Origin of the sequence: Enterococcus sp. AZ048 (assembly GCF_051715125.1) — a bacterium.
In the GTDB taxonomy this organism is placed as follows: domain Bacteria; phylum Bacillota; class Bacilli; order Lactobacillales; family Enterococcaceae; genus Enterococcus_A; species Enterococcus_A gilvus.
Map to the genome: position 1 here is coordinate 115,344 of NZ_JBIOTD010000002.1, position 57,671 is coordinate 173,014.

Annotated in this window: 58 protein-coding genes and 1 pseudogene (2 of these 59 cut by a window edge); 42 read left to right on the forward strand and 17 right to left on the reverse strand. The window is 39.3% G+C overall.

Going from position 1 to position 57,671, the window contains the following annotated elements; all coding sequences use genetic code 11:
* From IGI66_RS14380 to IGI66_RS14400, 5 genes are all read right to left on the reverse strand, one after another.
* On the reverse strand, positions 1–140 hold the start of the coding sequence (locus IGI66_RS14380; protein ID WP_438849354.1) for a LytR/AlgR family response regulator transcription factor. The gene continues 604 nt to the left of window position 1, outside the view; only the first 140 of its 744 coding nucleotides appear in the window; it begins with the start codon at positions 138–140; the stop codon falls past the left edge of the window.
* Positions 137–835 (reverse strand): sensor histidine kinase, encoded by a 699-nt coding sequence (locus tag IGI66_RS14385; RefSeq protein WP_438849355.1) that lies wholly within the window; start codon positions 833–835, stop codon positions 137–139. Before IGI66_RS14385 ends, IGI66_RS14380 begins: the two co-directional genes overlap by 4 nt.
* Before the next feature lie 756 nt (positions 836–1,591).
* A complete protein-coding gene (locus IGI66_RS14390; RefSeq protein WP_438849356.1) occupies positions 1,592–2,200 on the reverse strand; it encodes an accessory gene regulator AgrB in 609 nt (202 codons plus the stop codon).
* A 114-nt stretch (positions 2,201–2,314) separates the two neighbouring features.
* Complete coding sequence (locus tag IGI66_RS14395) at positions 2,315–2,662, reverse strand: LytR/AlgR family response regulator transcription factor (RefSeq protein ID WP_010779012.1); 348 nt, start codon at positions 2,660–2,662, stop codon at positions 2,315–2,317.
* Between the two features lie 197 nt (positions 2,663–2,859).
* On the reverse strand, positions 2,860–3,492 hold the full coding sequence (locus IGI66_RS14400; protein ID WP_438849357.1) for a pentapeptide repeat-containing protein: 633 nt from the start codon (positions 3,490–3,492) through the stop codon (positions 2,860–2,862).
* Positions 3,493–3,786: 294 nt separating this feature from the next.
* Here IGI66_RS14400 and mreC point away from each other — a divergent pair, with 294 nt between their 5' ends.
* Both mreC and IGI66_RS14410 read left to right on the forward strand, forming a co-directional pair.
* Complete coding sequence (gene mreC / locus IGI66_RS14405) at positions 3,787–4,644, forward strand: rod shape-determining protein MreC (RefSeq protein ID WP_314575498.1); 858 nt, start codon at positions 3,787–3,789, stop codon at positions 4,642–4,644.
* 137 nt (positions 4,645–4,781) lie between these two features.
* Positions 4,782–5,150 (forward strand): potassium channel family protein, encoded by a 369-nt coding sequence (locus IGI66_RS14410; protein ID WP_301516871.1) that lies wholly within the window; start codon positions 4,782–4,784, stop codon positions 5,148–5,150.
* A 71-nt stretch (positions 5,151–5,221) separates the two neighbouring features.
* On the opposite strand, the gene IGI66_RS14415 is transcribed toward IGI66_RS14410, so the two are convergent.
* The 5 genes from IGI66_RS14415 to lysS form a co-directional block, all read right to left on the reverse strand.
* Positions 5,222–5,905 carry a Pr6Pr family membrane protein gene (locus tag IGI66_RS14415; protein ID WP_438849358.1) on the reverse strand — a complete coding sequence of 228 codons (684 nt, stop codon included), beginning with the start codon at positions 5,903–5,905 and terminating at the stop codon, positions 5,222–5,224.
* A 132-nt stretch (positions 5,906–6,037) separates the two neighbouring features.
* Positions 6,038–6,745, reverse strand: coding sequence for a hypothetical protein (locus IGI66_RS14420; RefSeq protein WP_438849359.1), 708 nt, complete (start codon positions 6,743–6,745; stop codon positions 6,038–6,040).
* Between the two features lie 179 nt (positions 6,746–6,924).
* Positions 6,925–7,560: a DUF998 domain-containing protein gene (locus tag IGI66_RS14425; protein ID WP_438849361.1), complete on the reverse strand. Its 636-nt coding sequence runs from the start codon at positions 7,558–7,560 to the stop codon at positions 6,925–6,927.
* Positions 7,553–8,191, reverse strand: a complete 639-nt coding sequence (locus IGI66_RS14430; protein ID WP_438849362.1) for a TetR/AcrR family transcriptional regulator — start codon at positions 8,189–8,191, stop codon at positions 7,553–7,555. The genes IGI66_RS14425 and IGI66_RS14430 overlap by 8 nt, the downstream gene beginning before the upstream one ends.
* A 125-nt stretch (positions 8,192–8,316) precedes the next feature.
* Positions 8,317–9,885 (reverse strand): lysine--tRNA ligase, encoded by a 1,569-nt coding sequence (gene lysS / locus IGI66_RS14435; protein WP_438849363.1) that lies wholly within the window; start codon positions 9,883–9,885, stop codon positions 8,317–8,319.
* A gap of 841 nt (positions 9,886–10,726) precedes the next feature.
* Between lysS and queG the strand changes: the two genes are divergently transcribed.
* The 19 genes and pseudogenes from queG to IGI66_RS14530 all read left to right on the forward strand — a co-directional run bounded on the left by queG (position 10,727) and on the right by IGI66_RS14530 (position 33,195).
* A complete protein-coding gene (gene queG, locus IGI66_RS14440) occupies positions 10,727–11,869 on the forward strand; it encodes a tRNA epoxyqueuosine(34) reductase QueG (protein ID WP_438849364.1) in 1,143 nt (380 codons plus the stop codon).
* A gap of 509 nt (positions 11,870–12,378) precedes the next feature.
* Entirely contained in the window at positions 12,379–12,786 is a 408-nt protein-coding gene (locus IGI66_RS14445; protein WP_438849365.1) for a DUF4430 domain-containing protein, read from the forward strand.
* Positions 12,758–13,342, forward strand: a complete 585-nt coding sequence (locus IGI66_RS14450; RefSeq protein WP_438849367.1) for an ECF transporter S component — start codon at positions 12,758–12,760, stop codon at positions 13,340–13,342. Before IGI66_RS14445 ends, IGI66_RS14450 begins: the two co-directional genes overlap by 29 nt.
* Before the next feature lie 562 nt (positions 13,343–13,904).
* Positions 13,905–14,489 (forward strand): hypothetical protein, encoded by a 585-nt coding sequence (locus tag IGI66_RS14455; protein ID WP_438849368.1) that lies wholly within the window; start codon positions 13,905–13,907, stop codon positions 14,487–14,489.
* Positions 14,490–14,574: 85 nt separating this feature from the next.
* On the forward strand, positions 14,575–15,207 hold the full coding sequence (locus IGI66_RS14460; protein ID WP_438849370.1) for a class I SAM-dependent methyltransferase: 633 nt from the start codon (positions 14,575–14,577) through the stop codon (positions 15,205–15,207).
* A gap of 427 nt (positions 15,208–15,634) precedes the next feature.
* Positions 15,635–16,219 carry an HNH endonuclease signature motif containing protein gene (locus tag IGI66_RS14465; RefSeq protein ID WP_438849371.1) on the forward strand — a complete coding sequence of 195 codons (585 nt, stop codon included), beginning with the start codon at positions 15,635–15,637 and terminating at the stop codon, positions 16,217–16,219.
* Positions 16,170–17,414, forward strand: coding sequence for a hypothetical protein (locus IGI66_RS14470; protein ID WP_438849372.1), 1,245 nt, complete (start codon positions 16,170–16,172; stop codon positions 17,412–17,414). The genes IGI66_RS14465 and IGI66_RS14470 overlap by 50 nt, the downstream gene beginning before the upstream one ends.
* 193 nt (positions 17,415–17,607) lie before the next feature.
* On the forward strand, positions 17,608–17,724 hold the full coding sequence (locus IGI66_RS14475; RefSeq protein ID WP_438849373.1) for a GIY-YIG nuclease family protein: 117 nt from the start codon (positions 17,608–17,610) through the stop codon (positions 17,722–17,724).
* Positions 17,725–17,895: 171 nt separating this feature from the next.
* On the forward strand, positions 17,896–18,405 hold the full coding sequence (locus IGI66_RS14480; RefSeq protein WP_438849374.1) for a hypothetical protein: 510 nt from the start codon (positions 17,896–17,898) through the stop codon (positions 18,403–18,405).
* A gap of 47 nt (positions 18,406–18,452) precedes the next feature.
* The gene (locus IGI66_RS14485) at positions 18,453–20,615 is read left to right on the forward strand and encodes an AAA family ATPase (protein WP_438849375.1); all 2,163 of its coding nucleotides are present in this window, start codon (positions 18,453–18,455) and stop codon (positions 20,613–20,615) included.
* Positions 20,612–21,100 carry a 5-methylcytosine restriction system specificity protein McrC gene (locus IGI66_RS14490; protein ID WP_438849376.1) on the forward strand — a complete coding sequence of 163 codons (489 nt, stop codon included), beginning with the start codon at positions 20,612–20,614 and terminating at the stop codon, positions 21,098–21,100. Before IGI66_RS14485 ends, IGI66_RS14490 begins: the two co-directional genes overlap by 4 nt.
* Positions 21,101–21,108: 8 nt before the next feature.
* Entirely contained in the window at positions 21,109–21,639 is a 531-nt protein-coding gene (locus IGI66_RS14495) for a 5-methylcytosine restriction system specificity protein McrC (RefSeq protein ID WP_438849377.1), read from the forward strand.
* A 40-nt stretch (positions 21,640–21,679) separates the two neighbouring features.
* Positions 21,680–22,495 carry a hypothetical protein gene (locus tag IGI66_RS14500; protein ID WP_438849378.1) on the forward strand — a complete coding sequence of 272 codons (816 nt, stop codon included), beginning with the start codon at positions 21,680–21,682 and terminating at the stop codon, positions 22,493–22,495.
* A gap of 183 nt (positions 22,496–22,678) precedes the next feature.
* Entirely contained in the window at positions 22,679–23,569 is an 891-nt protein-coding gene (locus IGI66_RS14505; RefSeq protein ID WP_438849379.1) for a hypothetical protein, read from the forward strand.
* A 2-nt stretch (positions 23,570–23,571) separates the two neighbouring features.
* Entirely contained in the window at positions 23,572–24,597 is a 1,026-nt protein-coding gene (locus IGI66_RS14510) for an Eco57I restriction-modification methylase domain-containing protein (RefSeq protein ID WP_438849380.1), read from the forward strand.
* A gap of 6 nt (positions 24,598–24,603) precedes the next feature.
* On the forward strand, positions 24,604–27,906 hold the full coding sequence (locus tag IGI66_RS14515) for a DEAD/DEAH box helicase family protein (RefSeq protein ID WP_438849886.1): 3,303 nt from the start codon (positions 24,604–24,606) through the stop codon (positions 27,904–27,906).
* A 406-nt stretch (positions 27,907–28,312) separates the two neighbouring features.
* Positions 28,313–30,991 (forward strand): AAA domain-containing protein, encoded by a 2,679-nt coding sequence (locus IGI66_RS14520; protein ID WP_438849381.1) that lies wholly within the window; start codon positions 28,313–28,315, stop codon positions 30,989–30,991.
* Positions 30,992–31,098: 107 nt separating this feature from the next.
* Positions 31,099–31,443, forward strand: a pseudogene (locus IGI66_RS14525) (ADP-ribosylglycohydrolase family protein); the annotation flags it as partial.
* 162 nt (positions 31,444–31,605) lie between these two features.
* Positions 31,606–33,195 carry a C39 family peptidase gene (locus IGI66_RS14530; protein WP_438849382.1) on the forward strand — a complete coding sequence of 530 codons (1,590 nt, stop codon included), beginning with the start codon at positions 31,606–31,608 and terminating at the stop codon, positions 33,193–33,195.
* Between the two features lie 64 nt (positions 33,196–33,259).
* On the opposite strand, the gene thyA is transcribed toward IGI66_RS14530, so the two are convergent.
* Positions 33,260–34,135, reverse strand: coding sequence for a thymidylate synthase (thyA, locus tag IGI66_RS14535; RefSeq protein WP_438849383.1), 876 nt, complete (start codon positions 34,133–34,135; stop codon positions 33,260–33,262).
* Positions 34,136–34,373: 238 nt separating this feature from the next.
* Here thyA and IGI66_RS14540 point away from each other — a divergent pair, with 238 nt between their 5' ends.
* Complete coding sequence (locus IGI66_RS14540; protein ID WP_438849384.1) at positions 34,374–35,147, forward strand: HAD-IIB family hydrolase; 774 nt, start codon at positions 34,374–34,376, stop codon at positions 35,145–35,147.
* A 260-nt stretch (positions 35,148–35,407) separates the two neighbouring features.
* Here IGI66_RS14540 and IGI66_RS14545 read toward each other — a convergent pair whose 3' ends face one another.
* Both IGI66_RS14545 and IGI66_RS14550 read right to left on the reverse strand, forming a co-directional pair.
* Positions 35,408–35,572 (reverse strand): helix-turn-helix domain-containing protein, encoded by a 165-nt coding sequence (locus IGI66_RS14545; protein WP_438849385.1) that lies wholly within the window; start codon positions 35,570–35,572, stop codon positions 35,408–35,410.
* Positions 35,573–35,581: 9 nt separating this feature from the next.
* A complete protein-coding gene (locus tag IGI66_RS14550) occupies positions 35,582–35,803 on the reverse strand; it encodes a helix-turn-helix transcriptional regulator (protein ID WP_438849386.1) in 222 nt (73 codons plus the stop codon).
* Positions 35,804–36,057: 254 nt separating this feature from the next.
* On the opposite strand from IGI66_RS14550, the gene IGI66_RS14555 reads away from it, so the two are divergent.
* Positions 36,058–36,621: a methyltransferase family protein gene (locus tag IGI66_RS14555; RefSeq protein WP_438849387.1), complete on the forward strand. Its 564-nt coding sequence runs from the start codon at positions 36,058–36,060 to the stop codon at positions 36,619–36,621.
* 29 nt (positions 36,622–36,650) lie between these two features.
* On the opposite strand, the gene IGI66_RS14560 is transcribed toward IGI66_RS14555, so the two are convergent.
* Positions 36,651–37,001 carry a DUF488 domain-containing protein gene (locus tag IGI66_RS14560; RefSeq protein ID WP_010779050.1) on the reverse strand — a complete coding sequence of 117 codons (351 nt, stop codon included), beginning with the start codon at positions 36,999–37,001 and terminating at the stop codon, positions 36,651–36,653.
* A 422-nt stretch (positions 37,002–37,423) separates the two neighbouring features.
* Between IGI66_RS14560 and IGI66_RS14565 the strand changes: the two genes are divergently transcribed.
* Positions 37,424–39,949, forward strand: coding sequence for a cation-translocating P-type ATPase (locus IGI66_RS14565; RefSeq protein ID WP_438849388.1), 2,526 nt, complete (start codon positions 37,424–37,426; stop codon positions 39,947–39,949).
* Positions 39,950–39,966: 17 nt separating this feature from the next.
* Here the strand turns inward: IGI66_RS14565 and IGI66_RS14570 are convergent, their stop codons facing one another.
* Positions 39,967–40,572: a YczE/YyaS/YitT family protein gene (locus tag IGI66_RS14570; RefSeq protein ID WP_438849390.1), complete on the reverse strand. Its 606-nt coding sequence runs from the start codon at positions 40,570–40,572 to the stop codon at positions 39,967–39,969.
* A gap of 78 nt (positions 40,573–40,650) precedes the next feature.
* Here IGI66_RS14570 and IGI66_RS14575 point away from each other — a divergent pair, with 78 nt between their 5' ends.
* Complete coding sequence (locus IGI66_RS14575; RefSeq protein ID WP_438849391.1) at positions 40,651–41,319, forward strand: cyclic nucleotide-binding domain-containing protein; 669 nt, start codon at positions 40,651–40,653, stop codon at positions 41,317–41,319.
* Positions 41,320–41,406: 87 nt separating this feature from the next.
* Entirely contained in the window at positions 41,407–42,117 is a 711-nt protein-coding gene (locus IGI66_RS14580) for a B3/B4 domain-containing protein (protein WP_438849392.1), read from the forward strand.
* Positions 42,118–42,162: 45 nt separating this feature from the next.
* On the opposite strand, the gene IGI66_RS14585 is transcribed toward IGI66_RS14580, so the two are convergent.
* Positions 42,163–42,996, reverse strand: a complete 834-nt coding sequence (locus tag IGI66_RS14585; RefSeq protein ID WP_010779055.1) for a Cof-type HAD-IIB family hydrolase — start codon at positions 42,994–42,996, stop codon at positions 42,163–42,165.
* Positions 42,997–43,204: 208 nt separating this feature from the next.
* Entirely contained in the window at positions 43,205–43,972 is a 768-nt protein-coding gene (locus tag IGI66_RS14590; protein ID WP_010779056.1) for a DeoR/GlpR family DNA-binding transcription regulator, read from the reverse strand.
* Between the two features lie 191 nt (positions 43,973–44,163).
* Between IGI66_RS14590 and rpiB the strand changes: the two genes are divergently transcribed.
* The 16 genes from rpiB to IGI66_RS14670 form a co-directional block, all read left to right on the forward strand.
* Positions 44,164–44,613, forward strand: coding sequence for a ribose 5-phosphate isomerase B (gene rpiB / locus IGI66_RS14595; protein WP_010779057.1), 450 nt, complete (start codon positions 44,164–44,166; stop codon positions 44,611–44,613).
* Between the two features lie 15 nt (positions 44,614–44,628).
* Entirely contained in the window at positions 44,629–45,273 is a 645-nt protein-coding gene (gene fsa, locus IGI66_RS14600; protein ID WP_367378691.1) for a fructose-6-phosphate aldolase, read from the forward strand.
* Between the two features lie 22 nt (positions 45,274–45,295).
* Positions 45,296–46,069, forward strand: coding sequence for a triose-phosphate isomerase family protein (locus IGI66_RS14605; RefSeq protein ID WP_010779059.1), 774 nt, complete (start codon positions 45,296–45,298; stop codon positions 46,067–46,069).
* Between the two features lies 1 nt (position 46,070).
* Positions 46,071–46,454 (forward strand): dihydroxyacetone kinase phosphoryl donor subunit DhaM, encoded by a 384-nt coding sequence (gene dhaM / locus IGI66_RS14610; RefSeq protein WP_367378692.1) that lies wholly within the window; start codon positions 46,071–46,073, stop codon positions 46,452–46,454.
* A 33-nt stretch (positions 46,455–46,487) separates the two neighbouring features.
* Positions 46,488–46,910: a Lin0368 family putative glycerol transporter subunit gene (locus tag IGI66_RS14615; protein ID WP_010779061.1), complete on the forward strand. Its 423-nt coding sequence runs from the start codon at positions 46,488–46,490 to the stop codon at positions 46,908–46,910.
* 27 nt (positions 46,911–46,937) lie between these two features.
* Positions 46,938–47,276: a Lin0368 family putative glycerol transporter subunit gene (locus IGI66_RS14620; protein WP_010779062.1), complete on the forward strand. Its 339-nt coding sequence runs from the start codon at positions 46,938–46,940 to the stop codon at positions 47,274–47,276.
* 57 nt (positions 47,277–47,333) lie between these two features.
* Complete coding sequence (locus IGI66_RS14625; protein WP_114525663.1) at positions 47,334–48,326, forward strand: dihydroxyacetone kinase subunit DhaK; 993 nt, start codon at positions 47,334–47,336, stop codon at positions 48,324–48,326.
* A 97-nt stretch (positions 48,327–48,423) separates the two neighbouring features.
* Entirely contained in the window at positions 48,424–49,068 is a 645-nt protein-coding gene (gene dhaL / locus IGI66_RS14630; protein ID WP_010779064.1) for a dihydroxyacetone kinase subunit DhaL, read from the forward strand.
* A 17-nt stretch (positions 49,069–49,085) separates the two neighbouring features.
* Positions 49,086–49,898, forward strand: coding sequence for a transketolase (locus IGI66_RS14635; protein ID WP_367378693.1), 813 nt, complete (start codon positions 49,086–49,088; stop codon positions 49,896–49,898).
* Positions 49,899–50,825: a transketolase family protein gene (locus IGI66_RS14640; protein WP_438849393.1), complete on the forward strand. Its 927-nt coding sequence runs from the start codon at positions 49,899–49,901 to the stop codon at positions 50,823–50,825.
* Between the two features lie 454 nt (positions 50,826–51,279).
* On the forward strand, positions 51,280–53,958 hold the full coding sequence (locus IGI66_RS14645) for a pectate lyase-like adhesive domain-containing protein (protein WP_438849394.1): 2,679 nt from the start codon (positions 51,280–51,282) through the stop codon (positions 53,956–53,958).
* Positions 53,959–53,966: 8 nt separating this feature from the next.
* Positions 53,967–54,353 (forward strand): LPXTG cell wall anchor domain-containing protein, encoded by a 387-nt coding sequence (locus IGI66_RS14650; RefSeq protein WP_438849395.1) that lies wholly within the window; start codon positions 53,967–53,969, stop codon positions 54,351–54,353.
* Between the two features lie 70 nt (positions 54,354–54,423).
* Positions 54,424–55,053, forward strand: coding sequence for a WxL domain-containing protein (locus IGI66_RS14655; RefSeq protein ID WP_438849396.1), 630 nt, complete (start codon positions 54,424–54,426; stop codon positions 55,051–55,053).
* 75 nt (positions 55,054–55,128) lie between these two features.
* A complete protein-coding gene (locus tag IGI66_RS14660; protein WP_010779070.1) occupies positions 55,129–55,908 on the forward strand; it encodes a WxL domain-containing protein in 780 nt (259 codons plus the stop codon).
* A 24-nt stretch (positions 55,909–55,932) separates the two neighbouring features.
* Positions 55,933–56,670 carry a WxL domain-containing protein gene (locus tag IGI66_RS14665; protein WP_010779071.1) on the forward strand — a complete coding sequence of 246 codons (738 nt, stop codon included), beginning with the start codon at positions 55,933–55,935 and terminating at the stop codon, positions 56,668–56,670.
* 69 nt (positions 56,671–56,739) lie between these two features.
* Positions 56,740–57,671, forward strand: partial view of a DUF916 and DUF3324 domain-containing protein gene (locus IGI66_RS14670; protein WP_438849398.1) — the 5' portion only. 154 nt of this gene lie beyond the right edge of the window; 932 of the gene's 1,086 nt are visible here — the first part of the coding sequence; the start codon lies at positions 56,740–56,742; the stop codon falls past the right edge of the window.

Below are 57,671 nucleotides of genomic sequence, written 5' to 3' on the forward strand. Positions count from 1 at the left end.
ACCTTCTCAAGCAGAAAATCTGGCCGAGAGGTCGCGATAATAGACTTAGCGATCCAATGATTTTTTGCAAGAATTTCACGAATCACTAATTCTAAACGCTGCTGCTGCAGAATGTCGTCTTCCAATAGAAAAATATTCAAAGTTGAATCACCTCTCTGATTACAAAAGTTTGTCGAAATACACCTGCTTGAAATTCCGTTTGCAGGGAAAGATTTTGATAGTTTTGTAAAATCGCTTGAACCGTGGCTAATCCTAATCCCCGGTTCGTTCCTTTTGTTGAGTACCCTTTTTGAAAGATTTTTACGATGTTTAAGGAGTTCTCCGAGCAGGAATTTTCTATGATCAATTGAATCTCCCTCTCAGAATCGTTCTTAAAAAAGGCGATGTTCAAAAACGGATGCGCATCTTTTTCAGCAGCCTCAATAGCATTATCCAGTAAGTTAGATACCACCCGCACATAATCTAAGATATCAATACTTTCATTTTCGATAACATCCTCGACCTCTAAGCGTACAGGAATATTTTTCTGCCACGCCTGAATGACATGCGCTGAAATCACACCCTTTATAGGTAATGTCTTCAAGTTATTCAACCTAGTCAAAGAATAGTGCTCTTTATCAATAACAAGATTTTCGTGATTCAGAATTTTATTATAGGTATCCTCAATCAGTGAAATATCTTTTGACTTGATGCTCTCACTCAAGCTGATCAGCATATTATGGTAATCGTGTCGAAAGCTGCGCAGCTCGCCATAAATCGCCTCGATTTGATGAACATACGAGCTAAGGTCAGCCAACTGCGTGTCCTTGAGTTGTTGGATACGTTCTGCATCCATTTTTTTTGTCTTTAAATTTAGATAGAGAACTAGTAAAAGAATTATTGAAATGAAAAGAAGGATCAGATATTTTCTAATGCCAGTTCCATCTTTTAGGAGGTATCGTTCTATCCAATAATAGCTGAATTGCAATACGCAGCACAGGGTCAATAAAACGTTTATAAAGAAAAGAAAATAATGATTTGCATTATCAAGATTTCTTTTTAAAAAGGTCAGGCTGGGCCGTATCAAATGTAACAACAGCAAATTACAAACAACAGAAAAAAAGGGAGAAAACACGATATTAATCAAATACATGTATTGATCAAAAAGCGTTTCTCCCAAGATAAAGAGCAGTGTTGAGTTCATTAGATAAGCAAATACAGAATAGGAAAATGTCGTGTAGACACCGTAAAACCATATCATGTTAGTGCTAGAACCTTTGCTGACTCGTTTTCCGACAAACAAAAAGTAGAGCAATATGACGATCAAGATCCAATAATGAAAGAACATATAAACAATTGTGGAAATTATCGGGAGTATCAATTTCATTCCAAAGGGTATCTTTTTATTTATCAACTTTGAGTAAATAAAAAGCTGTGAAAAATTTTCTACAACCATCGCTAAAACGATGATTAAGAATTGGAACGTGTTCATTTCCGTTTTAATTGTTTAAGTTTTGGATTCTCAGGTTCATAACCCCAAATGAAGCAAGGATAGCTTAACAAAACAGCCGAAAAAGCAAGGATAATAGTGGAGATTTTTTTCTGCATTGAGTTAGAGTTCAGTTTGATAGTTTTCATAATTTTTATAACTCCTTTTAGTTAATTTATAAAAAAATGGGTGAATCAAGAGTGATTCAATGACTAGACCTGTTATTAGCAATGTACTTGTTTTAGCAGCCACAAAAAATAGGGAGAGGCAAATCACCACGAAGGCGCTGAATAGTGCCTTCCTTTTTTTCTTTTTTCGTTCACTAATGCTGACAAGAGGATTTTTCTCTGTATCTGAAGGTGCGTAGAGAAAAACGATCAGCAGAACGATGGAGGACAGAAGAAGCAACCAGTTAAATGAAAAGGTGAACAGACTGTATTTTAAAAATACTGGAATCCCGACAAAAACGACCAAGCCGAAAATAGAGCAGTTACGGGAAGATTTTGCATGCCAGCCGCCAGCGGGTATTCTTAGAAAAACGTATGCCAGATTCATGAGAAATGTTTCAAATAAAACACCAAAAACAAATGCGACAGCGTATACTTGAACACTTTTAAACAAATTGATAAGTAGGATTTCTAGAGCATAAGTCGTATTTTCATAATCTATTTCGGACATATAACGTTGCGCTTGTATTTTCCTTAACAAATACAGTGTGAGGCTATGAGTCAAAAATTTCCCTCCTTCCAACATCTAAAATTGAACGCTTTTAAAGTTTAATCTATTTATCCCCCAGCTACAACATAAATTCCCGAATTTTTCTTTTATTCATAGGAAAATCATGGATCAAGTCAGGAGATATTCCTTCAAAGATTCTCTCAGCGGCAAATATTTTCTTCTTGAAAAAGGACAGGTATTGTTTCCTTCATCGTTTGAAAAATAAACACACCGGTCATATTTGTTAATTTCTTTGATATTAAGCAAATTCACTACGACGGAGCGATGGCAACGAAAGAACCAGCGCCATTCTTTTCCTTCAAAATCATTAAGCGTTCCGCGGCCGTAATACTTCTTATCTCTTGTGGTGAAGCATAAAAAATGATCCCTTGTGGTATCAACAGCGATATAAAGCAGATCCTCCACCGACAAGACTTCTACACTTTTGTCTGTTTCTACATAAATTGATGTTCGCACTAGTACAATCCCCCTTGAGTGTAATTGTAAAGGAAAAGTACTAATTGTTAAGAGGGATATCGTGAACGGTATTATTTCAACCGTCAGTGGTCGACCAAGATCACCTAAATTAGCATTTAAAAGAATTTTCTTGTCTATATTCTTTTATAAATAGAAAAAAATGTTTTTTAGCTAAATTGAAAGTGGCAGACGAAGGCTTACATGTATCCTTCAGCTTCTTTTCGCGTCAGCCAAAAATGAATACCGCCAGTAGAATCTGCCCAACGATTGGGATTAAAATTTTCTGCAACGACCCATTCACCGACACGATAAATAAAGTCTCCATCAACATAAGAAATCGCTTCTTCATAGGCTTCATTCGTGTACATATCTTTGATCGTCAGCACCTTCGCCTTGTCACAACGGCAGCAGGAGTTTGTTGCGGAAGTCCTGCGAGCATTCGTTGGGATCAATAATTGGACGATTCGGTGATCAAAGCACTTTTTGTAGCCGATAAATGCTCCTTCCGCGGGACAATAAAGATCAAAAAACTTCGTCTGTGCATCATGGATGATACCTGTCAAATCCGCGTGCTCCAGCATGGCGAAAAAGAGATTCGCACCGGAGATATCTGCGCCACACAAGCGGGACCACTGAAAATCCGTTCCTTGTAACGAAGCATTTACCAAACGCGCGTCTGAAAAATCACAATCCACACACAAACAATTATCAAAATTCGCACCAGTTAGATCCGCATGAGAAAAATCAACCTGCTCAAAAATCCTATCATGAAAATCAGAGTGCCTTAGATTGGCATGCGAGTAATCCTTGTTTTTAAGAGGCGTATTCATTTTCCACACATCCTTTCAATGAAGTATCGTTACTCTTATTATAGTAGGGTTTTGATAGATTTAACATAACAGATGAAAACAATCCACTCGCTCGGTCTCTTTTTTATAAGATAAAGCTAGAAAAAAAGAATGTTTTTGATGAATTCGTTATTTAAATCACTACTAAAAATGATTAGAATGATTGATAAATTGACAGTAAATGATAAGTTTGCTTAAAAAACATCTTTTGTTCATTTTTTAGTCCAACGATTATTGGTAAAATTCAATTCAAATAGGGTGTTTTGGGGTGGGTAAATGAAAAGGGCGCATTCAGGAAAGAATCGTAAAAAAAGACTAATGGTTATCCTTATCGTAATGGTCATAGCGATAAGTGTGATGGCAAATCAAGCAAAGGAAAATGGGGTCGAGAGTATGCGGTCTGTCGTAAAAGACCCGATCGGCGCAGTGAATAAAGTCATTGCTGTACCAAAGAAATGGGTATCTGATCGTAAATACTCTGTGTCGAATTTATTTGATACCTATGAGGAAAACAGAAAACTGGAAGAAGAAGTTGCTCACTATGATGAAATGAAGCGGAAGGTAACGAGCCAATCACAAGAAATTGAGCGCCTTAAAGAAGAAGTCCAATTAAAAAAACGGTTGACGAACTATCGAACGCTGGCAGCAACAGTGATTGCCCGATCTCCGAATGCGTGGCAAAATACATTGATGGTAGACAAGGGCAGTCAGGATGGCGTTACAAAAAACATGGCGGTGATGTCTCAAAAGGGCTTGATTGGTCGAGTAAGAAAAGTAAAAGAACAGTCCTGCGAAATCGAGCTGGTCACTTCTGATAATAGAAGCAGCAATCATTTTCCGATAAAAATAAGTGCCGAAGATGGAGAATCTTTTGGTATTTTAACCATGTACGATGAAAAAAAGAAGCAACTGATCGCCACGCAAATTACTAAAGAAAAAAATATCAAAAAAGGAGATGTCGTCCGTACTTCCGGTCTAGGCAGAAATTCGCCCGCAGGTATTCCGATCGGAACGATCGTCCAAGTCAAGCCTAGCAGAAACGGGATCGATCTAGAAGTGTACATCGCACCTTATGCGCAAATGGCGGATGTTTCCTTCGTAACGATTATTCAAGATATGCCAGATAAAGACTAAAAAATTGCAGACAAAAGTGCCGTGCTCAAAATAAGAGAGCGGTACTTTTTTAATGTGTTCAAGCGTGTTTAAAAAAGCTTCTTAGTTGTATAAAATAAAGTAAACGAATTTATTTTTGAAATGGAAGCAGGGATATCATGGTAGCATTCGCATTACTATTTAGAAGTTTGTGGCATATTTTACGAATTCTTTTTCGACAGGAAGAACAGAAGGCACTTATGCTAGCCGTTTTATTCATTCTATCGATCGGAACGATTTTCTATCACAATATTGAAGGGATGACTTATTTAGATGCGCTGTATTTTTCCGTGATGACACTCGCGACGGTGGGCTACGGGGATCTGTCTCCCCAGACAGCATTTGGCAAACTTTTTTCAATCCTTTATGTGTTTGTGGGAGTTGGTATTTTGACCGCATTGATCGCAAATTTCAATCGAGCATTGGCAGAGTATCATAAAAAGAAACGGCATAATGAGAGAAACAGGGAGACTTCCAATAACGGATGATTTTCAAGACGATCGAGAAATATAAACCTGCGCAATCCTAGGGATCACACAGGTTTTTTAAGCTTATGCTATTAATAAACGCGCGGATTCGCGTTTGCTGGTTTAAAACGATTGGTTCCCCAAGCAATCAACTTCATTAAATAACCAAAAACGACGAAGAAAATCAATAAAACAATAACGTTTAGGAACACCCGCTGCCACCCTAAATCGATCGCATCAATAAAAAAGTAAGGGTAATAGCTGTCGAAACCGGCGATGGGCCCGCCAATTTGCGCACGAACAATCGTAAAAACCCAATAAAGCAACGGCAGGACCGCCCAAGTCCACGGCTTGATTTTTTTCAGAGGTCTTGTATCTGCAAAGAGCAGCCAGTCAACGAACACCATGACCGGGGTATAGGTATGGACAAGAAAATCGGACAGACTATTGACTGCATATTCCGAAGTACTTGGAATAGAAGGAACTAAAATAAAATTGTAGATCAATCCAGTGATAACAATGATCAGCGTCAACGCTCCCATGACGTTCGGCGAAAAATCAAACGCTACGTTCCTTTTGGTTGATACAGATGCTACAAGACTTTTCGCAATCAAATATAAATAGCCAAAAAAGATGAGTAGGTTGCTTTGGATCGTGTAGAAAATCAATTGATTTGCTTCAAAACGCCCCTCAAAAATGCCTAACAATAAAGCCAACCCGATCCCGCAGCCAATCACCAATAGAAAACGAAACCCGTTTTTTAAAATCGTATACATAAATGCCCTCTTTCTTATAAGACTCGTGTCTCTTTTATTTGATTTTACCCTATTATGAGGGCGCTTGAAAAGCATCATCGAATGAATAATAAAACACGTCCTCCAAGTTAAAGAAACTTAGAAGACGTGGGATTACATCTGTGTCTCATAAAGGACGACTGCGATATAGGGGCCGTTATTGTTGGGTGGAGTAAAGGCAAGAACAACATTTTTGTTATTGTTCAAGTAGGCAAAGACCTTCGTATCGTTGTTGTTAAAGTTAAGAAAGAATGCTAGGTCAGGTTTACTGCTGTCACTTTCAGAAAGCTTCAATTCTGTCGAGACAGTAACGTTTTTTGTGACGCCATTTTCATTGACAGGGATCGTTGTCATTGGAATGTCCGTCGGGTAAAAGCCAGCCACGCTGCTCATGTGAGCACCTGGAGCGTAATTTCCTTTAGGACTATAAGAGACGGCGAGTTCGTCACTCTGCGGATAGGTTGTTACAGAAAATCCGAAGATAGTTGTCTCTCCCATTAAAACGGCACCTTTAGGAAAAGTGACGCCATAAGAGCCCTGTTCAACAGTTTCAGCGGGAGTACTCTCCGTCGTGGACGTACTCGCAGCCGATGAACTCACGGTAGAACCGCTGCTTGATGAAGATGTGCTCTCCGAAGACTGTATAGTACTGCTCGATGCAGCCGATGCAAGTGCTTTTGATGCAGGTGCCGGCGCTTTCGATTCTGCCAACTTCGCGCCAGTGATAAACGCAAGAAAGAGAGCGATGAGGATTACTAAAAAAAGAATCAGTGTCGTTACGGTGGTATTTTTTCCTTTTATACTGTTGTTATTGTCCTTCATAAATGATACCTCTGTGATTTTTTGATAGCTTCAGTATAACGAATAATAATTGCAGCAAAAGGAAATTTCCATAAAAATAAAGTGGATGAATGATTGGGTTTCTGTGATTTTTATATATTCATTTAGTTATTTTAAATAGCTGGAAACGTGGGGGGAAGAACGGAGTAAATCTTTAAAATTTAATTCTCAAAAAAGCCTAAAAATAAATAAACGCCCAACACAGCATTAAAGCCCATTGCTGCTAGCACACTGAAGCGTTCGGGAATACCGAAGTATCGGGCAGGAACAACATTGACACCGATGGCTCCGGCAAGCATCAGCATCAGCGCCAGGGTTGCCCAAACTGCCAATGATTGGTACTGCTTCGAATGAAATCCGCCGATCAGGATAAGCAGAAGCGAAGCGATAGACAGGCTGACCACTAAGACAGTCATTCCAATGTGCATGAAATCTTGAAAAGATCTTCCGCCAAAGCCGCTTTCGCTCAGAGGGAATAGCGTGTATCCCACCGCTGATACCCAGAGCATCGCAGCAAAAAGATAGATGCCTAAGCGTATAGATTTCGTTAATTTGCCTTGGATAAAGACACAGACCATCATGATGCACACCACACTGCCGACACCAGACAAGGCGGAAAGTTGATTCCACAAGACTTTGGCAGGAGAGGTATCTGCACTCAGATCACTCACTGCCTGTGCCATCCAGTTATATCCAGGATAGGCCAATGGGCTGAAAAGAACAGCAGAAACATAAGAAAGAAAGCTGACGATACCGAATAAACCACACCACTGGATCAGATCTCTTTTTCTACTCATGGGCATCCGTTCCTTTCTGATAAAGAATATAAAACTGACGAATGTGTTGCTCTAGTGTCCGCAAGGCTTCGGGTTCTCTTCCTGGCTGGCGGTCGCAAAGGGTTAGTAGCAGCTGAATCGGGGCATAAAAATGCAAGGCCAGGACCTTTGGATCACAGTCACGCAGCACATCAGCTTCTATCAACAGGGTAAACAACTTTTCCTGATACGCCAGAGGTTTGTCTGTGTATTGTTGCGTAAATAATGCTGCCAATCTCGGATTTTGAAACTGCTCGATCGTCAGCAGCTTCCGAAAATTCGATACATAGTCATCATGTAAAAAGAACATAAAAAACTGTATACCAATAACAACAAGCTGCTCTTCCGTCTTCTCCGCAAACAGCGGAGCATCTGCTTCGCCTTCATAGCCGTCCATCTGAAAGGCTGACATAGTTGCTTCATAACGGCTGTTCATTTCCGCCACGACAGCATCGAATAATTCCTGCTTGTTCCGATAATGCTTATACAAAGAGGGGGCCTTGATGCCTACAGCTTGAGCGATTGCTTCGACATTCACGGCTTCATAGCCTTTTTTGGCGAAAAGACGGGAGGCTTCTTCCACGATCCGTTCCTTTGTAGTGCCTTTCTTCATAGGGCGCATCCTTTCTGGCTAATAACCATTCGCTTTTATATGGTTATTTTAGCTAATGGACATTAGCTTGTCAAACAAAGAAACGACCAAAAGATGTTATTCTTTTGGTCGCTAACATGTTCTCTTTAGTTGAAATCTAGTAATTGCTGCAGCTTTTCAGGGCCCACGACTTTGATTAATAACGGGATGCGTGGTCCGTGGTCTTGATTCAAGGTCAGTTGATAAATGGCAGAAAAGAGTTCTTTTTGTTCTGCGCGTTTTTCTTTTTTATCCGTGGCATCTGTCAGGTCGTAGATGGCCTGCATCAAGTCTCCCTCGTTCAAATCACCGCTCGTCGCTAATAGGTCTTTAAATTTAGCAACTCGCGCTTTGACTGGCGCAGTCAATAGGTCGTAAACGTCACGATTCGGCGCTTGGTTGATCGTGACCAGCCGTGAGGTCGCGTCATTTTCGATCCAGTAGCTGGCCCGCGGCAAAATATGATCGATCGCGTCTTCTGTATAGACATGCTCATTGATAAGCAGTTCTTTGGCGATTTCTGTGTTGTTCGCGGTCAGGGATAAGATGCTGACGACATGGTTGAAGTTTGGGTACACCTGATCCAAGTCGACACCGGTCAATTGCAGCAATTGCTGATTTGTTTCGTCCAGTTCTGTATTTTTGGCCTTTTGAACCAATCGTTCGAATTCAGAATAGTTCCGTAGTACATCGTCGTCGAGTCCTAAATCAAATTGCGCTTTTGGCTGGTATTTGGCATACAAATACAGTACCAATTCAGGGGTGTAGATCGAAAGCAAGTCTGGCAATGTCAAAATATTTCCAGTTGAGCTGGACATCTTCATAGTTTGTCCTTTGATGTTGACGAAATCATAAGGCTGATATAGCGGTGCCTTCCAGTCAAAGATTTCCTTAGCGATCGCTTTTGCAACATCGAAGCTCCCGTTTTTCGATGAGTGGTCCTTGCCACCAGGTTCAAAGGCGACTTTTTCATAGCGCCAACGCATCGGCCAATCGATCTTCCAATGAAGCTTGATGTGCTGGTGTTTTCTAATAGTCTGAGTTCCTTCGTGCCCGCAATTTTTGCACGAATAACTCAGTGTCTGAGTGGCTTCGTCGTAATTGGTCACCGTCGTGCTGTCATGCCCGCACTGATCACAGTACAAGGAGATAGGATAGTACGCTTCCCGTTCCTCCTCGTTAGCGGCTTCTGTCCGAAACCGGCTTAAAATATCATAAATTTCTTTCCGCTTGGCTAAAACCAATGCGAGGTCCTCGTCATAAGCCCCGCCCTCATAACGTTTCGTTTCAAAAATGAACTCTGGCCGAATGTTCAATTTTGCCAGATCGCCGATAAACATCTCTTCAAAATAATCGCCATATGACGCTGCGTCTGTATCCGCATCCGCCGGGGGTGCTACCTTGGTATACGGCAATCCGATGTTTTCTTCGGAGACGCCGCTGACGTTTTTCGGAATTTTCCGCAATCGATCGTAATCATCCCAAGATAAAATATAGCGCGGTGCTGCGCCTAGATGTTTAAGTGCCTGTGTCACAAAATATGTTGTAGCAATCTCGCGAAAATTCCCCACATGGACATATCCCGAAGGACTGACCCCTGACGCGCAGGTGATGGGTGTCTGGTCCTCCTTATGTTTCTCAATCAATTCACTCGCAAGTTGAAAAGCCCAATGCATAAAAGTGCCTCCTCCTATAAAGCCTGTTCAGCCCTAGTTATTTATAGTGTTATTGTATCATTCTTAGGAAGAATGATAGGCCTGTGAACCCTTGAAGAAGGAGAGAATAATCTGATGAAAGTGATTTATTGCCTCAGTTATTGCCGTATTTTATACGAAAAAAATAAATTTCAGCAACATGTACAGACTAAAAAGGTCGGAAGAACACGCTTGTAGAGCAGTCAATTTCTTTAGGATGTAAGGAACATATGATATAGTAAGCCTGTAATTTCGTATCAGGATCTCAGTTCTACCTCCTATTTTAGCAGGGGTTAGTAGAATGACATACGTGGTGTGAATCAGGTTCATTTTTTCGGTTTATGAAAAAAAGATTTCTTTAGTACGAACTAGGATCTCAGTTCTACTTTCTGCTTCAGCAGGGGTTAGTAGAATGACATACGTGGTGAGAATCAGATTCATTTTTTCGGTTTTTGAAAAAAGATTTCTTTAGTACGAACTAGGATCTCAGTTCTACTTCCTGCTTCAGCAGGGGTTAGTAGAATGACATACGTGGTGAGAATTAGATTCTTTTTTTCGGTTTTTGAAAAAAGATTTCTTTAGTACGAACTAGGATCTCAGTTCTACTTCCTGCTTCAGCAGTGGTTAGTAGAATGACATACGTGGTGAGAATCAGACTCATTTTTTCGGTTTTTGAAAAAAGATTTCTTTAGTACGAACTAGGATCTCAGTTCTACTTCCTGCTTCAGCAGGGGTTAGTAGAATGACATACGTGGTGAGAATCAGATTCATTTTTTCGTTTTTTGAAAAAAAGATTTCTTTAGTACGAACTAGGAGTGGAACTATGCAAACTTTAAAAGAACGGATCATTGCTGAAAGCAAGCAGCTAGGTATAGATAAAATTGGCTTTACAACCGCCGAGCCTTTTGATTATTTGGAAGAATCGTTGCTGGAGCAACGCTCACTGGGCCATACTTCTGGTTTTGAACATCAAAACATCAAGGAACGGCTATATCCAGAGGAAACCTTTGAAGATCCCAAAAGCATTATCGCGATTGCCTTGGCATACCCAACCAAAATCCATGAAAAAGTTCCCCGAGATGAAAAACGTGGGCAATTTGCCCGTGCTTCGTGGGGAACAGATTATCATCTTATTTTAGAAGAACGGCTGACGAAGCTGATCGCCTTTATCAAAGAGCAGGCTGAAACCGAACAGCTCCAAGCCGAGTGGCGGTTTGCTCCACAGGTCGATACAGGTGAGCTGGTGGATGTGGCGGTTGCACAACGGGCGGGACTGGGCTTTATCGGGCGCAATGGATTACTGATTACTGAAGAGTATGGTTCTTTCGTGTACCTTGGCGAAATCATCACGAATATTCAGTTTGAGCCAGATCAGCCCGTTCCAAATGGCTGTGGGGATTGCACGCGGTGCATTACTGGCTGTCCTACGGGTGCCTTATTGGGCGATGGCCGCATGAACGCCAAAAAATGTCTTTCCTATCAGACTCAAACCAAGGGCATGATGCCGGAGCAATATCGCAAAAAAATGCGCAACGTCATTTACGGCTGTGATATTTGTCAACTCGTCTGTCCCTATAACCGCGGGAAAGACTTTCATTTTCACGAGGAAATGGAGCCGAAAGTCGATGAGGTCTATCCGAAATTGACCCCGCTCCTTACCATTTCAAATCGCGAGTTCAAGGAACAATTTGGGCACTTGGCCGGATCGTGGCGCGGGAAAAAACCGCTGCAGCGCAATGCATTGATCGCCTTAGCCAATCTTGGCGGCAGAGAAGCTTTGCCAGAAATTCGTGACTGTCTGCAAGACCAGCGTCCAGTCATTCGCGGCACCGCCGTCTGGGCATTAGGTCAACTGACAAAAAAAGCGCCCGATGAAACCATCCATCTATTGCAGGAATTAAAAGAAACCGAAACCGACGCAGAAGTTTTGACTGAGATAGCAGACGTTTTGGAGAGGCTGGGTTGAATATCAGAGTGACTTGAGACCATATACCGACTGGAAAATTTAGTCGGTATTTTTTATGCTGTTTTTTATTCTCTTTGATGAGCAGGACCACGACTAAACCGCGATCTTCAAGACGTTACGGTGTTTTCCTTATTCGAAGGCTTTCGCTAACTATTCCAATAAGCTGAACCATTTTAAGTGTCCAATAACCAGCAGAGCTATATTGCCGTTTCAGAGCAATTATATCTTATTAAATAGTACTTATTTGTTTTATCCCAATAATGGCAATCAGATCGCCTCAGATACTTTAATCTAATGGTCAAATCTGGTATTTTTGATGCAGAGGCATCTGTTTTTGTTCGCTGGAAATTTGTTTCGTGCTGTTATTCGAGTACTTATGGAAAGTCGACGAACGTGTTATCCAATAAATAAATTTCAAACAAGCAAGATCAGGGGCGTTTGTTTCCGTTTTTTTGATACCCATTGATTTTGGGTGTCTTTTAATTTAGATAGCTAAAGGGGATAGAAAAATGAAGAAAAGAACAGTATTTTTTGCACTTATTTTTAGTTTAACACTTATTAGCGGGTGTACTTCTAAGCCGTCGGAGTCGTCAGACAGCAGTTCGGCTAAAGAAACGGTCGCAAGCAGCGAAAAAATAGGAGAAAAAGCAAGCATCACGCTAGTAGACGGAGATAAAGAGCTGTCAAAAAAGCAGGTTTCCTTTGAAAAGGGACAATCACTATTTGATGTCTTAAAAAAAACCTATGCCGTTGAAGACGATAATGGCATGATCACCTCGATTGATGGTCACGCACAGGATGAAAAGAACAATAAATATTGGGTATTCACCATCAATGATGAACAAGTCAATTCGGGCGCCAAGGACGTTACTCTGAAAAAGGACGATCGTGTGGTGTTCAAGCTTGAACAATTCTAAGCAATCCATCGCTTCCGTCTTTTCACTAGGAGTGAAGGAATTAAGTTTATTATCTATGCTGGTCGCCTTATGTGTCGTCAGTCGAACGGCCTTTCAATTTATCGTAAACGTGCAGCCAGTCACCGCCATACTGTTGATCATCACCATTTACTGGGGCACCTATCAAGGACTGCTGGTCAGCCTGCTGTCAATTCTCATTACCAATTTTTATATGGGGATGGGCGTCTGGACTATTGCCCAAGTGGTAACCTATTTTCTAATTATTTTATTGACAGGAGTGCTCAAAAAAATCCCGAAATTCAAGCAAAGTATTCTGCTGCAGGCAATTTACGCTGGAATCACGGGAATGCTCTTTGGTTTCTTCATTTCGGCGGTTCAAGCGCCATTTCTCGGAATCTCAGCGTTTTTACCCTACTATTTAGCCGGAATTCCCGTAGATACGATGCATGCGTTTGGGAACGTCATCTTTTATCTACTTTTAGCACCTGCATTAAAAAAATTACTAACCCAGACCATCCAGCGATGGCGAAATATGCATAGAGACTCAGTCGAATAATTCCTTGATACGGCTGTTTGTTTAGTGAAATGAGAGATACTTGCGATTTTACTGATCGCGGGTATCTTTTTGGTTTAAACGGCCTTTTGTTTAATGGAAGCCTGCGAGCTGACTTTGTCAAAGGTAGGATAGATCTACGGGATGGCTGGTGAATATGGGGGTCTCTTTTTTTAGGGAAGCAAGGAAGTGGCGATTGCCGCGAATATCTGCATAGATAGTGACTCCTACGACCAAAGCAAACGTGGAAGAGATGGAAAGAACGGCTATTTGTACTACATCGACCAACCAACGAATCCATAAACAGGAGAAATCGCGCCTGTGGGCCCTGGAATCGTGGAATCCAGCGAACCCATTGAATGGGGTGGAAATTAGTTTTTTTAAATTCGCCTTAGTTTTCAAAGCGATTCAGTTACTTCGGGTGAAGTTGATGGCCTACCTTTATTCAAAGATTGGATATTGGAATGATGATATAGGAACTTAGGTTTTTAAGCCTTTTTTTACTTATCTGCCTAGGTGGCGAAGAAAAACAAGTTATACTGGATACTGGATAGTGGGTGATAGTATGAGAAAATACACAATAGCAAAAGTAATTAGTATTGATAACAGAGTTCCGATGGGAGCCTCTAAGGCTTATTATGGTCATAGTGTGATTTTTCAAGATATTTCTAGCGGCACCCTTTTACAGTGGGATACGAAAACGAAATTGAAATACGAAAAAGATGAGATCATTAATTTTACCTATGATGAATTAGATCAAGCAACACCTATGGACTTGTTCAATGAGGATGAAAAAAGAGTGGCTATCTCAAATCCAAGAAAAGTCCAGTCCTTGGATTTGCTTCTAGGTAGAAATCCTGTTCAAACACGAACTGACTATTTCTTTGTTAAAAGTGTTCGAACCATAGGAGAGAAGTATTATGTGGTGTTGGTTGACAGCTATTTAGATCAAGCATTATTTGAAACAGAGGAACCAGAAAGCTTTAAAAAAGGGAACGTTGTCAAACTTAGGTATAAACAAACAACAAGTGCCACTGAGGCAGACGTAACAGAAGAGGACTTACAGCATGTCGTTTACTATTTAGTGGATGTTGAAGTGAAGTACAATGTAAGTAATGAAAGAAATGTGAAACTAAAAGACCGTAGATAAGATGGTATTGGATTTGTAGGATACCATTCCAGTCTATAAATCAAAGAAAGATCATTACTTTAGTTTGGGTCAGAAAGGAAAAACCATGAATCTTTTCTTTATCCTATTAATACTAGTAGTAGGACTATTTTTCATTTACAAACACCTTCTAAACCAATCGAAAGCACCATCCGGCTGGGTAGGGAGTATCATGATGAAATTGTGGAATAAAGTCTACTTGCCCATGGCAAAATGGAGCCTGTCATTCTTACCAGCAAAACAATTTCACCACATTTTAGATATAGGTGTCGGCAATGGTGCAACCACGTACTACCTCAGTCAAAGATTCAAGACCGAGTCAAACATTGGAATAGACATTTCAGAAAAAGCCATTGAACAAGCAAAGAGATTATACTCTGACCATACGATCACATTCGATAGAGTAAACATCGAGAAAACAGACTATCCTTCAAATAGCTTTGACCTAATTTGCGCTTTTCAAAATCATTTTCATTGGAATGATCTGCAAGGTGGTCTTTTAGAGGTAAAAAGAATACTGGCTGATGACGGGATTTTTCTTATTGGCTGTGAGTATTTTAAGGTTAAATACTTTCTGCCTGACTTGAAGGAGCCGGATGCTTTTGGGGAGTATCTGGATGATGTTGGGTTGCAGTTGTTGCAGGTGGAACGGGAGCTGGATTGGATGGTTTATCTGGTTGGGAAAAGGTTAACTGAATAAATCTGTGAGAGAGCTTATGGTATTGAGCTTTCTTTTTTTGCATACAGTTTGCAAATCGAATATCAAGCTAATAAATAAGCGCTCAGAATTGTTCTCTAAGCGATTGTTTTAATACGTAATATCATTTTGGGAGAATAAGTACCGAGAGGAGGAGTGGCAAAAATTTTAGATACCTAGGGCTGATAAACAAATCAATAGCTGTCCATAGAAATTAAGGTAGTAGCTGATTAGGTAGACTTGCAATTGAAAAAAAATTTTTTATTATTACTCTGAGCAAGAAGATATATACTATTTAGATGTTATAAGTAGTCTGTATATAGACGTTTGGGATAAGAAAACCGACGTTTACGATCAAAAAGTATTTTACAATAAAACTCATGTTATAATTCTTATTATTTTGATAATGAAAAATAAAAGGAGGGAAATAATGGGTAGAAAAAAAATTCCTATAGAGATTAAATATGCTCTGGTTCTTGCATATGGACAAAGATGTTCATCATGTTCTGAATTTAAGGAGGATGTTTGGAGGGATAGAAACTTGGTTATTGATCATATCATTCCTATAAAATATGAACAAAAAAAATATGAAAAAGAGAGGAAAGAAGCTTTTTCAAAATTTGAGTTATCAGATTCTTTTGACCTGAATGGTATTTTAAATCTCCGTCCATTGTGTGCAAATTGTAATAATACAAAAAGTGATGTCGTTTTTGGTGAGGTCACACAGTTAGCACTCAAAAAAGCTAAAAGCAAGTTAAGTGATGTAGAGAAATACATTAAAAAGTTTCATACTACTCCTGACGTATTAGTAATTATGAGAAGTTTGGAACAGTTACAAGATTCTGGGGCAAGTATAGAAGATATTTTAGATGAAGTAACAGGCATGAACAAACGCTTTTCTAATAAAAAAACAAAAGAAATCGTAGAAAGTTTTGATTCCAAAGTTTTAAATTTAAAAAATTCGAATGGAAGCATTACTTCATTTCTTCCTACTGAAAGAAAAATTAAAAGGTAGTTGTCTATTTGAGATTAATAGTCACTATGTCAGGGAAGCAATGATTACACTAGATCATCACGAAATATTAAGTAGGTATTACGGAGGCTCACATACTCCAATAGAATTAGGAATGCGCAAATATCTTATTAAAAATTTGGATGATGAAGGGTACTATGTAGATTTAGGAAATACAAGAATTTTCCTAAAGGAAGATCAAACCACAGGTTTTATTGATATTCTTGATGATTTTATTGATGAATATGTAGATCAACTACTATCAGTCTATAAGAAGAAAGAGATTACTAATTTTTTACCACGAGATAGTCAATTCGATGAATTTCATATTGCGACAAGTTCTGTTGGAGTTTGGAACCTTATTGATCAATTCACAAAAGAACATGATTATCAAAGAGCAGAAAGAAATAGCTGGAATATATTTGACGCAATGTGTTCTAACATGATAAAAGTTATTGATCCTAAAACATCGAACTATAAGGCTTTTATTAAAGTAAAAGAATCTATTGATTGTTTTGGAAATATTAAGATGAATTATTATTGGTGGGATTTTGATAATAGCTATGAAAAAAAATTGTGGACGATTATTGAATCTCAAGAATGGCTATTGGATCAATTACTTCCGAAAGTTCTTGATGAACATTTTGAGGAAAATAGTGCTAAAAACAATTCCTTCAGCTTTTTCAAAAGGAAAAATGAATCACTAAAAGAAGAAATTGACTATTCTAACTTTATGTCAAGTAATCAAAATGTGATCATTCAGACTCAAGATTTGTTTGGTGTTGAGGATATTATAAGTGTACTCAATAAACTTGAAGATTTGTATAAAAGAAGAATCAATTATGCGAATGTTAAAATTGAGTCATTAACGAAGGTGCTTATAGAAACAGAAAAGGCGTTTAAACAAATTGAGGTAGCAAAAATTAAAAATCCTCATCATCAAAACTATATTCAGGAGCGGCTTACCAACAAAATCGATGAAGTAAAGAAAAAACTTGAAGAAAATACTAAAACTACTTGGATTGAGGGGTATGTTTTAGGAACTTTATTTGAGGTGTTAGCTGAAATGATCTCTAATTTGAAATACGGTGGTATGAAAGAGAGACTGTTTAAGTTAATGAAAATTGAACTTGTCGAATATATACATCAATTGAATGAACGAAGTATTATTCAAGAAATTTTGAATGTATATGAATAAAACATGTAAAAAAGGTGTATTCTCATTATTAGAGTACACCTTTTTTACATGCTTTAAGCCTACTTTGAAAGTACTATCGTAGTGAATGATAATGTTGTTAGAATAAGAAAGTGATAAAATAGTAATAGCTTTTATTATGCAAATAATATACTTCTGATTGATTAATCGTTGCTCAATAACTGAGGGGAAAAATATGGAAAATAGAACTTTGTATGTATTAGAATTGGAAAACCAGAACTATTACATAGGACAGTCAGCTAATTTAGATAAGCGTTTAAAAAAACATTTTAAAGGTAAAGGATCAGCATAGACTCAACAAAATAAACCAATAAAGTTAATAGAAACAAAAGAAATTAGCGGTTTAGATTATTCAGAAGCTGAGATTTTAGAAAATTTACTAACTTTAGAATATATGGAAAAGTATAATTGGCAATGTGTTCGAGGGGGCTTTTTTTCAGACTGTGATCCTTGTGTCATTAGAATGAAATTATTTAAATTTAAAAAGGATGTTCCCGAAAAGATTATTAAAATTTTAGATGACAATTTTTCTCAAAATATAGAAAGTAAATTTCTATATTGTATCTTGTTAGAAAAAAATCGCTATTATCTGGGAGTTTCGAAAAATCCTAGTAAAATCTTTAAGAAGTACTGTAGAGAAGAAAAAGCAGCTTCATACATCAAATTATATAAGGCCAAAGAATTACTCTTCTTTGAAGAAGTTGAGTATGAAGAACGAGGAGAACTATATGATTTACTTGTACAGGCATTCATTAATTTGATGGCTCTGGTAGGATGTTACAGAGTGAGAGGCGGAGTCTTTGTAGATGCTGAGGATCACAAAGCATTTGAGACATTTAAAAAGCGAATCACTAGTAAAAAGTTCTGGTTTGACTATTCACCGGAATGGTTAGATTTTAAATTTGATGATTTCATGAAACCTACTGGGAAAGAGATAAATAATAAAGAATATTTGATCAAAAAATTGATTTAAGAATTGAAAATGCATAGCCATTTACAAAATTATAGGAGGAAAGACGATTGAGTGAAAAGAAAATGTTTGATTGGGTTGAATTTTATACTGAATTTGCTAATAAGTTATTGATGTATCAAAAGGATCGAGAAAAGCTAGTCAATAAAGTTAATGAAATATATGAGATTACAGGCATTAATATCCCTACACTGGAAAGAGATAAAAAGTTAGTTGATATTGATCCATTCACTGTTTTTGGCTTATTTAATAAAAGTTCGATGAAGGAATCCAACAGATTAAAGATTATTGAAACAATTTCGGAACTGTTCGATATCCGTTCTGACATCCCTACTTCCTTTGAAAGTATCCCTGTTTTAAATAACCAAAATGCTACTTTTTATTATTTTGCAGATGGGCGCGATGAAAATGACATTGATGATCTTTGGGAGTTATTCGATTCGGCGATGGCTTATTCGAAAGATCAAACATCGAAAAATCGTAAACAGGTATCAAAATACTTTGATTTAGTAATCAATAAAAAGGGTAACGGAAATAGTAAAGTCACAATGGGCTTATACTGGATTGCACCAGATTCTTTTTTGAACTTGGATTCTCGTAACACTTGGTACATTTATGAAGCTGGTAAATTTCCACATGATTTTGTTGAATCGTTGCCAGCAGTGGGGAATAAAATTTCATCAGATACGTATTTTGAAATTGTTGAAAAGTTAGGAACCTTTTTAAAGAGCGATGAAACGAAACTCAATGACTTCAAGGAACTTAGCTTTGAAGCGTGGAGATATTCAGAGGAGGTCAATGAGATGAACCGCGCTGAAAAAGTATCCAGTCAAAGAAAAAGAAGAGGCGAAGCTGTAGCGGATGAAGATGTTGAAACAGTTCATTATTGGATTTATTCGCCCGGTGATGCTGCGGTTTATTGGGATGAGTTCTATGAATCAGGAATTATGTCAATCGGGTGGAACTCACTCGGTGATTTGTCTTATTACGAAAGCAAAAATGAAATGAGACAAAAGCTAAGGAAAATTAATCATTCAGATGCCTCATATAAGAATGCGGTTCATGCTACATGGCAATTTGTAAATGAAATGAAACCGGGAGACGTCGTTTTTGCAAAGAAAGGTATGTATCAAGTAGTAGGACGTGGAATTGTTACATCTGATTATGAGTATGACTCCACAAAAGATCATAAAAATGTTCGTCATGTAGATTGGACACATAAAGGGGAATGGTCACATCCAGGGAAAGCGGTAATGAAGACCTTAACAGATATTACGCCATATTCGGAATATGTGGACAAACTAAACGCATTATTCGAGAGCGATACAATTGAAGATGTTGAAGGTATAGAACCTATTTATCCTTCTTATGATAAGAACAATTTCCTTGAAGAAGTTTTTATGAGCGAAGATAATTATGATACCTTGGTTAATCTTTTAAAAAACAAGAAAAATATTATCTTGCAAGGAGCCCCCGGTGTAGGTAAGACATTCGCAGCTAAAAGATTAGCTTATTCTATTATGGGCGAAAAAGATAAAGAGCGAGTAATGATGATTCAGTTTCATCAAAGTTATTCCTATGAAGATTTTATTATGGGGTTTCGCCCATCTGAAACAGGGTTTGAATTAAAAAAAGGAGCTTTTTATGACTTCTGTAAAGCGGCGGAAATTGATAGTGAAAATGATTATTTCTTCATTATCGATGAGATTAATCGTGGAAACTTGAGCAAGATTTTCGGAGAACTGTTCATGTTAATTGAAAATGACAAGCGTGGTGTGGAGCTTCAACTGCTCTATTCAGATGAGAAGTTTTCAGTTCCAGAAAATGTGTATATTATCGGCATGATGAATACTGCGGATCGTAGTCTGGCGATGCTAGATTATGCATTACGTAGACGTTTTGCCTTTTATGAGATGAAATCTGGATTTAAAACGGAAGAATTTCAGAGATATCAATCAGAACTGGCTAATCCAAAATTTGATAAACTTATTCAGAGTGTTGAAAATCTAAATGCAGTGATATCATTGGATGAATCGCTAGGGGAAGGCTTCATTATTGGGCATAGTTTTTTCTGTAATCTTCACGATTCCATGGAAGAAAATCTAAATAGTATTGTTGAGTTTGAGCTTATTCCTTTGCTTAAAGAATACTGGTTTGATGAACCATATAAAGTAAATGATTGGATTAGTACTTTAAGGGGCGCGATCAAGTGATTCCTATACGAAATATCTATTATATGCTGACATATGCTTTTCGCGTGTTGAACGAACAAGGATATAAGAAAATCGCTACGGAAGAGTTCAGCAATGTGGGTGACCTATGTGCAGCCATCTTATGTAAGGGCGTCTCAATTCAGCTTAAGCGTGGTTTAGACCGTGAATATGTTGAACAAGAAGAAATGCTTTCCACGCTGCGCGGAAAAGTCAGCATATCAGAATCCATCAAGACTCAAGCCATCCTTCGCAAGCAATTGGTTTGTACCTATGACGATTTTTCAGGTAATTCATATATGAATCAAATTATAAAAACAACCATGATACTTTTGTTAAAATCGGATATTTCAAAAGTAAGAAAAAAAGATCTTCGAAGGCTACTAATTTTTTTTGATGGAGTAGATACTTTGGACGCTCATTCGATAAATTGGAGTGTGCGATATAATCGAAATAATCAAACGTTTCTATCTGCTATCTGGTCGTAGCAGGACTATTGCAGACGAATACTGATGGAACGACTCAATTGATGGATTTTATTGATGAGCAGAGAATGAGTCGTTTGTTTGAGAAGTTTCTTTTTGAGTATTTCAAGAAAGAATTTCCGCAAATTTCAATTAGTGCGTCACAAATACCTTGGGTACTGGATGATGATATGTCATCAATGCTTCCAATTATGCAAAGCGATATCATGTTGACTTATGAAAAGAAGATTTTAATCATTGATGCAAAATATTATTCTCGAACAACACAGACTTTTTATGATTCTCATACACTTCATTCAAGTAATCTGTACCAGATTTTTACTTATGTGAAAAATAAAGATGCTCAGCTTAAAGAAGAAGGTTATGAGGTCTCAGGAATGCTGCTTTATGCCAGAACAGATGAAATGATCCAGCCTGATAATACTTATCAGATGAGTGGAAATGAGATTAGTGTTTCGACTTTGGATTTGGATTGTGATTTTTCTGGGGTAGCTGAGCAGTTGAATGGTATTGTTATGGAGTGTTTTGGAATTGCGGCTTAATGATTTAGCGATCTGATAGCTTTATGATGAGGTGTTATTAGTGACAGAAAATACTTTACGGAATCTATATGATATTGGATACAACTTGCTTGCTGAAAGCTCACAACCGACAACAGTACGTACTTTTTATCTTGAAGGTGTCACTAGAAAAGCTATAGGAATAGCCGAAACACTCCTTATGCTGATTAAAGTTAGAGGATCTGCAATAGAATATGTTCAAGAAAATATGACAATTACTAGTCTTGCCAGAAATATGATTGATCTATGTAGAATGATGAATTATTTTATTGAGCCAGGGATGAGTATGGCTGAGAGAAATTTCAGAGAAGACTGTTGGAGTTATCACAGTACTCAAACATTGTTTAATATAACGGATAAATTAAATGACTATGATTTGAGTTACAGAGATTTTTCTGGAAGCATGCATTTATTATTTTATCAAAGAGATTTGACGGAAAATGCTATATTTAAAACTCTGGATAAAGGTGATAGAAAAGCAATATTAAACGGGAAAAAGTACATTCTATCAAAGAGAATTACTTCGCGAATTTCGCCTATATCCATTAATGTAGAACAAGGGATTTATGATTTATTTTCTAATCAAGTTCATTCTCTACCGATATCAAATGATCCTTTTAAAATTGATAGTTTATACTCCGGAAATGTGATTGTCGAACTATCTTTAAAAGTCTTCAATTTATATTTGAGTATTTTGATATTAAATTATGCTCGTACTCGAAGATTAATTAGGAAAGCATTGACTGCAGATGAAAAAGATTACTTAGTCCGTATTTCTAAAGATTCAAGTCAGATTACTGACTGGATTGAGGGGCAGATGAGATATCTCGAAGATTAATTTTATTATAGTCTTTATTCAGTATTTTATTCATAGTAAAGTAAAAGTATAGCTATTTATGTTTATGACTATTATTGTTACAATTAATTCTATATCGAGGTGGATTCTAAGCCTACAAGAATAGATTCATTATTTTGGTAAGTCTAGTTATTAGTGAAATAAATCGGTTAAGGAGGCATTCTTTTGACAGATCCACATATAGATGAGTCGATTGATATTGACGAGAATAAATTATTACGTCACTCTAGGGATTTACTGAAAATTCTTTTAAAAGATAGAACAACTCAGAGAAATATTATTTGGGCGACTAATACTTATGAAAAAATGGGTAAAGGATTTGGGGCTAGTGACAGTATTACTATAAAACACGTTACTGGTACTCAGTCAAAGTTAATACGTCCACGCATTGAAAAATTGAAATACGAACAGAAAGATCGAACTAAGATTAAAGCGGAAGTTTTTACACCCACTTGGATAGTTAAGATGCAAAATGATCTTATAGATAGAGACTTTTGCAATCTTTCATTAGAAGATTATGTTTCGAAAACTTGGCTTGAGATTACCTGTGGTGAAGCACCTTATATGGTTAGTCGCTATGATAATGTCACAGGAGAATCGATACCTCTTAATGAAAGGGTAGGATTTATTGATCGTAAACTAAAACGAATTAGTGATCAGATAGACGATCCTTCCGAGTGGATTCGTCTAACAAAAGAAGCGTATAGATCAAGTTTTGGTTATGAATATCAAGGAGATTCATTATTAATAGCTCGCGAAAATTTATTGTATACCTTTATTGATTATTATAGTGAGAAGTTTCAACATACCCCTGATATATTATTGCAAAAGGAGATTGCAGTCATTGTTAGCTACAATGTATTTCAGATGGATGGTTTAAAATATGTTGTTCCTTTAAGTGAAAAAAATACTAATATAGAGCAATTGAATCTATTTAGCGAGTTAGAGGAATTTGAAAATATTAATAATGAAATAGTAGAAGGAATACCGGTTAAAATAAAAGATTGGAAAACTAAGAAAATGCTTGAATTTCATACATTGAAAGAGGAGGAATAATTATGAAATTTGATGTCGTGATTGGAAATCCACCTTATCAAGAAGAAGCACAAGGTAAAAATACTGCCGGACTCCCGGTTTATCATAAATTTATGGAGGAGGCTTATAGAATTTCCCCATTAGTAGAACTCATTACGCCGGCTAGATTTCTTTTTAACGCTGGTCAAACCCCTAGTGCTTGGAATAAAAAAATGTTGAACGATCCTCATTTGAAAATTGTTTATTATAATCAAGAAAGTTCAAAAATATTTCCCGATACCGATATTAAAGGTGGTGTAGTAGTTAGTTATCGAGATGAAAACAAAAATTACGGGGCTATTGAAGTATTTACCTCTTATCCAGAATTACAAAGTATCATGAAAAAGTCTGCTGCGAAAACGTTTGAGGAAAGTTTAGCGGCAATTATCTATACACAAAATAAATTTAATTTAAAAGAATTATATATGGATTACCCACAATACGAAAAGATCATAGGAAGTAAAGGACAGGATAAAAGATTTAGAAACAATATTTTTGATAAAATCTCAGCATTCACAGAAAAACCGAGGGATGAAGATGATATAAAAGTGTATGGTTTGTCAAATAAAAAGAGAGTTTATCGTTATATATCAAAAAAATATATAGACACATTGCATGGAAATTTAGGTGCGTATAAAGTGCTAGTGCCTCGATCAAATGGAACAGGAAGTTTAGGAGAAATTCTTAGTTCACCGTTGGTTGTAGCACCACTTATTGGGTACACTCAGACATTTATTGGAATAGGTGCATTCAAAAAAGAGTTTGAAGCGGAAAACTGTTTGAAATATATAAAAACCAAATTTGGCAGAACAATGTTAGGTATTTTGAAGATTACACAAGATAATAATAGAGATACTTGGCAAAAAGTTCCAAATCAGAATTTCAGCCAAGAATCTGATATTGACTGGTCAAAATCTATACCTGAAATTGATCAACAGCTTTACACAAAATATGGATTGAACCAAGATGAAATCAACTTCATTGAATCTAAAGTGAAGGAGATGGAATAATTGGACATGAATACGGCTGTTGTTCCAAAACGTGAAATAAAGCCAACAATTTATGCCTACATTACACCTACTAATACGGCTAAAGAAGGTTGGATAAAAATTGGCTATACTGACCGTGACGCTGATACACGTATTTGGGAACAGACTCACACGGTAGGAATTGAGCCTAAAAAGCTATGGGCACATGAAGCTCGTTTTAATGGTGGAGGGTACTTCTCAGACAGAGATTTTCATGAATATTTACGAAAAAGTGGTATACGAAGAAATAAGGGTACTGAATGGTTTTACTTCAATAGTCATCCTGAAAATGCTTTAGCACTTTATCGGGAATTTGTTTTCAAAGATTACTCTAAAATTCAAAAAGATCAACAATTAACTTATCAATTGCGAGCAGAGCAAGAGGCTGCGGTTGAAAAGACATTAAGTTATTCCGAAGAGAATCCCAGTGGTTCTTTTTTATGGAATGCTAAGCCTCGTTTTGGAAAGACGCTTGCCTCATATGATTTGGTTCGAAAGATGGAGGCTATCAATGTATTAATTGTTACCAACCGGCCTGCGATTGCAAATTCTTGGTTTGATGATTTCACTAAATTTATCGCTTGGCAAACGGATTATAAATTTGTTAGCGAGTCAGACTCATTAAAAGACTGTTCACCAATGTCACGTGAGGAATACGTCAATTATGCGACTAATAATGAAAATACAAAGCAGATTGCTTTTCTAAGTTTACAAGATTTAAAAGGCTCGCTTTATTTCGGTGGTGGATATGAAAAACTAAAATGGGTAGCCGATACGAATTGGGATATATTAATTATTGATGAGGCGCACGAAGGAGTTGATACATTCAAAACTGATATTGCTTTTGATAAGATCAAACGCCAATTCACATTACATCTTTCAGGCACACCTTTTAAAGCAATCGCTAAGGGTTCATTTAATGATGATCAAATTTTTAACTGGTCTTATGAAGACGAACAAGATGCTAAGTACACTTGGGATGGCGAAGAAAATAACCCTTATGAAACATTGCCACAGTTAAATATGTTTACCTACCAGATGTCCAAGATGATCACTGATGAAATTAACAAGGGAATAACATTAGAAGATGGAAACAATATTGATTTTGCATTTGATTTGAATGAATTCTTTTCTACAAAAGAAGATGGAAAATTCGTACATGAATCAGATGTTGTAAAATGGTTGGACACATTGACCCATAATGAAAAGTATCCCTTTTCTACACCAGAATTACGGAATGAACTTAAACATACATTTTGGATTATGAATCGCGTAGCGAGTGCAAAGGCATTGCAATTATTGCTTAAAAATCATCCTGTTTTTGAAAATTATGAAATTGTTCTGGCTGCTGGAGATGGCAAGACGGAATTAGAAGAAGTAGCAGTGAATGAAAAATCTCTAAAACGAGTAAGAGAAGCAATTGCGACTAAGGATAAAACGATCACACTTTCTGTAGGACAATTGACAACAGGGGTAACAATTCCTGAATGGACAGCGGTAATGATGTTGAGCAATATGAAATCGCCGGCTCTGTATATGCAGGCTGCTTTTCGCGCTCAAAATCCATATGTTTGGACTGAAAAAGTCAATGGTGAAGAAGTGCGATATCAAAAACAAAATGCTTATGTATTTGATTTTGCTCCTGAACGTACGTTAATTATTTTTGATGAGTTTGCCAATAATCTATCCACTCGAACAGTTTCTGGAGGGGGTACGACGGGTGATCGAGAGAAAAATATCAAGCGTTTGTTGAACTTTTTCCCTGTAGTTGGTGAAGACAGCGAAGGTAAGATGGTTGAACTGGATGCTTCGCAAGTTCTGACTATTCCCAAAACAATTAAAGCATCTGAAGTAGTCAAGCGTGGCTTTATGAGTAATTTTCTTTTTGCCAATATTGCTGGTATTTTCCAAGCCCCACAAGTAGCTTTGGATATTTTGGATAATATGGATTATGTATCTCAAGGAAAAATAACTAAACCAGAAGAAAAGCCTGCAATAGACACAAAAGATATTAATGTTGACGATGAAGGACAATCAGTTGTTGAACCTGAAATTGTAATCACAAAAACTGATGCGATTTTTGGAAAAAAACAATATACAATAGAAAAAGTTCAAGATGTTATATCGGAGACTCTTGAACCAGTGGAAGATAAACGAACGGCGGAGAAGTTATCCAATGACCTAAGTAAATCGGTAACAGAGATTATTAAGCCACAACTTCAAGATGTAAAAGAAGAATACAAAATTTCTAATACTGCTGTGGATCGTATAGAAAAGAAAATCAAAACTCAACTAAAACATTCTGTTGATGAAGCTAATATTGATTTTATGATTCAAAAGGCTCATTTAGAAAGCGACTTAAAGGAAAAAATTGAGCAGGCTGACAATGAACAAAGACGACTTGAGATCAATAATGATTATCAAACTAAAATTGAGAAAGCTATCAAGACACATAATAAAGAAGTCGAAAAAAAAGTTGTTGAAACCGTCGAAACTGTTCAAAAAGAAATTATTGAGACTCAAGAACGTAAAATAAAAAATAAAAATAAAACCGAAGTAGAAGAGGATGTACGTGGACGCTTAAGAGGATTTGCACGTACAATTCCAAGTTTCATCATGGCGTATGGTGATAATAATCTAGATTTAAATAATTTTGATCAATATACACCAGAAGACGTTTTTCAGGAAGTGACGGGAATTACTGTTGATCAATTTTTGTTCCTGAGAGATGGTGGGGATTATGAGGAAAATGGTGAAAAACATCATTTTGCAGGAAAACTTTTTGATGAAGTAGTATTCAATGAGTCTGTTCAAGAGTTTCTAAGAAAGAAAGTCGAGTTAGCTAACTATTTTGAAGAAAAGAATGAAGACATTTTTGACTATATTCCACCTCAAAAAACTAACCAAATTTACACCCCTAAATGGGTTGTCAAGATGATGGTTGAAGATTTGGAAAAAGAAAATCCCGGCATTTATGATGATTCGACTAAAACGTTTGCTGACCTCTATATGAAATCAGGTCTCTATATCACAGAGATTGTAAAGAAATTGTACAATAGTCCAGTGATTAAAAGTGAAATTCCAGATGATGGTGAACGAATCAAACATATTTTAGAAAATCAGGTTTATGGATTTGCTCCAACTAAAATTATCCATAAAATTGCAACGAATTTTATTTTTGGCAAGCTGGACAGTACGATTAGTCGAGAAAACTTTTTACAAGAAGATACAGTTGTATATGCTAAAAATGGAACGTTACAAGACTTAATTAATTCTTCATTTGATGAATAATCAATACTGAAAAATTTAATCAACTAACTTATAACTCAGTAAAAAAACTAGCAACTATACCTCAATTCTATAGGTGGTAGTTGCTAGTTTTTTTATTTTAGTAAATTTGAGATATAATAAAACGATCGATCATTACAATATGGACTATAAAATGACATTGATAATTTTCTCTTTTTCGGATTCACTCTTTTTTAATAATTTCCACATTTATGCTTAAAAGAGTGATAATTTTGAATTATTCATATTTGTTCTTAGATTTGTTTGAAATTAAGGGTTTGAACCAAGTATACGAGAAATGATATTTTAAAACCATAAAAAACGTTCTTCCCTCTTTGGGGATATCATGTTTTTTGTTAATAATTTCAGTTATAATAGAATCAATATAAAATAAGGGTTGATTTTTATTATGGTAACCATTTATATGAATGGGCAAAACAGAACCAATCAAATGAGCGATTGGCGTATATGGTGTAAGGAAGAGACGCAAACGTTAATGCTAACCATCTATTTTCCATCAGGGAAGAGCTGGTCTCAGCCAATGAAGGAATGTCAGATAGAGCCATGCCAAGAATTTAATAGTAACTTTCTACTTAGTAAAGACAATTATCATAGTGAAATTGAATACGCAGTTGAATATGGGAATAAGTTTGTTGTTGTAAAGTATCCTAGTAGTGAGAAACGATATGTGATGGAATCAAAAAATGTATCATTTTCCCCTAAGCCAGATTTAAAAAAAGAAGATCTTTTTAAATATTTCAGTGAAATTGCTTCTGAGAGAGTTTTCAATGCGGATAACGACAAAAAAGCTATCGCAGAAAATGTTCAACGACAACTTGAAAAGATTGTACCTTTTCGGGGAAATGCGTTGTGTGCATATTGTTATGGGAAAAATGAAACAAGAGAATTGCCCGATAATCTTATTTTTCCTTTTGGGATAAACGCGAACCAGCTGATGGCAGTGACTAATGCTTTTTCCTCACAGGTCAGTGTTATTGAAGGTCCTCCTGGAACCGGAAAAACGCAGACAATCTTGAATATAGTTGCGAATATTTTGCTAAAAAATCAAAAAGTCGCGATTGTTTCGAATAATAATGAAGCTGTTGTTAATGTCTATGAAAAGTTGGGAAAGGTTAATTTAGATTATTTAGTTGCCGAACTTGGTAGTGTGGTCAATAAGAATAATTTCTTTTCGAATGCTAGAGAGATTCCTAATAAGCCAAAGGGTCCTGAGATTGAAATAAAAACGATCCAAGAAAATTTTGACAAGTTGAAAAAGTATTTACAATTAAGAAATAAGCTTGCTCAATTTAGTGCAGAAATAAAAGAGTTTAAAACTGAGAGGCATTATTTAGAAGAATGGCGTAAGGAGCATCCTTCTGTAAAAATGATTAATGTCCAAAAATATAGATTAAATCCAAAGAAAATGACTGACTTAATGGTTTATATGAAATACTTAACGAACAGACACGTTTCTCTGGTAGATAGATTCAGACTCATCTTGAATTTCCGAGTATTTAAAACGCCTTTTCTGGATGACCTTTCAGAGCAGATGAACTTCATTTTTAGTTTACAATTCGCATATTACAATCAACAAATTGAGAATCGGCAAAATAAGATCAAAGAGTTAGAGAAAACGCTTGAAAATGCGGAATTTGACCATACGCTGGATGCTTTGAAAGAGGATTCTTTAGTTTATCTTAAACAACACTTAGCTAAAAATATTAAAGATGAGAAAATAAGTTTTACGGCTAATAATTATAGGAATAAAAAGAACTTCAACGCATTCTTGAATAGATTTCCTATTGTTGGTAGTAGTACCCATTCCATTATCAACTCAGTATGTGAAGGATTTTCGTTCGATTATATCATTATAGATGAGGCTTCTCAGCAAGATATTGTGCCGGGAATTTTAAGCTTAGGTTGTGCAAAGAATATCATCATAGTAGGAGATAGAAAGCAATTGCCTCATATTCCGGAAAAATCGAATCTAAAGTGTCCGTCTGAATACTATGACTGTACCAAATATAGTCTGTTGGATTCTGTTATCAAAGTATTCGAAAATGAAATACCCATGTCTTTATTGAAAGAACACTATCGCTGTCATCCGAAAATCATTCAATTTTGTAATCAGCAGTTTTACGATAACCAACTTATTCCGATGTCCGAAGATAATGGAGAACAGGCCATTGAGATTATTACCACGTCTAAAGGGAATCATACAAGAAATTATTCCAACCTAAGAGAGTTAGAATCTATTATAGAAGTAAGGCGTTCAGAAGAAAAAAATGTTGGTGTTATTGCTCCTTATAGAAATCAAGTAGCATTAGCTGAGAAAACCTTATCACCGAATTTCATTAAGAAAACAGTTCATAAATCTCAAGGAAGAGAATACCAAGAGGTCATCTTTTCTACAGTTCTTGATAAAAAGGGTTCCTACAAAGGAAGCAGACAATTTGTCGATCAATCACCGCTAGTAAATGTAGCTGTCTCAAGAGCGATTAAACGATTTACTCTTGTTACAGGTGACAGTGTTTTCGATGATGAAAGTAATATTGCTGCATTGATCAGATATATTAAGTATTATGCTGAATCCGACTTGATTCACGAAAGTCCAGTAATCTCTGCTTTTGATCTATTGTACGACGATTACGACAAATCATTGGAGAAACTTTCTGCGCGCCTTTCGAAGTCAAATGCTGAATATAAATCGGAGAGAATAGTCGATATTTTGTTGAAAGATTTATTAGCTCAGGAAGAATATCAATCATTAGAGCATCATAAGCAAATCTATCTGACACAGCTTGTTTCGATTGAAAATAATTCGTTTACACAAAGGGAGCTTGAATTCATCAACCAAAAGTCTAGCTGTGATTTTGTTTTGTATTACAAAGTTGGAAAAACGCCATTATGCGTCATTGAAGTGGATGGCGGTTCTCATGAAAAAGAAGTTCAAAAAGAACGAGATAGTCAAAAGAATTCTATTCTTGAGAAATCAGGAATCCCACTACTCAGATTGAAAACCATCGAAGGGAATATTGAGTTGAAATTGCACAAGTTTATTGATACGTGTTTATCTAAAGATTAATATAACCAATTATGTCACTAATGGCTGAAATGTTTTTTTGTTTTTTTAAAAGTATATAGGTTTATTCATGGAACGACAATTCACCGGTTTCCGCATTTGTTTCGGGTCCATCGACGTTAAAAGCTTTGGACAAAATTGCTCAAGGCGTGCCGATTGAAGAGACCGGTGTAACAGGAACCACGAACGGCGCATCCATGAAAAACGCACCGATTGGAATAACCAGTGACTATCGTGAACTTCCTACATTAGTGAAAAATGTGGCGGAAATCTGTTTGCCGACCCACAATACAACGATTGCGATTGCAGGAGCAAGCGCCGTATTGGCGGCCATCTGCGGTGGTATGAATCCAAAGATGCCCAGAGAGATGATCCGTCAGATCGAGGAAGTAAATCAGTTGGACTTTGACCAACTCGCGGAAGAACTCCTTCCATTTGTGAAAGAAGCGAAATAGGCATTAAAGAGAAACAACAATCTGTTCTATTTTCAGGAGCGGATTGTTGTTTTTTATTTTTGAATAAAGAAAAATAATCAATAGTGTTGGCTGCGCTTCCATTTGTAAACAATCCATGGTTTAATAATAATAACAATTATTATTTTTGTAAGGAGGTAACACATGGAGAAGAAGCGTTTCAAGATGTATAAACGGAAGAAAACATGGGTTGTGGCGCCGATTATTTTTCTAGGGTTGTTGGGTGCGTCTGCTTTTGCGACGGAGGATCATGCTGTTTTTGCTGATGAGGTAGGTAAGGAGCAAGTGGTTCAGGTTCTTGAACCTGAGGCGGAGATAGAAGCTGCGCCTTCTGCTGACCCTCAATCCGAGATCGTAGAAGAGGGAGTGGCAGTGACACCTCCTGCCATCGAATCGACTACGCCCGTGGATACGACGGCTGAAGAAGAAGTAACTGCAACAGAAATAACAGAGAAACCCGCGACTTCTACTGAAGAGACAGAGAAAGAGGCAGAAACCCCGCCAGTAGAAAAGGATGAATCCTTTGAGACTTCCGAAGGTGAAGAGGATACGCAACTTGAAGAAGCGATGCCTGATCCTTCAGAAATAACTGAGACACCGAACAAGGATATCGTTGAGCAAGTTGAAATGAAAGAGCCTAACGCAAACAACGAGAAAGTGGTCACAACAACTGTGACGCCAAAAGCCGCAACGACTGCGAAGGCTGTACCGAAAGTCGCTGCTCCGAAGGCACAAGCGAAGGCCGCACCGGCGCCGACGATCGCGATTTATCGGGTGTATAATCCGAATTCTGGCGAGCATCTCCATACCATGAATTCGTATGAGAAGGATCATTTGGTCAAAGTCGGTTGGCGTTATGAAGGTATCAGTATGCGAGTGCCGTTGACGGGACGGCAATTATTTAGAGTCTACAACCCGAATTCTGGGGAACATTTTTACACATTAGATGGAAAAGAGCGGGATCATCTGAAGCGTGTCGGCTGGCGTTATGAAGGGATCGCGTGGCACACACCGTGGGCAGGTATGCCGATGTATCGGGTATTTAATCCGAATTCCAGAGGTGCAGGTTCCCACCATTATACGATGCTGCTGAGTGAACGAAATACGCTGCTGAAGGCTGGTTGGCGAAATGAAGGCATTTCTTGGTACACATTAGGCGGCGCACAGCCGATCGCGCCTGTACAGCGCACATTGAATGTGCCTTATGTGAGTCAATATGCTCCGGTCTTCAGTCCTTGGGGATGCGCGGGGGCATCGATGACGATGCTTTTGAAATACAAAGGGAAAAATGTCGATTTGAAATATGTTCAGGACAATTTGCCGATGTATCCCAAAGACAAAGGCGGGCAAAAAGGCAATGTATACACAGGAGAAGGGTTTGGTTGGGTGATCACGCCAGGCTCGTTGGCAAACTATGCGAAGAGATGGTACAAAAACGTCTCAAACATCAGCAATGTCAGCACACAAAACCTGGTTGATCGCATCATCAATGGCAACCCTGTGTTATATTATGGGTACTCTTCTTATCAAGCGAACACGATCCGCAATCACTGTAAGGTCATCGCTGGGTATCGGGATAATCAGTTTTTAGTGTACGATCCGTTGTATTACAGCTCAAGTGCGAAGGCCGGTTCTGGCGGACCAAACAAAACCTATGATCGCGGTGCGATGGCTTGGGTGTCCATCACCGATTTTTCAAAGGAATGGGACGGTCGCGCGATTGGGATTAGTTAAGAAAGTATTGATAAAATAGAAAAGGGCCTCAAACGATGAATGTCGTTTGAGGCCCTTTTTTTTGCTATTCGGCTATCTCATACTTAATAACACCATTATTCTCATAACCTTCCAGCTTCACATCCGACAATCGGCGTTCAAAGAAGGAACGTTTTTTACCGTTCTCATCGTATTTGTCTGGTAGGACGAGCGCAGGTTCGCTGTTTGGAATCGGCTGTGACAATTGTTCTTTTAAGGCATCGATGTGACGGTCGTAGACATGCGCGTCATCGATACACCAGTGCATCGTACCGAGTTCAAAACCTAAATGATCCGCGATCAAGCGATGCAGGACAGCGTATTGATAGGTATTGAAAGGTTGACCAAGTGCCATGTCGGCAGATCGTTGTTTGACGTGCAGGTCAAGGACGCCGTTATTGACTTTCCAATTGGTCGCCCATACACAAGGCTCCAACGTCATTTCGTCCAAATCATCGACATCCCAAAGGCTCGTCATGATGCGGCGAGAACCAGGATTATTTTCCAATTGATGCAGAACATATTCCACCTGATTGAGTTTTTCCTCATGGTTCGGCAGCTTGCGGCATTTTTTTGCTAATTGAAAGCCGTATGCTTTGCCGATGGTGTTGTTGTCATCGACCCATTCATTCCAGACTTTACAGTTGTGTTCCTGCAGCCACGTTACATCATTGGATAATTCCTGCCAAATCCATTCCAATTCGATCAAGGGTGTCTTTTGGAAGACGCGCTTTGATTTTAAGATCGGGATACCATCAGTAGGCTTGATCTTAAAGTTGACGCCTTGGATGAAGCGGGTAGGCGCAGGGCTACCATCGGCGTATTTTGCCCGAACGAGCGCAGGATCTTGATCCGTGCCATTTTCAATGATCTCCATGACGATGTCGCGATAAATTTTATCGAAGCCAGTATATTCAGTCACAAGAATTCTCCTCTTTTTATCTTTTGTCTGAGTTTAACACATTTGGGTGAATCCGTGGATTAAAAATTCTTTAGATAATCGGGGAGTTTTTGTAGTAGGATTGGTCATTCTGAAAAAATAAGTCTTGAAAAACTTCGCCGTGGCAATGTTGGCTGTGAATAACCAAGTCGTAAATTTATAACCTTCCAATTATGATACAATGAATAACAGATGTAATGAAGATAAAGGAGCAGGGAAAATGGAAAATAAGTTATTTTTCTTTGATATCGATGGGACGTTGACGGATCGAAAAACAGGGAAAATTGTTCCTAGTGCGAAGCGTGCACTGGAGCTTTTAGAAGAAAATGGGCATTTTGTTTCCATTGCGACCGGGCGGGCACATTATAAGAGTCGAGAGTTATTGACTGAGCTTGGGTTTGAAAATATGGTGTGCTCCGGCGGTATGGGGGTGGTCATCAAGAATCAATTGGTGAAGAATACACCGTTAGATAAAGAGGAGGCTCTGGCCGTCATTCATGATGCGGAGGAAAAAGGTATTGGTGTATTGATTGCGACGGATGACTCGGAGAAGGTTTATGCGAAAAATGATTTGTTTCGAGAACAGGTTGGGCCAAGACAGGAGCCGACAGAGTATTTCATTGATCCGACTTTTAGCGTGGATGAGGTGGAGGATATCTTCAAGTTTTACTTGGCGTTACCCAAGGAGCAAGATCATCGAATCCCTGAGCCGAAGAAGTTCGCAAAGCTGCGTTTTGTCCAAGAGTATACGATGTGCCAGCATGACAATAAGAAGCAGGGGATCTTGGATGTTTTGGATTATTTTGACAGACCGCGTGAAGATGTGGTGGTCTTTGGCGATGACGTGAACGATTTGGTGATGTTTGATAAGCGCTGGACCAGTATCGCGATGGGCAATGCGGTGGACGAATTAAAGGAGCTAGCAGATTATGTGACTGATCGAAATGTCGATGACGGGATCTATCATGCGTGTCGAAAGTTTGGCTGGATTTAATGAACGATTTGTTGGCGGCGCATTACCAGTATTCGTACCCGGAGATAGTTGTTTAGCTGTGTTAATCTGAATAATTAAAACCATAACGCCTAACTGATCTGGAAGACAGTTAGGCGTATTTTGTAGCGTTCATTTAACGGGAAATTTGAAATGAACGATCATTTCCCTGCTTTACAGTATCTGGAGAGTCGGACTATCTGTTTCTTAAAAATAGATAGTCTGGCTCTTTTAATTACAGTTTGTGTTGCTCTTTTAGTCAGTCAATTAATAATAAATTTTTTCCGATAGGCCGACGGAGAGATAGTTAGTTTTGAATGGAAAAACATTGAAAAATAGGAAGAGGAAGAAAAGCCAGTCTCGTAGGCGATCTCCGTAATCGTCAGTGAACTTTTCCGTAGTAGGGAGCAGGCCTTTTGAAGCTTCAAATCCTGAATTTATTCACTGGGTCCAATGCCTTTATGGGTTTGAAATAGCTTATAGAGATAAGTTCGATCAATATTTTTCGCCTCTGCAATCTGATTGACGCTGAGATTCTCCGACATATTATCATTGATATAGGTCAGAATACTTTTAAAAAGCTGTTCACTTTGTGAAGTATTGTCCGTTTTTAAATTCATTCGATCGATGGTATCGAATAGAATGAAGGAAGAAGCCATCGTGCGAAAATGATCGTTCTCTTTGAAGAAATCATAGATATCCTGAAAGAGGGCATCTGTTTTAAAATTTAAAAAGGAAACTCTCTGTTGCTACCAATCATAAAGGGAGTTTTTTTGAGAAATTTTTATGTGACTACTTTTCTTCTATACCTAACTATGATGGAAAAGTAACTTGATAAAAAGCTTGAACTAACGATCTGTATATGAAATAATATTCATATGATTATTTAATCATATGAATGGAGGAGTAATGAATGATGGAAAAAAGTGTTGCATTGGTTGGTTTTCTTGTCTTTTATTTGATCTATCTGGGAAAGGCGTGGCTTTTGAAAAAGCAAGGAATAAAGGTGGATCTTTTGGGAGACAAACCGCCGTCTAAGGAAAAAAAGATAGAGGTCGTTTTAAAGTTTTTGACAGGTTTAGGTGCCTTGTTGCAATTTATCGCACCGTTCTTTTTTGAAATCAATCAAACGAAAAGTGTTTATGTCGGCTTGGTATTAATCCTATTAGCAGATGTTTTGTTCTTTCTTGCGGTGTGGCAGATGGGGTTGAATTGGCGGGCGGGATTCAATGAGGCACAGCAGACCGAACTAGTAACCACCGGAATATATCACTTCAGCCGTAATCCGGCTTTTGTGGCGTTTGATTTGCTGTATCTCGGGTTTGCTGTTGTTTTTCCTACTGTTCTTATGATCGGAATGACAATACTAGCGGTACTGCTATTTGATTTCCAAATTCGGGGAGAAGAAGCCTATTTAACGAAGGAATTTGGCGAGGACTACAAGCAGTATAAAAAGACTGTTCGTCGTTATATTTAAAAATGAAGCAGGCTCACTCAGAGTCTGCTTCATTTGCTTAATAAATCATACAATACCTGCGCATTATTGTGAGATTCATCTTTTGCCCCATATACTAAGGTCACATCTTCTTGTTCTCGGAGTAGGGCCTCTAGCGTTTCTAGTGCCTCTTTCTGATCTCCGCTTTGCAGCTCCGCCTGATATTTTTTCTTAAAGTCAAAATACTTTTCTGGATCATGATTGAACCATTTTCGCAGCTCGTTGCTTGGTGCGATCGCCTTCAGCCAAAGATCGATCTTTTCTGTTTCCTTGGATTTTCCACGCGGCCATAATCGGTCGACTAACACCCGGTACCCGTCGGATTCGCTGGCGGGAGTGTACGCTCGTTTGATTTGTAGCATTTTCCACACTTCCTTTACTCGTTTATTCTAGCAAGTATGGGAGAATAGGTGAAGAGAAGCGCATTTTTTATATAGAAACTTTATCTGGGGTGCACGGCTAAAGTTCATTTCTGCAAGCAATTCCAAAATTAATTCGTATTTAAAAACAATGGAAACTAACGAATCAGGGTTAGTCTTCATTGTTTTTTTGATCTAGCGGCCCTTTTTCTTACTCGATGGCGCCACGAATCTATCTTTTAATACCACTTACTTTAATTTTAGGGCAGCCTTGTTTTTATTTTTTAAGGGGAGGGGCAACCTGTATTTTCTCCCTTGCTAAACAGTTACAATCTACTAAAAAGTGATCATTATTTCTCGTAAATACCTTCACAAAAACGTATGATGGAGCAATCGATTTATAAAAAATGAAGGGAAGAATCGAGATGAAAAAGATAGATTGGAATGGGTTAACGAAAGAACAAGTCGCGCGTAAAAGGGATGAATTCGGGCTAAATCAGCTAGAACAAAAAAGGAAGGAGCCGTTTTACCTGAAGATTCTTCATATTATTCTGGAACCGATGTTTCTGCTGTTGATCGTAGCGGCGTTGATTTATTTCTTTTTAGGCGAGCCTAAAGATGGGTTGATCATGCTGGTCTTCGTGGTGGTCATTATCGCCATTGAAGTGATCCAAGAATGGAAAACGGATCAAACCTTGAATGCGTTAAAAGATCTCTCAGCGCCAAAAATCAAAGTGATTCGCGAGGGGCAATCAAATGAAATTTTGAGCCAGGAATTGGTTCCAGGAGATTTGATGCTGATTGAAGAAGGGGTCAAAGTTCCGGCTGACGGCTTTGTGATCAAGGCCAACGACCTGAGAATCAACGAGTCTTCTTTGACAGGTGAGGCTGAAGCGGTTTGGAAGACGCTGGCTGAAACGGAAGAATCCACTTCAGAAGACTATTGGCGTGAGGACTACGTTTATACCGGGACGCTGGTGACGACGGGCAGCGGGACGATTTTGGTCGATAAGATCGGGAGGGAAACTGAGTATGGAAAAATTGGGAAACATTTAGCCTCGGCTGAAGAAGAAGTGACGCCGTTAGACAACCAAATCGGGAAATTAGTCAAAGTCTGTGCCATCATAGCCTTGATTTTCTTGACACTTGTCGCGGTCGTGACTTTTTTTAATGATGCTGATCTGCCATTGAAGGCTCGTTTTGTAGAAAGTATTTTATCCGGCATCACAATTGCGATGGCGATGATTCCTGAAGAGTTCCCGGTTGTTTTGACAGTCTTTCTTTCGATGGGTGCCTGGCGCTTGGCGAAGAAACAGTCATTAATCAGGAAATTGCCAGCTGTTGAAACCATGGGTGCTGTTTCCGTTTTAGCCGTGGATAAAACCGGGACCATCACCGAAAATAAAATGACGGTATCCGAAATATGGGTGACGGCGAATCAAGCGGAAGATCGATTGATCGAAGCCATGGGTCTTGCCAGTGAAACTAAGCCGTACGATCCAATGGAAATTGCCATGCTGGAGTACGATGAAGCCCATGGCTGGAGCAAAGAACGGTTATTTAACGGACAATTGGTGAAGGAATATCCTTTTACCGATGAACTAAAAATGATGGGGCATGTCTGGGAACGGAATGCTCGAATCGAAATCACGGTCAAAGGGTCACCAGAAAGTGTGCTAAACATTTCTGCTGTTGATTCGAAGAAGAGAGCGGAAATCGCTGAGGCGATTGATCGCTTTTCTCACGAAGGCTTGCGAGTGATTGCGGTAGGCGAACAAATCGTCTCGACCGAAGCTGAGGTTCCGAAGACGATTGAAGCCTGCGAGCTGAATTTTCTTGGACTGATTGGTCTGTCTGATCCGCCAAGAAAAGGCGTAGCTGAGGACATCCAGCAGTGTCAGAAAGCCGGCATCAAAGTCGTGATGATTACGGGAGATAATGGTGTGACAGCAGGAGCGATTGCACGAAGCGTCGGGATCGCAAATACCGATGGGTTTATCACAGGCGTGGAGATCGATACGCTGACCGCTGAGGAACTAAAAGAAAAAGTCGCCGATATCACGATTTTCTCACGAGTGACTCCTGAGCATAAAATGCGCATCGTCCAAGCGTTCAAGGCAAGAGGTGAAGTCGTTGCAATGACTGGCGATGGGGTGAACGATGCACCGGCTTTAAAATATGCGGATATCGGGATCGCGATGGGCAAAAGAGGTTCTGAAGTATCCAGAGAAGCCGCCGACTTGATTTTAATGGATGATGATTTTTCTACTATTGTAAGTACCGTGAAAGATGGTCGCCGGATCTACGACAATATTAAGAAGGCCATCGGGTATATTTTTGTGATTCACATCCCCATCGCGTTGACCGCGCTTTTCGGCCCTATTCTTGGTATTCCGCAAGCCGCGCTACTGCTCTTACCTGTACATGTGGTGTTGTTGGAATTAGTCATTGACCCAACGTGCTCCGTCGTGTTGGAAAGACAGCCCAGTGAGCCGGATATCATGGACCGGCCGCCTCGTGATCCGAAAGAAAGTATCCTGAGCAGAGGGTTGCTAGTCAAAAGTGTGGTACAGGGACTGGTTATTTTCGTCGCCTCTTTTCTGGCTTACTATCTTACTTTGCAGCAAAATCCGTCAAATGATGAACTGGCCCGCACTATGGGAATAGCTGTTTTGATCGTAGCCAATCTTTTCCTAGTTCAAGTCAATAGTTCCAATCATCTATTTGGCATCCAAACCTTTATCAAGTTGATTCATGATAAAGTGATCTGGCTGATCCTTGGTGGAACGATGCTCATTTTACTTGCGTTGATCTACGCTCCGATAAACAGTTTTTTGGATCTGGCACCATTGTCGTTGACGCAATTAGCGATCTGTGCGGCTTTAGGAATGGTCTCCGTTTGCTGGTATGATTTGGTTAAGCTGGCTCGAAGGGTTTTTAATAAAGAATAAATGGATGCGTCACTTTTTTATTCTTTATTTGCAAAAGCGATCGTGGGTGATAATAAGAGAAAGCTGATCAATGTCCCTTCTCGGACCATCAAAGGTAAATGGAAGGAAAAGGTGAGTATCAGAGCACCTAGAATACAAAGAAGGTCGATGCTGTAGCGATAATATTTGAAGCTCAGCGTCGTCCGTTCGGTCAAAAAGACACAGAACATCTCGATCGGAAATTTCAACCAGCGGTATTTCAAGACTTTTCCAGTCCCAAAGCCTGCAATGAGCGTCCCTAAAACAAACAGCAGACAATTAAAGAAATACGCATCCAGTGAAAAGAGCGGAAAAATGAAATAGGTGAAGAGATTGATTGTCGAGCCAAAGCACAGAAGTGCCGCAGCCATGGTGACATAATCCTTTAGTTGTCGTTTTTCGTCTAATGCGATACAGCCTATTAAAAACAGGAAGTTCAACCCCGTGGTAATCGTACCGATCTTTATGTGACTAAAGGCAGCAACCGCTGCGTTCAGAGAGTTGAAACTGCTGACACCGATTCCTGCCTTCAACGTCAAACTGATGCCAAAGGCGCTAAGGAGATAATAAAGAAAGGAAAGAGTCTTCATTTTTTGATTCGTCATAGTTGTTCCTCCAATAATGAATTGATAGGATAAGTATGCAGGACATAAAAAACGATCAATAGGAGATATAGCCTAGTTATGATGAAAAAAACAACGGATTCCTCTGTGGCACAGGAGCTTCAGCGATTACACCGAGCTCATTTTACAGGGGATCTATTAAAGCACAGTGTCGTTAGGACGTACGATCGAAATGAACCGCTCCTTCATCAAGGGGCAACGGTGTCTCATTTACTCATCCTTTTAGCAGGAAAAGCTCGCATCGTTCAACAAGAACCTAATGGAAAAACACTGATTTTGCAATTTCTTGAGCCGGGAGATTTGATCGGTGAATTGACTTTGGTACAAGCAGAGGAGAAAGCGAAGGATGTCGTGGCCATTGATACGGTTCGCTGTTTGGCGATTCCTATGCCGGAGGTAGAAAAAATGCTGAGGACCGATCCCGCGTTTTCTGCGTGGATCGCTAAGTACATAGGGGAAAAACTTCTTTTGCGCATGACTCATTTTTCGAATGCGCAAACCTTTGAGCTGAAATATCGTCTTGCGGCATTATTAATCGAAGTGTCGGTGAACGGCCAATATTGCGAAAAAAATACGCAGATCGCCGATTATTTAGGGGTGAGTTATCGTCATTTGACCCACACATTCAAGTATTTGCGAGAAGAAGGGTACATTGAAAAGAATAAACGGGGTTATCGAGTCGACGTGGAGAAACTGAGGGCGCTGGTGCAGGTGGGAAACGACGCTTAAAAATGTGTGCTTTAGAAAAGTCGCAAAAATAGATTTAAAACGCCATTTGTAGTGTAAAATTACTGTATACAAAAAAGGAGTGAAGGTATGACAACCGTTAACGTAGAGGCGTCTTTTTGGGAAATCTTTCCCGAAGCGCAGATTCATGTATTGATCGTCAAGGGTATTGGAGAAAATAAGGGGGAAGCGTCTGATCCCTTTTTGACACAATTATTGACCGATGGAAAAGAAGCAGCCCAAGCTTTTCTTACAAATGAGACATTTAGTCAAAATACGGTCATTGCCCAGTGGCGCGAGGCCTTCAGTAAGTTCAAAACTAAAAAAGGTGCACGTTCATCCATCGAAGCACTGCTGAAACGTGTGAGTCAAGATCGTGAATTTCATCCCATCAATCCTTTAGTGGACATTTACAATAGTGTGTCACTCGAATTCGCAGTTCCTTGTGGCGGAGAGGATTTAGAGAAGGTCGTCGGTACGATTCATTTGGGTCAAGCCGCAGGCGGTGAATCTTTTTTACCTTTGGGGGCGGAAGAAGATGCACCGGCGCTACCTGGGGAAATCATTTATGCTGATGAGGAAGGGGCCATTTGCCGTTGCTTAAACTGGCGGGAAGCCCAACGAACCATGTTGACAGAAGATACTCATGACGCGATTTTCTATATGGAATCTGTCAATGAAGAACAGGCTGCACGCGCCGATCAAGCGATGCAGGCATTGAAGCAGCGAATCATGGATTGTTTCGCTGTGGAAGGTGTCGATGCGGTCTTGACCGCCGCAAACCCACAAATGGAAGCATAAACAATCAGCTTTTAAGGATAATTTCCTTAAAAGCTGTTTTTTTGTTTAAAGATACTTTTCTAATCCTGCGGCAATACCGTCTTCATCGCAAGATAGGGTCACATCGTCTGCGATGGCCTTCAATTCGTCTACCGCATTGCCCATCGCCACGCCGATCCCAGCGTATTCAATGATCGAACGGTCATTTTGCCCATCGCCGAATGCAATCATGTTATAGGAATGGATGCCCATTTCAGGGAATACCGCATTCAAGGCCTTAGCTTTGTCGATTCCTTTATCTGTAAATTCAAAATAGAAAGGAGCAGAAAAGGCAGCCGTCACGGTCTCATCAAAGGGTGCATGGATTGCTTCCGCATGCTCCTGCAAATAGTCTGGCTGAGCAGCGATCAAGATTTTGTTAATAGGGAAGGTGGCAAATGCCGCCAAATCATCTATTTCGCAAAGCTTGAAATTGCCGCCCCGCGATTCATATTGAATAATATTGAAGGGCCCCTCTGGTAAATCAAGCATCCCGTTGTAAACGTCATTTACATAAAGATAGTCATCCTTGTCAATCATTGGCTGTACATTAAATTTTTTCAGATGCTCTAAGATCGCTTGGCTTGTTTCAACAGCCATCGCTTGGTTAAAAATGACCTCCTTTGTTAAGCAATCCGTCACCCGCGCCCCATTGTAGGAGACCAAATACCCTTCATATTTCGTCATTTCTAGTTCTTCTGCCAACCCAAACATCCCTGGAGTCGGTCGCCCCGAAGCCAATATCACTTTAACGCCTTTCTTTTGTGCGTTGATCAATGCTTGTTTTGTTTTTTCAGAGATCTTCTTTTTTGAGTTCAGCAATGTCCCGTCAATGTCTAATACGATCGCTTTAATATCCATTCCACCACGTCCTTTATTGTATTACTTTAAGTCTACTATCGGTACGAAGACGTGTAAATGGTTTCATTTGTAAATGACGATGGAAAATGTTTTTTACGAAATAAAATGAAATTGCTGGCGTTTCAGTAACTCTTCTCAGGATTGTAGGGCATTTAGAAGAAATTAAACCGATCGACACAGATTCCGAAGAATACGCGCCAATCGGTTTTTATTCTAAAAATTTAACGACAGAGCTGTAATGCTTTTTTACCCCATCTTGAATTTCGCTATCTGTTATTAATGTATTTAATTGAGATAACGTAGCAAAAGTAGCAATGGATTTTTTTTCAAATTTCGAACTATCAATCAATGCAACTGTTTGAGAAGCAAGTTCGACCATTCGTTTCTTCAATTCCACTTCATATAAATTGAAATCAGATAATCCTTCTGTGGCAGAGATTGCATAAGCAGAGGTGAAGAGTGTGTCGATGTTTACCTTTTTCAAAATCTCGATACCTAAAGTTCCTTCGACTGCATTCGAACTACCCTTTACGACGCCGCCGATCAATACAACAGTCAAATTCAAGTTTTCTTTCAGAAGTGATGCGGTGCGTAATCCATTTGTCAATACAGTGATCCGCAAATCGGATTGACTGATCAATTTAGCTAACTCATAGCAAGTAGAACTTGCATCTAAAACGATACATTCGCCGTTTGCGATCAAAGGAAAGGCTATATTAGCAATTTCAGCTTTTTTCTCGATGTTTTTTTGCTTTCGTATATCGTAATTTTTATCGATTTTTATTGTTTCGTCTTCTTTCGTTCGCGTAGCGCCTCCGTGCGTACGGATCAACATGTTGTTATCACTCAAATAGTTAAGGTCTGAACGAATGGTTGCTTTAGATACTGCTAGTAGGTCAGTCAAATCATTCACGGAGACAGATTCCCTTTCTTGCAGTAGTACAAGGATCTTTTCCCTTCTTTGGTTCGTATACATAAAAATCCCTCCAGAATCTTTGATTGATTTTAGTATAAACCATTCGGAATAGAAAAACAACAGAAAACAATCATTTTGCTTTCGATTAATTTTCTTTAATTTGATTAAACGAAAGTAAACGAAAATAATAGTTGACAAAACGAAAGTTTGTGGCTATCATGTGGATAAGAAAAGAAAAAGGAGAGAAAAAAATGAAAATTGGACTTGGATCGGATCATAATGCGTTTGAGATGAAACGTGAATTATTGGCATACATTAAAGAAAAAGGATATGAAGTCAAGGATTACGGGTGCTATTCATCTGATGAGGTTGATTATCCAAACATCGCATTTCATGTAGCAAACGGTGTACTGGAGGAAGAAGTTGACCGTGGAATTTTATGCTGTGGTACGGGAATCGGCATGGCTGTAGCAGCAAACAAAGTTCCCGGCATACGAGCAGCACAAGTGCATGATACGTATTCTGCTGAACGAGCACAACTAAGCAACAATGCACAAATCATAACTATGGGATCAAAGGTCATTGGAATCGATGTAGCAAAAAAAATTGTCGACGAATATTTGTCTGTTACTTTTGAAGGAGGAAATTCAGGTAGAAAAATTGAGCAGATTATGGAAAAGGAATCTGAATACTCTAAATAAGAAGGGGGAACAAGCATGAAATTCTTTTTGGACACAGCAAACGTGGAAGAAATTAAACGAATCAATGAATTAGGATTGGTGGATGGAGTAACAACAAACCCAACAATCATTTCAAAAGAAGGACGAGATTTTAAAGAAGTGATTACTGAAATATGCGATTTGATTGAGGGCCCCGTCAGTGCCGAAGTCATTGCATTAGATACAGACACTATGGTGAAAGAAGCGAGAGATATCGCTAATTGGGCAGAAAATGTGGTCGTAAAAATTCCTATGACAGAAGATGGATTACGTGCCGTCAATGTACTATCTAAAGAAGGTATCAAGACAAATGTCACATTAGTTTTTACTGTTGCACAGGGCTTGATGGCCGCTAAAGCTGGTGCAACCTACGTTAGTCCATTTGTCGGTCGATTGGATGATATCGCTACAGACAGTTTGTCACTTATCAGTAATCTAAAAAAAGTGTTGATGGAATATGGTTATCAGACGGAGATCATTGCAGCTAGTATACGCAGTCTGAAACACGTAGAAGATGTTGCAGAATTGGGTTCGGATATTGCGACAATACCAGGCGCATTGTTCCCTAAACTTTGGTCACATCCACTGACGGATGCAGGAATTCAAGCTTTCTTGAAAGACTGGGAAGCATTCGAAAAATAAGCGTAAAAGGAGGTAAATCATCATGCGGAAGCCAATTGTTGGGATTAGTTTAAAGCTGTACCAAAACGAAATAGACAATGCCCGAGATTTTGCTCATGCAATCGTTGAAGAAGTGGGAAATGAGAAAAAAATCGAACAATTCATGTGTCCCGGAATGGGCGTGCTATACCCAGTAGCGATGATCCTAAAAGATTCAGAAATAGGATTGGGCGCACAAAATATTGCGCCTGAATCCAATGGGGCTTATACTGGCGAATTTTCAATCGAATCGTTGAAAGATATGAAGGGCAGCTATGCGGAGATCGGACATGTGGAACGACGGACAATTTTCAATGAAACAGATGAAATGATTAATCAAAAAGTTCGCCTAGCCCTGAATTATGATGTCACACCAGTCTTGTGTATTGGTGAAATCATGAAAACAGAGGACTATCAAGAAATCAAGGACTTAATGAAGAAGCAGTTATTTCTTGATTTGTTCCAGCTTGAAGGACAACAAACGGAAAAAGTTATTTTGGCCTATGAACCTGCTTGGGCCGTTGGTCAAACGTGTGCGGCGAGTGCGGTGCATGTGCAGCGAGTGCATGGACTGATTCGCGAATGCATCAAAGAGTTGTTCGATAGAAAGACAGCGGAAAATATTCGCATCATTTATGGTGGTTCTGTATCTCAAGAAAATGTTCAATTGATTGTTTCAGACGACAATGTGGATGGGGTGTTTGTAGGGCGTTTCGGACATAAACCAACACAATATGCATCGATTGTTGACACCGTTAAAAGAGTAAAGGAGGGATAAAATGTTTGGCATTATTCTTGTTTCCCATAGTCAAAAAATTACAGATGGAACAAAAGAGATGATTGAAGAGATGACAGGAACCAGTGATGCGGTAAGAATCATTTCTGCAGGCGGTACTGGAGATGGTCGGCTGGGTACTAATTCCGTTATGATCATGGAGGCGATAGAAGCAAATTCGGATTGTGATCATATTCTTATTTTTTGCGATATTGGAAGCGCTATATTGAGCTCTGAAACGGCTATTGATTTGATTGAGGAAGAAGATTTGCAAGATAAAACGGAAATCATGGATTGTCCATTGATAGAAGGGGCATTTGCAGCGGCTGTTCAGGCCACTGTTTGTCAGAAGAAAGAAACGATCATCCAAGAGTTGGCCCAATTGTAAGACGTTATTGAATACGAAAGTGAGGAGCGAAAAATGAAATTTTTAAGAAGCATGGTAGGTTATATGGTCGCTGGCACGATAGTCATGTCTGTTTGGAATGAGCTTGGAAGTTTTGGCATCTTTGGGGGGTACTTGGCAGCTGGAATTATTATTGGCCCAATGTGGTTTATGAATCATTACCTTAATCTGACCGGAAACGAAGACGATGCAGCATTCGTGGATATGGGACTTGCAATCGGTGTCTGCGGGATTGCTCGGGACTCTTTCATGCAGGGGGCATCTGTCTTTTCAGACGCTTTACCGACGATTGCATTAGTAATCGTTGGCGCAGTCATCGGTGGGATCGTCGCAGCTGCCTTTGAAAAGAGTGTCGCAAAAGAAGAACAACGAGATGAAAAGGCACCGGAACCGGGAATGACGGAAAAAGAATTGGATCGGTTGGTTGGCGAAGAATAGTATCTAAAAAGAAACGGAGGAAAACAAATGACTTTGGCTTTAGGACTGGCAACAGTATGTGGGGGCTTTTTATTTCCCTTTGTAATTCGTATGGCATGGGGCAAAATGGTGGAGCACTGGGGACCAATCGGTGGTTGGATGGCAGCCTTGTTTATTGTCGGAACCGTTTGGTGTATTAATCACGGCATCTCAACCCCAATGATCGCGCAAACGGGTGCATGGGTCGATCAAGGGTTAGCAGCCGGCGTTGGTGTATGGGTGGCTTCCGCATTGGTTGGAGGAAATGTAAAAAAATCAATTCCTAAAATTCTAGCAGCTGTATCAGGCGGATTATTAGGCGGATTATTATTGTCTTTGTTCTTATAAAAAATAGAAAATAGCATTCAATAAAAATATATGAATAGAAAAAAGGAGAATGAGAAGATGAAGCGTCTTATAAATGATGGCTATGAAGTAGTAGAAGAAATGTTAGAAGGATACGCAGCGGCCAATAAGGATTATGTGACATTAGATTTAGAAAATCGTGTGGTTGTTAGTAAACTTATGAGTGAAGAGCCCCGCGTTCGGGTGATCGTGGGTGGTGGCTCGGGTCATGAACCAATGTTCTTAGGTTATGTCGGAAAGGACTTTGCTGACGCAGCAGTAGTTGGGAATGTGAATACTTCTCCTGCACCGGATGCGTGTTACGAAGCTGTAAAAGCGGTAGATAGCGGTAAAGGCTGCTTATATCTTTACGGAAATTATGCTGGCGATGTAATGAATTTTGATATGGGTGCTGAAATGGCACTAGAGGAAGATGGGATTCGTGTAGAAACGGTTACCACAACAGACGATGTTTATTCCGCAAAAGACAAAAAGGACCGTCGCGGCGTAGCAGGCGACCTACCAGTCTTTAAAGTGGCTGGAAGTGCAGCTGCAAAAGGGTACGATTTGGATCAAGTTAAAGCAGTGACTGAAAAAGCAAACGATAATACCTACTCGTTAGGTGTTGCACTGTCTTCTTCTACGTTACCAGTTACCGGTGATGTTATCTTCCAAATGGATGAAGGGGACATGGAAATTGGTATGGGGATCCATGGAGAGCCGGGAATCGAACGCCGTAAAGTTGAAAAGGCCGATGTAATCATTGACGAGATCATGAAAATTATTCTTGAAGATTCAAAAATTGATGCAGGCGACGAAGTCTATGTCTTGGTCAATGGTTTAGGGGCATTACCTGTAATGGACCAATACGTTTGTTATCGACGTGTTGATCAAATCTTGAATAAAAAAGGAATAAAAATCCATCGGACTGATGTAGGCAATTATGCGACTTCCATGGATATGGCAGGGATGTCTGTTACCTTAGTAAAATTAGACGTTGAGATCAGAGAATTGCTAGATGCACCATGTAATACACCATATTATAAATTGTAGAAAAAGAATTTCGATGAGAAATTTAGTAACCTTCAGGGAATGTGAATAAGATGTTAACAGAAATTTTTGCAAAGAAAAAATAAAAAGAGGTGTACTCATGAATGAAATAGTGCTGGATAAACAATTTTTCGCGAATAGTTTAGAGAGAATGGCGGAGCTGGCGGAAGAAAATCGGGATTACTGGACCAAGTTGGACTCAGACATTGGTGACGGGGATCACGGAATCAATTTAAGTATTGGCTTTAGAGCAGTGAATGCCAACTTGCAAGACAATTTAGAAAAAGCGGAAGATATTACAGCCTTACTAAAGAAATCGGGTATGGTGCTTTTAAGTAAAGTTGGCGGTGCTTCGGGTCCACTATATGGTAGTTTCTTTATCAAGATGGGCAAAGATGATACTGGAAAATCTGAAGTCTCATTCCCGGAATTTGTCGGTATGTTGAAAAATGGTATTGATGCAGTTCAACAGCGGGGAAAAGCTGAAATAGGCGATAAAACCATGCTTGATGCATTACTACCTGGAATCGATTATTTGACGGAGCATAAAAATGAGGCTGATTCTGTTGCGATAATGGAAGAAGCCGTATCAATTATGAAGCACGGAGCAGAATCGACCGTCCCACTAATTGCAAAAAAAGGAAGGGCAATGAGATTAGGAGAACGTGCAGTTGGACACAAAGATCCTGGCTCCGAATCATCTTGGATGCTGATGAATGTCTTTCTTGAAGAAATGAAAAAATAAATGGATGGAAGATAAGCATGGTTAATTTAGAAGAAAAAGCAATTGAATTGCGACAGTGGGTTATTCGATCGTTGGCTTCGGCTGGTTCAGGACACCCTGGAGGTTCGTTGTCAGCGATTGATATCTTAACGGTACTTTATTATCAAGAAATGGATATTGATTTAAAGTATTATGATCAAAAAAATAGAGATTATTTCGTTCTTTCCAAAGGGCACGCAGCACCAGCCCTATACGCTGTTTTAGCGGATAAGGGGTTCTTTTCGAAAGAAGAACTACTTGGATTGAGAAAATTTGGTTCTCAGTTGCAAGGGCATCCGGATAGACTTAAAACGCGAGGTGTTGACACTTCGAGTGGTTCATTGGGGCAAGGTTTGTCCATCGCGAATGGATTGGCATTGGCTCAACGCATGAATGGCATCGAAAAAAATGTTTATATTTTATTAGGTGATGGTGAATTGCAGGAAGGGCAAGTCTGGGAAGCTGTGATGACTGCAGCTCATTACAAATTGGATCGCGTAATTGCATTTGTAGATAATAATGGGTTGCAGATCGATGGAACGAATGATGAAGTAATGGCTGTAAAAGATATCGGCCAGAAATTCGCTGCGTTCAATTGGCATGTATTGACAGCTGATGGACACGACTTTGATTCATTAACAACAGCTGTTCAAGAAGCGAAACGCGGGAAAGATGGTCCTTCAGTTATTGTGTGCCGAACACATAAAGGTAAGGGTATTAGCTTCATGGAAGATCAAGTTAGCTGGCATGGAAAAGCGCCTTCTCCAGAAGAGGCTGAAAGAGCATTGGCGGAACTTAAGGAGGCACTCTAGGTGAGAATAGCAACGAGACAAGCGTATGGAGAAACATTGGTTCAACTAAAAGATCATAAAGACATAGTGGTCTTAGATGCAGATTTATCGGCTGCAACGAAAACGGACATGTTTGCCAAGGCTGCACCAGAAAAGTTTTTTAATATGGGCATTGCAGAAGAAGACATGATTGGAACTGCGGCAGGACTTGCTTTAGGAGGGAAGAGGCCCTTCGCTAGTAGTTTTGCGATTTTCGAAGCAGGTAGAGCGTACGAGCAGATTCGAAATGCAGTTGCTTACCAAAAATTAAACGTAACTATTGCGGCGACACATGCTGGAATTACAGTAGGTGAAGACGGGGGTTCTCATCAGTCCATTGAGGACTTGGCTTTAATGAGAGTGGTCCCAGGCATGACTATTCTTAATCCTGCGGATGATTTGGAGACGGAGGCAGCGATGAAAGCGATATTCGAACAGGATGGTCCTGTATATTTACGTCTAGGACGTCTGCCTGTCGAACGAATCCATGATACAAAAACTCCTTTTAAAATAGGAAAAGCAGAAACAATAATAGAAGGAAACTCAGGAACGATTGTTGCTACCGGTTCAATGGTACAAGAAGCCGTGTTGGCAGCGAAAAAATTGGCTGAAATAGGTATTCAAATTCGGGTGTTGAATTATTCGACGATCAAACCGTTAGACGAGTCTCTTCTTATAAAAGCTGCAGCAGAAACTCCTTGGATTATTACAGCTGAGGAGCACAGCGTCATCGGCGGATTGGGTAGTGCCGTAGCGGAATACTTAGCAGAACATTATCCAACTCGAATAGTTAAAATTGGAATTCAAGATCAATTTGGTCAATCAGGAGATCCTAAATTATTGAAGGATTTTTATGGGCTAACTGCAAAAAATTTAGTAGAAAATGTTAAATTATTGACTAGAAGCTGATTGATTATCATTATAAAAGCACACTTGTGGATTCTTCCACAAGTGTGCTTTTATGTATTTTCACTAAAAGTAGGTCACAGATTTATTCATTTATGAATTAAATAAGAAAAATTTAATAATTTTCAAAGTGTTTTCAGAAAACGTTTGGTCTATACGGATTCGTCGTGTCTCTAAACCGTTTTTTAACAAGAATAATTGTTATTTAATATTCTTGAGAATCTGTGAAAAGTGCTTACTATTTAGTAGCCAGTACCTAATGTTGTCTTTGGAGTATATAAAAATGTAATATGACACACATTATTTTAATATTAATATAAAATGAATCTGCTTTTGGTTTTGTTAATAATAGACTAATATCACAAGCTTTATAACTAAATTACCAAATTTTTTAAAAAATAATATAAAAAATGGGCAAACGCTATGATAATATTTAGTTCGTAAAGGAGGTGAGAGAATGTTAAGACGCAAAATTAAAGTAGTCTTATTTTTAATCATTTTACTTCCATATTTCCAAGTTCCTCATGTGAATGCTGAAGAAACCACACAAGAAAGTACGCGTTCCACTGAGCAAAAGGAGGTAGGAGATCTAAGTAATAGTATCCAATCTTCTACTGATGAGAGTAAAACAGATGATCGTGTGATGGAATCATCATCTGAAGACATACTGTCATCAGAAACAAGTTCGACAGCTCCTCGTGATGAAAAGACAGAAAATTCTGAAAACTCAACAGATAAAACAGCGTCTTCGGAAACTAGTGAGAAGGAACCAGAAGCCAAAAAGGCAAAGATTCGTGCATTAGCAGCAAATGAAGCGGTCGTAGATAACTGGTCAGATTTTGTCAAAGCGATTCGGAATGAAACGATTACTAAGATATCCTTATCTCAAAGCTTTGACAACCCAAGTGCTTCAGATGGGACCTTGTCGACTTACGCCAGAAAAAATGACCTGGAGATCGACGGTCAAGGGCACCGTGTTGATTTCAAAGATTCTTCCATCTATTTAGCTTCACCTCAAAATGCTACGGGTTCTTTTCATATGCATGATATCACCTTAAACCAAAGGTATGGCGGAGCGTATTCTGAAGACATCGTTGGGAACCGTCTAAATTATACTTTTGGAGCAAAATGGAAGTATCGCTTTGGAAATATCACAGCTGAATCTGGGGTACAACGATTAGCGAGGGCTTCACACTCGGAAGTCAGAGTCTATGGCAATATGAACATCAATACCCGTGCTGAAAACTTTTATCTAGGAAGCCTGATCATGGAAGACGGCACGAATTATAAAGGAAACGTCAATTACTATGATTTCTCTGTATTTTGGTACAACGTACGTGCTAGTGCTGGATCAACGGGGGCTTCAAGAGAATTCACGATAGGAAAAAATTGTCATGTTGATGTTGGTCAAACACAAACGACAGGGCGGACCTATCCAGCAGTTTATAGCTATTATTTAGCGCTGACGGTTGGAGAGAACAGTGTATTCAACGTAGACATGCCTGGGAATGCGGTACGTTTTGATGATACTGGTGCGGGGATGACGATCAAAAAAGGCGCAGTTGTCAATCTAACAAGTAAACAATTGGCGGGGTCAATCGTTGCATTTAGTGCCAACAATACGTATTTAAACGCGGAGCCGGGAAGTTTCTTTTACGTGATCGGAACAAGTAATCAACCGTTGATCAATATGGCAGCGAACGGTATAGGAACCGGGAGTGTCAGTCGAACGGGGAACTCCTTCACGTTGAACAGTCCTGCTCAATATGATTTGAGAAACCTGAATAACTCGCAAATCGCGGTTAATGTCGCGTATGGAAGTGAAGCGAACAATACGTTTTCAATTCTAGATTCAGATGTTGATCTTTGGAAGGTTGGCGTGCCTGTTTTAGGACCGTCAAGTGAAACCTATGCGAAAGTACCGAGTTTGAAAGTTACGGGGAGTGGTTCGAGAGAGGCTGTGACGACATCCGTTGCTGGATTGGACCAATTCAAGCAGGCGAACTATCGCCGAATTTCAGGGATGAACCAAGATCCTAAAATCGAATGGACACCTGTGACAGATGCCGATAAGACGATCAAAGGTCGAGTAATTATTGGTGAAGTACCCGATAACAATGGTTTGGTTGGCGGGGAGATCAAGTATATTCCTGTGTATGCGTCAGAAAACCAGGCGAAGGTGAAACTGACAGATACAAACGGGAATGTCCGAGACAATCTACTGACAGATAAAAATGGCTATGTCTCTTACACAGACACAAGCACACCCGTCAAATTCCAAAAAGCTGGAGAAAATATCTCAGGAATCGCAGAACGCGGACCTTGGATCACACCAACACCAATCACTACCACTGTCATCGATGTCACACCACCAGAACCTGCGAAAGTCGATCATGCGGATGGCATCCAAAGCATTACGAAGCAATTAACAGGAACTGGGGAACCTAACAGTATTATAACATTTACCGTCAATGGTCAACCATCTGGAATTCCTGGGCAACTAGTAGGAGCCGATGGGAAATGGACGATTGATATATCAACGATACAAATTACACGAGGAGATGTCTTACAATTCTTCTTGCAAGACCAGAGCGGTCCGATCACGGCATTAAGCGAGGCGGATCGACCAAGTACGAATAATTCAATCGGTAATATTAATCCTAAAACAGATATGACTTATCGTGACGCAACATTTAAAGCGGGTACGAAGATCACAGTAGTAGGAAGTTTATCATTAGTTTCCGTTCCAAATGGACTGGAATTTGGTAGTAATTCTGTTTCGAACAAATTGGAGACCTATCGTCCAACAACTACAGGTACTCTTGTAGTCTCCGACACACGAGGCGGAGCAAGAAAGCCTTGGCGACTGACGTTGAGCCAATCTGAAACACTAAAAAATGGGACGATCTCTTTAGAGGATGCTTTATATTATACGTCGACATTAGGTGAAAAACCGATCACCACAGCTTCGCAAATCGTAGAATCCGGATCATTTTCTTCTGATGGCTCCAAGGATATTTCCGCTGGATGGACAGGAAACAACGGCTTCAAGTTGAGTGTCCCCGTTGAAAAGCAACGGGTGGGTGAATATTCAGGAAAACTCTCATGGCAATTAGAAGATGTTCCAGGAAATTAGGTGAGTAGATGAAACGATTAGCTATAAAAAGTTTGCTACTAATAGTGTTGCTGTTTACTGCTGTTCCGGCTTTTGCCGCAGATGCGGAATATGATAGCAATGGGGTTACCGCCTTTTATGGAAAATATGAGTATCCTAAAAAGCCCACAAAAAAAGAGGAATCCCAAAAAGAGGGCGGTTCTGCTGCTGTTCCTGAACAGCGCCCTCAGGAATCCGGACATTCAACGACGGGCTATGCCGGCGCGTTACCTTCCTATAAAGGAGAAGGAACGATCATTCCAGCTACAGGGGATACTTCAAATGTGGTCACCTCATTGATCGGCGTTGTCTTGTTAGCATTTGTTTTCTTCAAGCTAAAGGAGGGCGAGAACACTGAAACACATACCATTCGTTAGTATTTTTCTGATGGTCTCGCTTCTATTTATTGGAGGAACGGGCGTACATGCAGAAGATACGAACACACATATGAAGTATCAAAGTGGTGGGGGAACGACAACAAAACCACTTGACCCGCTGCTCCCAGATCCTACAAAACCAGTTGTTCCTGTTGATCCGACAAATCCAGTTGGACCGCCGGCAGGTACAGGCGGCAGTTTATCTCTTGATTTTTCTTCAAGTATCCAATTCGGGAATCAAGCGATCTCTACGAAGGATGAGACCTATTATGCTCATGCACAAGAATACACTGATTTTGACGGTGTTAAGAAAAAGGGTCCAAACTATGTACAGGTCACAGACGTTCGAGGAACAGGTAGTGGATGGAAGTTAGGAGTCAAACAAAACGGTCAGTTTCACACCTCTGAATCTCAAAAATTAAGCGGTGCTGAATTGATATTTACTCAAGGTGGAATGATCTCGAATCTTTCAAATGCGTATGCACCTGTTGCAAGCAGCGGATTTTCATTACCGCTTGATGCGGAGATCAATGTAATAACAGCCGACACAGATAAAGGATTCGGAACATGGCTCTACCGTTTTGGGACCAACGAAGCCACAGGAGGACAAGCGATTCAGTTGAAGGTTCCTGGGAAAACAGTCAAATACGCGAAAAAGTATCAAACAACAGTAACATGGACATTAAAAGATGTTCCTTAAAATAACAGTCGTTTCCGCTTTTTTATGAATAAAAAAATTTGGCAACGACACTAAAAGATGTGAGGAGAAAAAAAGATGAAAAAAGTAAGGTTAATGACCGTTGCGACACTTGCAGCACTATCACTTTCAACAGTCGGCGGTGTTATTTCACATGCAGCAGACACAGATTACACATCAAATGGTGCGGTGGAGTTTATTCCAAATCCAGATCCAACAAAACCAGTGGACCCCACTGATCCTGATCCGTCTAAACCGGTCGAACCGGTCGATCCGACAGATCCAAATGGTCCGAATCCAGGAACCGATGGTCCGTTATCCATCGACTATGCGTCATCACTTGATTTTGGTGTAAATAAGATCACCAATAAAGATGAAGTGTACTATGCAAGAGCACAACAATTTAAAGACGGCAGTGCAGCAAAGCCAAACTATGTTCAAGTCTCAGATAACCGTGGAAGTAACGGCGGATGGACGTTGAAGGTAAAACAAAACGGTCAATTCAAAGCGGCAAGCACATTGAATGATACGTTAACGGGCTCAGCGGTTAAATTGGTTAGTCCGACGGTTGCCAGCAATTCGACAGCCGTACATCCTACAGCGGCAGCAACGATTTCCTTAGATCCTGCAGGTGCAGAAAGTCTGGTTATGTCAGCGAAAACAAATCAAGGTGCTGGAACCTACGTCAATCGTTGGGGAACGGCTGAATCAGTAAAAGAAAAAGACAAAGATGGCAAAGAAGTTGATGCAGACGTGACAAAAGCAATCACTTTGGCTGTACCCGGCAGCACACCGAAAGATGCTGTGAAATACAGTACAACATTGACATGGAGCTTATCTGACGTACCTGGCAATTAATTCAAATAAAAGGAGACTATCACAATGAAAAAATTTGGTTCTTTATTTCTAGCAACAGCTATTTTAGCAAGTATTGGCTTGAGCACAACAACAACTTTTGCGGCAGATGGCGGCAATTACGACACAAACGGGGTCATCACATTTACACCTAATACAGACCCAACAAATCCAGTCGATCCAACGGATCCAACGAAACCAGTTACGCCAGTCGATCCAACAGACCCAACAGGTCCTAAACCAGGAACGAATGGCCCATTATCGATCGATTATGCATCAAGCTTAGACTTCGGGACACAAAAAATCACCTCAAAAGACGAAGTATACAAAGCAAAAGCGCAAAAATATCTTGATAAAGACAGCAATGAAAAAACTGGTCCTAACTTTGTCCAAGTAACAGATAACCGCGGAACAGAAGCAGGTTGGACATTGCAAGTAAAACAAAACAGCCAGTTCAAAACAGAGGATGCAAAAGAATTGACCGGGGCTGAAGTAACATTTAAGAACGGAAATGTCGTTACAGCATCCGATTCAGCAAAACCTACGGGTAAAGCAACGATTGTTGCCGATCCAACGGGTGAATTACAAGACGTTATGGCTGCAAAAGCAGGCCAAGGTGCAGGAACCTATTTAAATAATTGGGGAACCGACGCAACTACAGGTGCCAACAGCATTGAATTAAGCGTACCTGGTTCAACAACAAAATATGCGAAAAAATATTCAACAACCTTCACGTGGGTACTAACCGACGCACCTGGAAACTAATCATAACTATTTAATTGAAGAAGGGGTGCTTCTTGCATCCCTTTCTTTCAATGAAAGGAAAACTAGACAATGAAGTATAAAAAAATAACATCGCTATGTATCGCTTTTTTTAGTTTATTAATGGGAACAACCGCTGGCTATGCCTCAGAATTTAATTTTGCAGTGACACCAAAAGCCTCGGAAAACCAAATTGATAAAAACAAAACCTACTTTGACTTGATGCTTTCACCAGATCAAAAAGAAACATTGACCGTTGATTTGCGAAACGACACAGATAAAGAAGTTGTCGTGGAAGCACAAATCAACAGCGCCACGACTAACGGTAATGGCGTTGTAGAATACAGCAAGAATACGATCAAACCCGATCCTTCACTAAAATACAACTTAAAAGAGTACGTAGAAGCACCATCGGAGATCACATTAAAACCAAAATCTGCTGCCGAATATAAAGTGAACATACATATGCCGAATGAAAAATTTGACGGTGTTATTGCTGGAGGAATCACGTTCAAAGAAAAACAATCGGAAGAAGCGAAAGCATCATCAGATAACAACGATAAAGGTTTGGCGATCAAAAATGAGTATTCCTATGTCGTCGCTTTGTTGATGCGTCAAACAACAGAAAACGGCTCTCCAGATTTGAAATTGAATAGCGTCGATCCAAATCAGCGTAATGCACGGAATGTTATTCAGGGAAATCTTCAAAATCCGAATGGGACGTATTTAAATAACTTAGCAACAAAAACAATCATCACCAAAAAGGGAAGTTCTGAAGCACTATATACCGATGAAAAATCAGAAATGCAAATGGCGCCAAATTCGAACTTTAATTTATCAGTTCCGTTGAACGGAGAACGTCTGCAAGCTGGAGACTATACGATGAAAATAGAGGCTTACGGTCAAAAAGAATCGGATGGCACATTTAAATTCAAAGAAAAAGGTGCGCAAAAAGAAGAGGCTTTTCGTTACCATTGGTCCTTAGAAAAGGACTTCGAGATCAA

Excerpts from the sequence above, each read along its gene's own strand:
- lysS (WP_438849363.1), bottom strand. The coding sequence starts at position 9,885 with ATGCATTGGGCTTTTCAACTTGCGAGTGAATTGATTGAGAAACATAAG.
- IGI66_RS14580 (WP_438849392.1), top strand. The coding sequence starts at position 41,407 with ATGACAACCGTTAACGTAGAGGCGTCTTTTTGGGAAATCTTTCCCGAA.
- IGI66_RS14530 (WP_438849382.1), top strand. The coding sequence starts at position 31,606 with ATGGAGAAGAAGCGTTTCAAGATGTATAAACGGAAGAAAACATGGGTT.
- IGI66_RS14415 (WP_438849358.1), bottom strand. The coding sequence starts at position 5,905 with ATGTATACGATTTTAAAAAACGGGTTTCGTTTTCTATTGGTGATTGGC.
- IGI66_RS14625 (WP_114525663.1), top strand. The coding sequence starts at position 47,334 with ATGAAGCGTCTTATAAATGATGGCTATGAAGTAGTAGAAGAAATGTTA.
- IGI66_RS14460 (WP_438849370.1), top strand. The coding sequence starts at position 14,575 with ATGAATCTTTTCTTTATCCTATTAATACTAGTAGTAGGACTATTTTTC.
- IGI66_RS14455 (WP_438849368.1), top strand. The coding sequence starts at position 13,905 with ATGAGAAAATACACAATAGCAAAAGTAATTAGTATTGATAACAGAGTT.
- IGI66_RS14560 (WP_010779050.1), bottom strand. The coding sequence starts at position 37,001 with ATGCTACAAATCAAACGAGCGTACACTCCCGCCAGCGAATCCGACGGG.
- IGI66_RS14430 (WP_438849362.1), bottom strand. The coding sequence starts at position 8,191 with ATGAAGAAAGGCACTACAAAGGAACGGATCGTGGAAGAAGCCTCCCGT.
- IGI66_RS14515 (WP_438849886.1), top strand. The coding sequence starts at position 24,604 with ATGAATACGGCTGTTGTTCCAAAACGTGAAATAAAGCCAACAATTTAT.
- IGI66_RS14540 (WP_438849384.1), top strand. The coding sequence starts at position 34,374 with ATGGAAAATAAGTTATTTTTCTTTGATATCGATGGGACGTTGACGGAT.
- queG (WP_438849364.1), top strand. The coding sequence starts at position 10,727 with ATGCAAACTTTAAAAGAACGGATCATTGCTGAAAGCAAGCAGCTAGGT.
- IGI66_RS14645 (WP_438849394.1), top strand. The coding sequence starts at position 51,280 with ATGTTAAGACGCAAAATTAAAGTAGTCTTATTTTTAATCATTTTACTT.
- IGI66_RS14420 (WP_438849359.1), bottom strand. The coding sequence starts at position 6,745 with ATGAAGGACAATAACAACAGTATAAAAGGAAAAAATACCACCGTAACG.
- dhaM (WP_367378692.1), top strand. The coding sequence starts at position 46,071 with ATGTTTGGCATTATTCTTGTTTCCCATAGTCAAAAAATTACAGATGGA.
- IGI66_RS14635 (WP_367378693.1), top strand. The coding sequence starts at position 49,086 with ATGGTTAATTTAGAAGAAAAAGCAATTGAATTGCGACAGTGGGTTATT.
- mreC (WP_314575498.1), top strand. The coding sequence starts at position 3,787 with ATGAAAAGGGCGCATTCAGGAAAGAATCGTAAAAAAAGACTAATGGTT.
- IGI66_RS14605 (WP_010779059.1), top strand. The coding sequence starts at position 45,296 with ATGCGGAAGCCAATTGTTGGGATTAGTTTAAAGCTGTACCAAAACGAA.
- IGI66_RS14575 (WP_438849391.1), top strand. The coding sequence starts at position 40,651 with ATGATGAAAAAAACAACGGATTCCTCTGTGGCACAGGAGCTTCAGCGA.
- IGI66_RS14550 (WP_438849386.1), bottom strand. The coding sequence starts at position 35,803 with ATGGCTTCTTCCTTCATTCTATTCGATACCATCGATCGAATGAATTTA.
- IGI66_RS14480 (WP_438849374.1), top strand. The coding sequence starts at position 17,896 with ATGAAATTATTTAAATTTAAAAAGGATGTTCCCGAAAAGATTATTAAA.
- IGI66_RS14445 (WP_438849365.1), top strand. The coding sequence starts at position 12,379 with ATGAAGAAAAGAACAGTATTTTTTGCACTTATTTTTAGTTTAACACTT.
- IGI66_RS14620 (WP_010779062.1), top strand. The coding sequence starts at position 46,938 with ATGACTTTGGCTTTAGGACTGGCAACAGTATGTGGGGGCTTTTTATTT.
- IGI66_RS14510 (WP_438849380.1), top strand. The coding sequence starts at position 23,572 with ATGAAATTTGATGTCGTGATTGGAAATCCACCTTATCAAGAAGAAGCA.
- IGI66_RS14385 (WP_438849355.1), bottom strand. The coding sequence starts at position 835 with ATGGATGCAGAACGTATCCAACAACTCAAGGACACGCAGTTGGCTGAC.
- fsa (WP_367378691.1), top strand. The coding sequence starts at position 44,629 with ATGAAATTCTTTTTGGACACAGCAAACGTGGAAGAAATTAAACGAATC.
- IGI66_RS14585 (WP_010779055.1), bottom strand. The coding sequence starts at position 42,996 with ATGGATATTAAAGCGATCGTATTAGACATTGACGGGACATTGCTGAAC.
- IGI66_RS14655 (WP_438849396.1), top strand. The coding sequence starts at position 54,424 with ATGAAGTATCAAAGTGGTGGGGGAACGACAACAAAACCACTTGACCCG.
- IGI66_RS14470 (WP_438849372.1), top strand. The coding sequence starts at position 16,170 with ATGGAAGCATTACTTCATTTCTTCCTACTGAAAGAAAAATTAAAAGGT.
- IGI66_RS14400 (WP_438849357.1), bottom strand. The coding sequence starts at position 3,492 with ATGAATACGCCTCTTAAAAACAAGGATTACTCGCATGCCAATCTAAGG.
- IGI66_RS14425 (WP_438849361.1), bottom strand. The coding sequence starts at position 7,560 with ATGAGTAGAAAAAGAGATCTGATCCAGTGGTGTGGTTTATTCGGTATC.
- IGI66_RS14520 (WP_438849381.1), top strand. The coding sequence starts at position 28,313 with ATGGTAACCATTTATATGAATGGGCAAAACAGAACCAATCAAATGAGC.
- IGI66_RS14465 (WP_438849371.1), top strand. The coding sequence starts at position 15,635 with ATGGGTAGAAAAAAAATTCCTATAGAGATTAAATATGCTCTGGTTCTT.
- IGI66_RS14650 (WP_438849395.1), top strand. The coding sequence starts at position 53,967 with ATGAAACGATTAGCTATAAAAAGTTTGCTACTAATAGTGTTGCTGTTT.
- IGI66_RS14565 (WP_438849388.1), top strand. The coding sequence starts at position 37,424 with ATGAAAAAGATAGATTGGAATGGGTTAACGAAAGAACAAGTCGCGCGT.
- IGI66_RS14615 (WP_010779061.1), top strand. The coding sequence starts at position 46,488 with ATGAAATTTTTAAGAAGCATGGTAGGTTATATGGTCGCTGGCACGATA.
- rpiB (WP_010779057.1), top strand. The coding sequence starts at position 44,164 with ATGAAAATTGGACTTGGATCGGATCATAATGCGTTTGAGATGAAACGT.
- IGI66_RS14475 (WP_438849373.1), top strand. The coding sequence starts at position 17,608 with ATGGAAAATAGAACTTTGTATGTATTAGAATTGGAAAACCAGAACTAT.
- dhaL (WP_010779064.1), top strand. The coding sequence starts at position 48,424 with ATGAATGAAATAGTGCTGGATAAACAATTTTTCGCGAATAGTTTAGAG.
- IGI66_RS14555 (WP_438849387.1), top strand. The coding sequence starts at position 36,058 with ATGATGGAAAAAAGTGTTGCATTGGTTGGTTTTCTTGTCTTTTATTTG.
- IGI66_RS14570 (WP_438849390.1), bottom strand. The coding sequence starts at position 40,572 with ATGACGAATCAAAAAATGAAGACTCTTTCCTTTCTTTATTATCTCCTT.
- IGI66_RS14590 (WP_010779056.1), bottom strand. The coding sequence starts at position 43,972 with ATGTATACGAACCAAAGAAGGGAAAAGATCCTTGTACTACTGCAAGAA.
- IGI66_RS14410 (WP_301516871.1), top strand. The coding sequence starts at position 4,782 with ATGGTAGCATTCGCATTACTATTTAGAAGTTTGTGGCATATTTTACGA.
- IGI66_RS14665 (WP_010779071.1), top strand. The coding sequence starts at position 55,933 with ATGAAAAAATTTGGTTCTTTATTTCTAGCAACAGCTATTTTAGCAAGT.
- IGI66_RS14660 (WP_010779070.1), top strand. The coding sequence starts at position 55,129 with ATGAAAAAAGTAAGGTTAATGACCGTTGCGACACTTGCAGCACTATCA.